General features: G+C 33.0%; 52 protein-coding genes, 2 tRNA genes and 1 pseudogene (2 of these 55 only partly in view). 27 read left to right on the forward strand and 28 right to left on the reverse strand.

Going from position 1 to position 57671, the window contains the following annotated elements:
• The 13 genes from Q4Q40_RS07595 to Q4Q40_RS07655 form a co-directional block, all read left to right on the forward strand.
• Window positions 1-1632: the 3' portion of a helix-turn-helix and ligand-binding sensor domain-containing protein gene (locus Q4Q40_RS07595; RefSeq protein WP_303301186.1), read on the forward strand. It extends 1158 nt beyond the left edge of the window; the window shows 1632 of its 2790 coding nt (coding positions 1159-2790); its start codon lies beyond the left edge, outside the window; the stop codon is at window positions 1630-1632.
• A gap of 225 nt (window positions 1633-1857) precedes the next feature.
• Window positions 1858-4863, forward strand: coding sequence for a SusC/RagA family TonB-linked outer membrane protein (locus Q4Q40_RS07600; RefSeq protein WP_303301187.1), 3006 nt, complete (start codon window positions 1858-1860; stop codon window positions 4861-4863).
• 12 nt (window positions 4864-4875) lie between these two features.
• On the forward strand, window positions 4876-6408 hold the full coding sequence (locus tag Q4Q40_RS07605) for a RagB/SusD family nutrient uptake outer membrane protein (RefSeq protein ID WP_303301188.1): 1533 nt from the start codon (window positions 4876-4878) through the stop codon (window positions 6406-6408).
• A gap of 33 nt (window positions 6409-6441) precedes the next feature.
• Entirely contained in the window at window positions 6442-8220 is a 1779-nt protein-coding gene (locus tag Q4Q40_RS07610) for a LamG domain-containing protein (protein ID WP_303301189.1), read from the forward strand.
• Window positions 8221-8325: 105 nt separating this feature from the next.
• Entirely contained in the window at window positions 8326-9684 is a 1359-nt protein-coding gene (locus tag Q4Q40_RS07615; protein ID WP_303301190.1) for a glucoamylase family protein, read from the forward strand.
• A gap of 3 nt (window positions 9685-9687) precedes the next feature.
• On the forward strand, window positions 9688-11058 hold the full coding sequence (locus tag Q4Q40_RS07620) for a glucoamylase family protein (RefSeq protein ID WP_303301191.1): 1371 nt from the start codon (window positions 9688-9690) through the stop codon (window positions 11056-11058).
• 17 nt (window positions 11059-11075) lie between these two features.
• Window positions 11076-11870, forward strand: coding sequence for a carboxylesterase family protein (locus tag Q4Q40_RS07625; RefSeq protein ID WP_303301192.1), 795 nt, complete (start codon window positions 11076-11078; stop codon window positions 11868-11870).
• Window positions 11871-11873: 3 nt separating this feature from the next.
• Window positions 11874-14129: a glycoside hydrolase family 3 N-terminal domain-containing protein gene (locus Q4Q40_RS07630; protein WP_303301193.1), complete on the forward strand. Its 2256-nt coding sequence runs from the start codon at window positions 11874-11876 to the stop codon at window positions 14127-14129.
• Window positions 14130-14245: 116 nt separating this feature from the next.
• The gene (locus tag Q4Q40_RS07635; RefSeq protein WP_303301194.1) at window positions 14246-15130 is read left to right on the forward strand and encodes an alpha/beta hydrolase; all 885 of its coding nucleotides are present in this window, start codon (window positions 14246-14248) and stop codon (window positions 15128-15130) included.
• Window positions 15130-16797: a sulfatase family protein gene (locus Q4Q40_RS07640; RefSeq protein WP_303301195.1), complete on the forward strand. Its 1668-nt coding sequence runs from the start codon at window positions 15130-15132 to the stop codon at window positions 16795-16797. The genes Q4Q40_RS07635 and Q4Q40_RS07640 overlap by 1 nt, the downstream gene beginning before the upstream one ends.
• A gap of 10 nt (window positions 16798-16807) precedes the next feature.
• Entirely contained in the window at window positions 16808-18892 is a 2085-nt protein-coding gene (locus Q4Q40_RS07645) for a glycoside hydrolase family 97 protein (RefSeq protein ID WP_303301196.1), read from the forward strand.
• Between the two features lie 5 nt (window positions 18893-18897).
• Window positions 18898-19743: an endonuclease/exonuclease/phosphatase family protein gene (locus Q4Q40_RS07650; protein ID WP_303301197.1), complete on the forward strand. Its 846-nt coding sequence runs from the start codon at window positions 18898-18900 to the stop codon at window positions 19741-19743.
• Between the two features lie 10 nt (window positions 19744-19753).
• Window positions 19754-21136, forward strand: a complete 1383-nt coding sequence (locus tag Q4Q40_RS07655; RefSeq protein WP_303301198.1) for a sugar porter family MFS transporter — start codon at window positions 19754-19756, stop codon at window positions 21134-21136.
• A 115-nt stretch (window positions 21137-21251) separates the two neighbouring features.
• On the opposite strand, the gene Q4Q40_RS07660 is transcribed toward Q4Q40_RS07655, so the two are convergent.
• The 11 genes from Q4Q40_RS07660 to Q4Q40_RS07710 form a co-directional block, all read right to left on the reverse strand.
• Window positions 21252-21689, reverse strand: coding sequence for a hypothetical protein (locus Q4Q40_RS07660; protein ID WP_303301199.1), 438 nt, complete (start codon window positions 21687-21689; stop codon window positions 21252-21254).
• Window positions 21679-22899, reverse strand: a complete 1221-nt coding sequence (locus tag Q4Q40_RS07665; protein WP_303301200.1) for an ABC transporter permease — start codon at window positions 22897-22899, stop codon at window positions 21679-21681. Before Q4Q40_RS07665 ends, Q4Q40_RS07660 begins: the two co-directional genes overlap by 11 nt.
• Window positions 22896-23525 (reverse strand): ABC transporter ATP-binding protein, encoded by a 630-nt coding sequence (locus Q4Q40_RS07670; protein ID WP_303301201.1) that lies wholly within the window; start codon window positions 23523-23525, stop codon window positions 22896-22898. Before Q4Q40_RS07670 ends, Q4Q40_RS07665 begins: the two co-directional genes overlap by 4 nt.
• 51 nt (window positions 23526-23576) lie before the next feature.
• On the reverse strand, window positions 23577-24479 hold the full coding sequence (locus tag Q4Q40_RS07675; protein WP_303301202.1) for a GTP-binding protein: 903 nt from the start codon (window positions 24477-24479) through the stop codon (window positions 23577-23579).
• A 58-nt stretch (window positions 24480-24537) separates the two neighbouring features.
• Complete coding sequence (gene folE, locus Q4Q40_RS07680) at window positions 24538-25203, reverse strand: GTP cyclohydrolase I FolE (protein WP_303301203.1); 666 nt, start codon at window positions 25201-25203, stop codon at window positions 24538-24540.
• Window positions 25193-25597 carry a MerC domain-containing protein gene (locus Q4Q40_RS07685; RefSeq protein ID WP_303301204.1) on the reverse strand — a complete coding sequence of 135 codons (405 nt, stop codon included), beginning with the start codon at window positions 25595-25597 and terminating at the stop codon, window positions 25193-25195. The genes folE and Q4Q40_RS07685 overlap by 11 nt, the downstream gene beginning before the upstream one ends.
• Window positions 25598-25928: 331 nt before the next feature.
• Window positions 25929-26408, reverse strand: a complete 480-nt coding sequence (locus tag Q4Q40_RS07690) for a DUF4625 domain-containing protein (RefSeq protein WP_303301205.1) — start codon at window positions 26406-26408, stop codon at window positions 25929-25931.
• Window positions 26409-26465: 57 nt separating this feature from the next.
• Complete coding sequence (locus tag Q4Q40_RS07695) at window positions 26466-27239, reverse strand: DUF4625 domain-containing protein (protein ID WP_303301206.1); 774 nt, start codon at window positions 27237-27239, stop codon at window positions 26466-26468.
• Window positions 27240-27265: 26 nt separating this feature from the next.
• Window positions 27266-28111 carry a hypothetical protein gene (locus Q4Q40_RS07700; RefSeq protein WP_303301207.1) on the reverse strand — a complete coding sequence of 282 codons (846 nt, stop codon included), beginning with the start codon at window positions 28109-28111 and terminating at the stop codon, window positions 27266-27268.
• Between the two features lie 29 nt (window positions 28112-28140).
• Window positions 28141-30510 (reverse strand): TonB-dependent receptor, encoded by a 2370-nt coding sequence (locus tag Q4Q40_RS07705; protein ID WP_303301208.1) that lies wholly within the window; start codon window positions 30508-30510, stop codon window positions 28141-28143.
• A gap of 871 nt (window positions 30511-31381) precedes the next feature.
• Complete coding sequence (locus Q4Q40_RS07710) at window positions 31382-31681, reverse strand: hypothetical protein (protein ID WP_303301209.1); 300 nt, start codon at window positions 31679-31681, stop codon at window positions 31382-31384.
• 350 nt (window positions 31682-32031) lie between these two features.
• Between Q4Q40_RS07710 and Q4Q40_RS24195 the strand changes: the two are divergent.
• A pseudogene (locus tag Q4Q40_RS24195) lies at window positions 32032-32330 on the forward strand (transposase); the annotation flags it as partial.
• Window positions 32331-32445: 115 nt separating this feature from the next.
• Here the strand turns inward: Q4Q40_RS24195 and Q4Q40_RS07720 are convergent.
• A complete protein-coding gene (locus tag Q4Q40_RS07720; RefSeq protein WP_303301210.1) occupies window positions 32446-33273 on the reverse strand; it encodes a hypothetical protein in 828 nt (275 codons plus the stop codon).
• 727 nt (window positions 33274-34000) lie between these two features.
• Window positions 34001-34074: transfer RNA gene (locus Q4Q40_RS07725), tRNA-Arg, on the reverse strand.
• Between the two features lie 82 nt (window positions 34075-34156).
• On the opposite strand from Q4Q40_RS07725, the gene Q4Q40_RS07730 reads away from it, so the two are divergent.
• From Q4Q40_RS07730 to Q4Q40_RS07760, 7 genes are all read left to right on the forward strand, one after another.
• On the forward strand, window positions 34157-34786 hold the full coding sequence (locus tag Q4Q40_RS07730; RefSeq protein ID WP_303301211.1) for a Crp/Fnr family transcriptional regulator: 630 nt from the start codon (window positions 34157-34159) through the stop codon (window positions 34784-34786).
• Between the two features lie 238 nt (window positions 34787-35024).
• Window positions 35025-35582 carry a YeeE/YedE family protein gene (locus tag Q4Q40_RS07735; protein WP_303301212.1) on the forward strand — a complete coding sequence of 186 codons (558 nt, stop codon included), beginning with the start codon at window positions 35025-35027 and terminating at the stop codon, window positions 35580-35582.
• Window positions 35583-35585: 3 nt separating this feature from the next.
• Window positions 35586-35999, forward strand: a complete 414-nt coding sequence (locus Q4Q40_RS07740) for a DUF6691 family protein (protein WP_303301213.1) — start codon at window positions 35586-35588, stop codon at window positions 35997-35999.
• A complete protein-coding gene (locus tag Q4Q40_RS07745) occupies window positions 35999-36790 on the forward strand; it encodes a sulfite exporter TauE/SafE family protein (protein ID WP_303301214.1) in 792 nt (263 codons plus the stop codon). Before Q4Q40_RS07740 ends, Q4Q40_RS07745 begins: the two co-directional genes overlap by 1 nt.
• A gap of 301 nt (window positions 36791-37091) precedes the next feature.
• Window positions 37092-38501, forward strand: a complete 1410-nt coding sequence (locus tag Q4Q40_RS07750; RefSeq protein ID WP_303301215.1) for an MBL fold metallo-hydrolase — start codon at window positions 37092-37094, stop codon at window positions 38499-38501.
• A 104-nt stretch (window positions 38502-38605) separates the two neighbouring features.
• Complete coding sequence (locus Q4Q40_RS07755; protein ID WP_425556022.1) at window positions 38606-38719, forward strand: hypothetical protein; 114 nt, start codon at window positions 38606-38608, stop codon at window positions 38717-38719.
• Window positions 38720-38723: 4 nt separating this feature from the next.
• A complete protein-coding gene (locus Q4Q40_RS07760) occupies window positions 38724-38993 on the forward strand; it encodes a heavy-metal-associated domain-containing protein (RefSeq protein WP_303301216.1) in 270 nt (89 codons plus the stop codon).
• Between the two features lies 1 nt (window position 38994).
• Here Q4Q40_RS07760 and Q4Q40_RS07765 read toward each other — a convergent pair whose 3' ends face one another.
• From Q4Q40_RS07765 to Q4Q40_RS07800, 8 genes are all read right to left on the reverse strand, one after another.
• A complete protein-coding gene (locus Q4Q40_RS07765) occupies window positions 38995-39270 on the reverse strand; it encodes an ATP-dependent Clp protease adaptor ClpS (RefSeq protein WP_303301217.1) in 276 nt (91 codons plus the stop codon).
• Between the two features lie 102 nt (window positions 39271-39372).
• Window positions 39373-40251 (reverse strand): M57 family metalloprotease, encoded by an 879-nt coding sequence (locus tag Q4Q40_RS07770; RefSeq protein WP_303301218.1) that lies wholly within the window; start codon window positions 40249-40251, stop codon window positions 39373-39375.
• 236 nt (window positions 40252-40487) lie between these two features.
• Window positions 40488-41324, reverse strand: a complete 837-nt coding sequence (gene prmA / locus Q4Q40_RS07775; RefSeq protein WP_303301219.1) for a 50S ribosomal protein L11 methyltransferase — start codon at window positions 41322-41324, stop codon at window positions 40488-40490.
• A gap of 504 nt (window positions 41325-41828) precedes the next feature.
• Window positions 41829-42578, reverse strand: a complete 750-nt coding sequence (tpiA, locus tag Q4Q40_RS07780; protein ID WP_303301220.1) for a triose-phosphate isomerase — start codon at window positions 42576-42578, stop codon at window positions 41829-41831.
• An 85-nt stretch (window positions 42579-42663) separates the two neighbouring features.
• Complete coding sequence (locus Q4Q40_RS07785; RefSeq protein ID WP_303301221.1) at window positions 42664-43155, reverse strand: TlpA family protein disulfide reductase; 492 nt, start codon at window positions 43153-43155, stop codon at window positions 42664-42666.
• A 7-nt stretch (window positions 43156-43162) separates the two neighbouring features.
• Entirely contained in the window at window positions 43163-44239 is a 1077-nt protein-coding gene (locus tag Q4Q40_RS07790) for an ABC transporter permease (protein WP_303301222.1), read from the reverse strand.
• Window positions 44240-44334: 95 nt separating this feature from the next.
• Window positions 44335-45645, reverse strand: a complete 1311-nt coding sequence (locus Q4Q40_RS07795; RefSeq protein WP_303301223.1) for a BT_3928 family protein — start codon at window positions 45643-45645, stop codon at window positions 44335-44337.
• Window positions 45646-45671: 26 nt separating this feature from the next.
• Window positions 45672-46211, reverse strand: coding sequence for a DUF1599 domain-containing protein (locus Q4Q40_RS07800; RefSeq protein ID WP_303301224.1), 540 nt, complete (start codon window positions 46209-46211; stop codon window positions 45672-45674).
• A gap of 106 nt (window positions 46212-46317) precedes the next feature.
• Between Q4Q40_RS07800 and folP the strand changes: the two genes are divergently transcribed.
• From folP to Q4Q40_RS07815, 3 genes are read left to right on the forward strand one after another with little or no spacing between them, the layout of a single operon-like run.
• Window positions 46318-47142, forward strand: a complete 825-nt coding sequence (gene folP / locus Q4Q40_RS07805) for a dihydropteroate synthase (protein WP_303301225.1) — start codon at window positions 46318-46320, stop codon at window positions 47140-47142.
• Window position 47143: 1 nt separating this feature from the next.
• Window positions 47144-47815, forward strand: coding sequence for a hypothetical protein (locus Q4Q40_RS07810; RefSeq protein ID WP_303301226.1), 672 nt, complete (start codon window positions 47144-47146; stop codon window positions 47813-47815).
• Between the two features lie 35 nt (window positions 47816-47850).
• Window positions 47851-48636, forward strand: a complete 786-nt coding sequence (locus Q4Q40_RS07815; protein WP_303301227.1) for a diadenylate cyclase — start codon at window positions 47851-47853, stop codon at window positions 48634-48636.
• Window positions 48637-48648: 12 nt separating this feature from the next.
• On the opposite strand, the gene Q4Q40_RS07820 is transcribed toward Q4Q40_RS07815, so the two are convergent.
• Both Q4Q40_RS07820 and truA read right to left on the reverse strand, forming a co-directional pair.
• Window positions 48649-50418 carry an ABC transporter ATP-binding protein gene (locus Q4Q40_RS07820; protein ID WP_303301228.1) on the reverse strand — a complete coding sequence of 590 codons (1770 nt, stop codon included), beginning with the start codon at window positions 50416-50418 and terminating at the stop codon, window positions 48649-48651.
• A complete protein-coding gene (truA, locus tag Q4Q40_RS07825; RefSeq protein ID WP_303301229.1) occupies window positions 50411-51160 on the reverse strand; it encodes a tRNA pseudouridine(38-40) synthase TruA in 750 nt (249 codons plus the stop codon). The genes Q4Q40_RS07820 and truA overlap by 8 nt, the downstream gene beginning before the upstream one ends.
• A gap of 377 nt (window positions 51161-51537) precedes the next feature.
• Here truA and Q4Q40_RS07830 point away from each other — a divergent pair, with 377 nt between their 5' ends.
• Window positions 51538-52032, forward strand: coding sequence for a metallophosphoesterase family protein (locus Q4Q40_RS07830; protein ID WP_303301230.1), 495 nt, complete (start codon window positions 51538-51540; stop codon window positions 52030-52032).
• Between the two features lie 181 nt (window positions 52033-52213).
• On the opposite strand, the gene Q4Q40_RS07835 is transcribed toward Q4Q40_RS07830, so the two are convergent.
• Window positions 52214-52624, reverse strand: a complete 411-nt coding sequence (locus tag Q4Q40_RS07835; RefSeq protein WP_303301231.1) for a DUF4293 domain-containing protein — start codon at window positions 52622-52624, stop codon at window positions 52214-52216.
• Window positions 52625-52818: 194 nt separating this feature from the next.
• Between Q4Q40_RS07835 and rho the strand changes: the two genes are divergently transcribed.
• Complete coding sequence (rho, locus tag Q4Q40_RS07840; protein ID WP_303301232.1) at window positions 52819-54516, forward strand: transcription termination factor Rho; 1698 nt, start codon at window positions 52819-52821, stop codon at window positions 54514-54516.
• A gap of 143 nt (window positions 54517-54659) precedes the next feature.
• On the opposite strand, the gene Q4Q40_RS07845 is transcribed toward rho, so the two are convergent.
• The 4 genes from Q4Q40_RS07845 to proS form a co-directional block, all read right to left on the reverse strand.
• Window positions 54660-55022: a hypothetical protein gene (locus Q4Q40_RS07845; protein WP_303301233.1), complete on the reverse strand. Its 363-nt coding sequence runs from the start codon at window positions 55020-55022 to the stop codon at window positions 54660-54662.
• Window positions 55023-55173: 151 nt separating this feature from the next.
• Window positions 55174-55425: a 30S ribosomal protein S20 gene (gene rpsT / locus Q4Q40_RS07850; RefSeq protein WP_303301234.1), complete on the reverse strand. Its 252-nt coding sequence runs from the start codon at window positions 55423-55425 to the stop codon at window positions 55174-55176.
• A gap of 26 nt (window positions 55426-55451) precedes the next feature.
• Window positions 55452-55523, reverse strand: a tRNA-Glu gene (locus Q4Q40_RS07855).
• A gap of 148 nt (window positions 55524-55671) precedes the next feature.
• Complete coding sequence (gene proS, locus Q4Q40_RS07860) at window positions 55672-57150, reverse strand: proline--tRNA ligase (protein WP_303301235.1); 1479 nt, start codon at window positions 57148-57150, stop codon at window positions 55672-55674.
• A 99-nt stretch (window positions 57151-57249) separates the two neighbouring features.
• Between proS and Q4Q40_RS07865 the strand changes: the two genes are divergently transcribed.
• On the forward strand, window positions 57250-57671 hold the 5' end (the start) of the coding sequence (locus Q4Q40_RS07865; protein ID WP_303301236.1) for a hypothetical protein. The gene runs 742 nt beyond the window's last position; the window shows 422 of its 1164 coding nt (coding positions 1-422); the start codon lies at window positions 57250-57252; its stop codon lies beyond the right edge, outside the window.

Raw genomic sequence — 57671 nt, forward strand, 5'->3', positions numbered from 1 at the left:
GATGGCACTTTTTTAGTAAAAGACAAAAAATTAAAAAAAATATCAAGCTCAACAGGAGGATGGGTTATTAAAAAAGTACCAAAACAAGATAATATATATATACAAGGTACCTATACGGGTTTAGTAAGATATAAATATGTAAACGGGAATTGGGATGTCAAAGCCCTGGAAGGCTCCACAATACCAATTAAGTTTTTAGAATTTGAAGACCAGTATACTGCATGGGTAGCTCATGCCTACAAAGGACTATTTCGAGTAAAGTTTGATAAAGATTATGAAAACATAAAAGTTGAGAATTATAAGAATAAAGGACTATGGTCCGATTTTAATGTAAGAGTTCATAACGTAAAAAATGATATTTGTTTTAAAACGAATGAAGGCTGGCAAAAATACGAAGCACTCATAGACAGTATTGTACCCAACACATTGTTAAACAAAACGTTTGGTAAAGACACAAATATAATTTCAAAACCCAATACAGATATCTTAGTTACAAAAAACATAAAAGATAAAATTAGTTTTATTTCATCATTAAGTTCAAATAATAACCTCGAACTACCAAATAAAATATTTCAAAAAAGACTTGTAGTTGACGCCGAAAATGTTTCCCAAATAAAAGATTCCATCTATACTTTAAATCTTTATGATGGTTTTGTACTAATTAATAAAAACAATTATTCGAAAAGAGATACTCTACAAAAACCAAATATAGAACGTATTGAAGTTGGCAAGAATTTAGTATCTATCAACCCAGAAGGTGTTTATGAGCTCCCTTATAACAAGAGTATTAGTATATCCATAGCATCACCAAATTCAAGTAATCATTATTTTGAATATGCATTAACCAACTCAGACACTTTAAACTGGTTAAAAATGGATAATGAAAAATTAGAATTATCTAGTTTAAGTAACGGTGATTATACACTACATTTTCGTACAGCAAACCTTTTAGGAGATATATCGTCTAAAAAAGATCTCAACTTAAGCGTGGCACCTCCCTGGTATAAACACCGTTTATTTTACTTTTTATTAGCATTGCTTATTAGCTCAATTACCTACACACTTCACAAACGGAAAATTAATAAAGAGCAAAAAGTGCTACATAACAAGCTTATCAGAGAGCAAGAAATATTGCTCAAAGAAAAAGCGATCGAAAATGATAAAAAAATAGTCCAACTTAAAAATGACTCACTCAAAAACGAAATAAAATTAAAAAGCAAACAACTTGCTAATACAGCCATAGCATTGGTAAAAAAGAACGAATCTATGCTTGAGATAAAAAGTGAGCTTGTAAAAAATAAAACTGGTTTTGACAATATATTAATGTACAAACGCTTATTAAGAAAGATTGATAATTCAATTGGTCATGAAGACGAATGGGAAATATTCGAATATAATTTCAATCAAGTACATGAGGAATTTTTTAATCAGTTAAAAACGAAACATCCCCAGTTAACACATAAAGATTTAAAAATATGTGCCTACATCAAGATGAATTTATTAACCAAAGAAATTGCACCATTAATGAATGTATCAATTAGGGGATTAGAAACACACAGATACCGACTAAAACGCAAGCTAAATTTAGAAAACGATAAATCTTTAGCCGATTATTTGAGAAATTTCAAATAAACACCCCCTATTTTTATCATTTTCCCTCTCTTCTAACTACGTCTTAACTACGTCATTTTTTAAATTAAATCAATATTTTAGGTTTATTGTCACCGTTAAAACATACGTCAATAAGCACTTTTTTAAGTTTTAATATCTCTGACGTAATTTATGTGTAAGCCTTTTTTCTATACCACCTTCTTTAGTTTATAATTTAGTACTAACTAACATTCTAAATAAAATTATATGAAAACAAAACTTACTTTGTTGTTAATTTTTCTATTTTCAATCCAAGCTTTTGCGCAGGATATATTGGTAAATGGTACTATTATAAGTGCTGAAGACAATATACCTGTCCCAGGTGTAAATGTAATAGTAAAAGGAACAAATAGAGGAACAAGCACCGATTTTGATGGCAGTTATTCTATTTCTGTTAACAAAGGAGAAACCTTGGAGTTCAGTGCTATTGGATTTAAAACTATTTTAGTTGAAATTCAAGATCAAAATTTAGTAAACGTATCTCTCGAATTAGATATTGCTTCTTTAGATGAGATCGTAGTAATTGGCTATGGTTCCCAAAAGAAAGCCGATTTAACAGGTTCCATAACGACTATTAAATCTAAAGAAATCACTAAAGCACCAGTTGCCCAGGCCATGCAAGCCTTGCAAGGTAAGGTTTCTGGTTTGCAAATAGTAAATTCAGGAAGCCCAGGACAAGGTCCTACAGTTCGGGTTCGTGGTATCGGTTCGTATGATACTGGTGCATCAGGACCACTTTACGTTGTAGATGGTATGTTTTTCGACGATATCGATTTTTTAAATACTGCAGATATTGCTTCAATTTCTGTATTAAAAGATGCTTCTGCAGCAGCCATTTATGGCGTTAGAGCTGCCAATGGTGTCGTATTAATCCAAACTAATTCTGGAAAGTTGAACCAGAAAGCACAAATTACATATAATGGTTACTCAGGAATTCAGGTAGCACAAAATGTATTGAAATTGGCAAATGCAGAACAGTTCACAACTATTGCATTAGAATCTGGTTCTGCTCCAGATGCGCAATTTATATTAAATGCTATGCAACGCTATGGTAGAAGTCGTGTTAACCCAAATGTTCCAGATGTAAACACAGATTGGTACGATGTAATTATGAGAAACGCATTAATTACAAGCCATAGTATTGGTATAACTGGAGGTGGCGAAAAAGCAACGTATGCAGTTGGAGCTAATTACTTTGGCCAAGAAGGAATTCTTAATATGAAAAATGAGTATGAGCGTTTTAACATCAGAACAAAATTAGACTTTCAGGTAAATGACAGGCTAAAAGTAGGATCAAATATTGTATTTAGCAATGCAACGCGATACGACCCAGAAGCTTCGGCTTGGCGTGTTGCTTATTTTGCAGTACCTATATTACCACCATTTGACTCAAATAACGCAGAATTTTCCCCTACAAATTATGCCAGTGCAACAGATTTAGGATACCGTGGCGATCAAAACCCTTTACACTTATTAAATTTTAGTGAGAATAGACTAAAAATCAGAAATGTCTTAGCTAATATCTATGCAGAAATAAGTGTAACTAAAAACTTGAAATTTAAAACAGCCTATAATCATAATTTAGAAACTATTGAAAATCGCGAAGTACGTTTACCTTACGACACCAGTAGTGAAAATGATTATGAACGCGCTATTTCTAGTATTACAAAAGAAAATATAACCATTTCTAATCAAATTTGGGATAATACATTAACATACAATAATACATTTGGAAAACACAACCTAACAGCTTTATTAGGAGCTTCATTTAGAGATGAATCTTATGAACAATTGGAAGCCAGTGGCTCTGGATTTCCTTCAAGAGAAGAAGCTTATTATTTAGATCAAGCCACAGCATTAGGAGATCCAACTGATGATGGTAGGCGAGAATATGGTTCATCTTACTTTACAAGAATAGCCTATAACTTTAACGATAAGTATTTATTGTACGGAACATTTCGTGCAGATGGCACCAACAAATACCAGGAAAAGTGGGGCTATTTCCCAACAGTTGGTGTAGGTTGGGTCGTATCGAGCGAACAATTTATGCAAAATAATGGCATTTTTGACTTTCTGAAATTACGTGCCAGCTGGGGTGAATTAGGAAATGACAAAGTACCATCTAGTGAAGGCTCTATAACATCAGAGGTTGTTGAAACAGCATTAGGAGATATCAGATTTAGTGGTTTAAATACATCTAGTGATTTTACAGCTTTAAAATGGGAGGTTACCGAAGAAATCAATGTAGGGCTTACAACAAGATTATTTGATAATAACTTATCCATTGAAGCAGATTATTACATTCGCGATACCAAAGATGCTGTTATACCCGTAGAACGCCCTCTTATTCCAGGATCAACACGTCAAAATGTTGGAGAAATAAGAAACACAGGTTTTGAAATAGCACTAGAATGGAATAAAAGAGTCTCTGATGATTTTAGCTATAGTGTTGGAGCAAACCTATCTACACTAAAAAATGAAGTATTAGATTTAAATAATGAAACAGGATTTCTAGACGCAGGCTCAGCAGAATTCAGGCAACGTTCCATTGTTGGAGAACCTTTATTTGCTTTTTACGGTAGAGAAGTTATTGGAGTTTATCAAAATGATGCAGAAATTCAAGCAGACCCAGTAGCAGTTGCCAACAACTTAGTTCCAGGTGATTTCAAATACAAAGAAAATGGCGGAGACCCTGATACTATTGACGACGACGACCGTGTGGTTTTAGGTTCATTTTTACCCACGTATCAATATGGTATTAATTTAGGATTTAACTACAAAGCTTTTGATTTTTCAATTAGCGCTTTAGGCCAGGGAGGAAACAAAATCTTAAATCGAAAACGTGGCGAAGTTATTTTTACTAACGACACAAATATAGATAGAGATTTTGCAATAAACAGATGGCACGGAGAAGGAACTTCTAATAGTTATCCTTCTGCCGCTGCAATTCGTAAAGGATGGAATCAAAGCCTAAATTCTTATTTTATAGAAGATGGTGGGTTTTTCAGAATTCAAAATATAAGCTTAGGCTATACAATAAATAAAAAATCATCATCTAGCAAACTACCAACAATAAGGTTATACGTTACTGCCGAAAAACCATTAACCGTATTTGATTATAATGGTTTCAATCCAGAGGTAGCAAATGGCGTAGATAACCAAACGTATCCAATTCCAGCAGTATATACTGCAGGTGTAAATGTGAAATTTTAAAAAAAAAGCGATATGAAATTATTTAAAAAAATGTTCTTGATAACTCTAGCATCATTATTTGTGTTTGCAGGGTGTTCAGATAATATAGATGAGCCAGAGCGAAATAATAATTTTGCTGCAGGTACAGACTTTTCAAAAACTGAAGATATGATTCTCTCTATAGTAGGGGTTTACGAAGCATATCAAAGTAGAGGTTGGGAACAACCATTATTAACATCAGTAAGAGGAGACGATGTGAACTCTGGAGGTCTGGGAGACCAACAAGACTTTACAGAAACCGACAAATTTAATTACAATAAAGATTATTGGATGTATAACTCTTTATGGGAAAACGTTTATGTAGACATTATTACAGCCCATACTGCTATGGAGCAAATAGGACGCTATCAGGAATTTGCAGACGATGCAGGTATTGCCTTAGGAGAGCAATATATCGCAGAAGCAAAAGTACTAAGAGCGATCATGCTTTTCGATATTTCTCGTGTTTGGGGTGATGTGTTTATTACAGAGTCTTCAGATACTGGTGCCCTATTGGATGTTACAGAATTACCGACACAAACCGAAGTCATGCAACACATTTCAGATCAAATGGATGAAGCCATGCCTTTTTTACCAGATATGAGACCCAATGAACGCGTAGATCTTCCAGGAGGCGTTACACTATATACAGCATTGGCTATAAAAGCATTGGCGAATCAAGAATTAAAAGATTATCAGGCAGTAGCTGCTGCTACCAGTCAAATAATTAATTCAGATAAATTTAGCTTGTATTCTGATTTTTATGAATTGTTTAAAACACCAGGGAAATTAAGTGACGAATCTATTTTAGATATGCAATACTCAGATTTCGGACTTGGTGCTGGCGAACCTAACGAAGCGCATTTATACGCTCCTTATGGTCCTCAGAATTGGACACCTGCAGTAGATGGATCTTCAAGTGGCTGGGGTTTTTACGAACCAAGTTTAAAATTTATCAAATTCATGCTTGATCGTGATGAAACAGTACGTTTAGAAACCAGTGTATTATTTACAGACAGAGGTATTGCAGAAATACAATCAGACCCAGCATATGCTACATTGCCTGCATGGATTTCAAATACAACCAGAGATGGCGACATCATAAATGATTATGCTCGGGCTTTCTTTGCCAGCGGCAAGCATTATTTACCATCAAATCAACTCATTACAGGAAGAACAGCCTATGGTAGTAACAAAAACTATATGGTTATTCGTTATGCAGAAATACTATTAATGCATGCAGAAGCATTAACGCAAGGTGGTACAGGAAGTGGATTGACTGCTACTCAAGCAGTAAACTTGGTTAGAGACAGAGCAGGCTTAGCCCCATTAGCAAGTGTGACTTTAGATGATATTATAGATGAGAAATTTGCAGAATTAGGTATGGAATGGGGAAAACGTTATTACGATATGCTAAGACTTGAACGTTATAGTGAATTAAGCTACGATGGCAGAACATTTTCCCCAGATAAAGCATTCTTGCCTTACCCTCAAAGTCAAGTAGACCAATTTCCTATTTTAGATTAGACAAGATATAATACTAATTATAAAAAACTATAAATGAAAAATATAAATAAAATCATTATTGGATTATTTTCATTCTTACTAATAGTATTCTCATGTAATGATGGCATAGACCCAATAACAGAAGTTGACCCAGGACAAGATGCTGGCGCTCCTCAAGTAACCCTTAAATACCCTGTTGAAGGCACTAAAATTAAAGTGAACGACCCCGTAGCTGCGATAACCATTGAGTTTGAAGTTACAGATGATATTGAAGTAGACAACATTGCTGTCTTGATTAATAACAGTGAAATTGCAACCATGGCTGATTTCAAAGATTACAGACGCGTTTTAGCTGAAGTGCCTTTTAACAATCTAACCACTGGGCAACACGAACTGAAAATAGTAGCTACCGATATTAATGGGCAAAGTACGACTGCAACTGCTAACTTTGAAAAAGAACCACCTTACCTACCCATTTTTGCCAACGAAACACTTTACATGGACTTTGAAAGTGATTATACAGAGTTTATTAGCGTTACCAGAGCTACAGAAGTAGGTACCCCAGGATTTGCAGGTGAAGGATTAGCTAGTAATAATGCATACGCAGGAGCAACAGATTCTTATCTTACATTACCAACAAGTACTTTGCAGTTAGGAAACGAGATCTCTGCTGTTTTATGGTATAAAGTAAATGCATCACCAGATCGTGCTGGTGTATTAGTCATCGGACCTCCAGACTTAGAAAATCCAGATAGTCAGAATAACAGAAATGGTGGTTTTAGATTCTTCAGAGAAAATGCAAGCGGTATGCAACGTTTTAAATTGAATGTTGGTACAGGAGCAGGAAACACTTGGGTTGATGGTGGTGCAGCTGCCGATGTAGATCCTAATAAAGACGAATGGGTGAGCTTAGCATTTACTATTTCTGCTACCGAGGCACGTGTTTATATCAATGGTCAATTAGCCAAAGAAAGTGCCTTATCCAGTCCAGTAGATTGGACAGATTGTGATATTCTATCCATCATGTCTGGAGCACCTCGTTTTGAAGGGTGGAATCATAAATCTGATCATAGTTTTATAGATGAACTTCGTTTCTTCAATACAGCCTTATCACAAAGTGAGATTCAAAATATTATCGGTGTTACCAATCCATACACACCAGCAGACGGTGAAACCATGTATATGCCTTTTGATGATGCTTATAAAAATTTAGTATCTGGAGCAGATGCTACTATAGTGGGAACACCCGATTTTGCTGGAGAAAGTAAGTTAGGTACCAATGCGTATGCAGGTGCTACAGATTCCTATTTAACCTTCCCTTCCACAGGATTATTAGCAAGTGAGTTTAGTGCCACCATGTGGCATAAAGTAAATGCCACTCCAGATCGTGCAGGTATCCTTGTTATGGGGCCACCAGATACAGAAAATGCTGGTTTCCCAGATGTTCAAAATAACAGAACCTCAGGATTTAGATTCTTTAGAGAAGATGCAGGTGGTATGCAACGTTTTAAATTGAATGTTGGTACGGGAGCAGGAGACACTTGGGTTGATGGTGGTACTGCAGCAGATGTTGATCCTACTGCTAACGAATGGGTGCATTTGGCTTTTACAATGTCCAGTTCTAAAGCAATCGTTTATATTAATGGTGAAGTAGCAGCAGAAAGCGATATAACAGGCGTAGACTGGACAGAATGTGATATATTATCTATTATGTCTGGAGTACCTCGTTTTACAGCTTGGGGTCATACATCTGATTTAAGCTATTTAGATGACTTACACTTATATAACAAAACACTTTCTCATTCTGAAATACAAACTATCATAGGGAATTAATTAATGTTAGCTTATAATACAGTTGTTTATGTTTAATTAGTTGAAGTTTTAGCTGCATTTTAAAGAATGCAGCTAAAACCAATCAACGCACTCGTGCCAATTTTTATGAAAAATAAATTACTTGTCTTATTTGTTTTATTTACAATCCTATTTAATTGTAAAAAAAACACAAATGAAAATAAAAAAACAAAACCTAATAACAGTTCTATAGTAATAAACGACGACGTACTATTGGACTCCATACAAAAACAAACATTCAATTATTTTTGGGAAGGCGCAGAACCTATTTCTGGTTTAGCCAGAGAGCGTTTGCACATGGATAATATCTATCCAACCTCACCAAAACACACAGTTACAACGGGGGGTAGTGGTTTTGGACTTATGACTATTTTAGTGGGTGTAAAACGTGGATTCATAACTAGAGAGCAAGCATTCCATCGTTTTGTTAGAATAGTTGATTTTCTTGAAAAATCAGATAGATACCATGGTGCATGGCCTCACTGGTTAAATGGTGAAACTGGTAAAATGTATCCATTCAGTAAAAAAGATAATGGCGGTGATTTAGTTGAGACAGCATTTTTAGTTCAAGGCCTATTAATAGTTGCCGAATATTTTAAAAATGGTAATAAGAAAGAACAACAGCTGGTTTCTAAAATTGATACCCTATGGCGCGGCGTAGAATGGGATTGGTATACCAAAGGTGAAGATGTATTGTATTGGCATTGGTCGCCAGAATATGGATGGGACATGAATTTTCCTGTTGGCGGGTACAACGAATGTTTAATCATGTATGTTTTGGCAGCTGCATCACCTACACATCCAATAAAAGCATCAGTTTACCATAAAGGATGGGCAAGAAATGGGGACATTATATCATCCGAAAAATTTTATGATGAAGATTTAGTCTTAGATTATTACGAGCATGACGAATCACCTGTCGGTCCTATGTTCTGGGCACATTATTCATACCTTGGATTAAACCCAAAAGGACTATCAGATAAATATGCAGATTATTGGAAACTGGTTCAAAATCAGGCTAAAATTCACTACAAACATGCCGTTGATAATCCTAGCAATTTTAAAGGTTATGGAGATAGCCTATGGGGATTAACATCAAGCTATTCTATAAATGGTTATAAAGGACACCGCCCAGATAAAGATTTAGGTGTTATAGCACCTACCGCAGCGCTATCATCATTTCCTTATACGCCAAAAGAAAGTATGCAAATGCTTAAAAAACTATATAAAGACCATGATTCTCTAATAGGAAAATATGGTCCTTATGATGCCTTTAGCCTGCATGACAATTGGTACACCCCAAGATATCTAGCAATAGATCAAGGCCCCATTCCTGTTATGATTGAAAATCACCGTTCGGGAATGATCTGGGATTTATTTATGACACATAAAGATGTACAATCTGGTCTTAATACTTTAGGATTCAATTATAAAGAAAGCGATTAAACGATGCCGAAATACGCACTTATTATAGTCTGCATTATATTTTTTTCATGTGAAAAAGATGATGGTCCTGGTTATGAAGAACCATATATACCTGGCTCTGATGATGACCCTGTTGTTATTGTCCCATTATCCGATGAAGAAATGATGGACTTAACCCAAAAAGAAACCTTTAAATATTTTTGGGATTTTGCCGAAACCAATTCTGGAGCAGCCAAAGAACGCTATCATCCTGAAAACCCAACACTAAATCAAAATGTGGTAACAACTGGTGGAACAGGGTTTGGTTTAATGAGTATTTTAGTAGGTATAGAGCGCGATTTTATTACTCGTGAACAAGGCATTTTAAGGTTAAATAAAATCCTCGCTTTTTTAGAAAATGCAGATCGTTTTCATGGCGCGTGGTCACATTGGGTTGATGGTAATTCGGGTAACGTCATTCCGTTTAGCACAAATGATGATGGTGGCGATTTGGTTGAAACAGCATTTTTAGTACAAGGTCTTATTTGTGTAAACGAATATTTTAAAAATGGCACCGATTCCGAAAAAACGCTTGCTCAAAAAGCAGATACATTATGGAAAGGCGTAGAATGGAATTGGTACACACAGGGTCAAGATGCATTATACTGGCATTGGAGTCCAAATGTTGGTTTTGATATAAACCTTAAGCTAACGGGTTATAATGAAGTCATGATTACTTATATTTTGGGGGCGGCATCTCCAGATTATAGTATTACAAAAGATGTTTACGAAAAAGGTTGGGCTAGCTCAGGAAATATAGTATCGTCTGCGACACAATATGGTTTTCCTTTAGTTTTAAAACACGCTGGGGGATCCAACTTGGGTGGTCCTTTATTTTTTAGTCACTATTCTTTTTTAGGGCTTAATCCAAAAAATCTAACAGATCAATATGGTAATTACTGGGATCTTGCCGTTAATCACACAAAAATTAACCGTCAATACTGCATTACCAATCCGAAAAACTATATAGATTATGGTGAAAATTGCTGGGGGTTAACAGCCAGTTATTCTAGAAATTCAGATGGCTCTATAGGCTATTCAGCTCATAGTCCATCAAACGATATAGGCGTGGTTTCTCCAACAGCGGCCATTAGTTCCATACCCTATACCCCTGTAGAATCTCTAAAATTTATGCACTATCTCTATCAGAATAAAGACAAACTACTCGGGCCTGCTGGCTTTTATGATGCCTTTAGTCCGCACCATAATTATTGGGTAGCAGATGCTTATTTAGCAATAGATCAAGGCCCTCAAATAGTTATGATAGAAAATTACAGAACCGAATTACTTTGGAATTTATTCATGCAAAATACCGACGTTAAAAAAGGATTAGATAAATTAGGTTTCAATTATTAAATCATCATATAATGATCATGAAAAGGAAACACATAACATACATTTTAGTCATATTTTTAATAGGCATATCCAATTTATTAATGGCGCAACACCAGAACCTATACTCAAAAGAGTCTTTTGTAAACCAATCAGATACGTTGTTTTACAGAATGCTTTTGCCTAAAAACTTTGATGAATCAAAACAATACCCATTAGTTTTGTTCCTTCATGGTGCTGGCGAAAGAGGTCATAACAACGAATCACAGTTAGTACACGGAAGTGCTTTATTTGCTTCAGAAGAAAACAGAGAAAAATTTCCTGCAATAATTATATTTCCTCAATGTCCTAAAAACGATTTTTGGGCCCATGCAAATTTCAACAGAAATAACACTCCAAAAAAAATAGAATTCCCTCTTAACGTAGCCCCAAACAAATCTATGGAATTAGTGATGCTACTAATAGATAACATGGTTTCAAAACCATATATACAAAAAAACCAAGTGTATGTTGGAGGCTTATCAATGGGTGGTATGGGTACTTTTGAAATTGTTTATAGAAAACCAAACCTGTTTGCTGCTGCTTTTTCTATTTGTGGCGCAGGAAATCCTGAAGGGACTAAAACTTATGCTAAAACCACACCATTTTGGGTATTTCATGGTTCAAACGATACTGTTGTAAACCCACAATACTCTGTAAATATGGTTGGCAGTATTTTAAAATACGGAGGCAAACCTAATTTCACATTATATGCCAAAGACAACCATAATAGTTGGGATTCCGCCTTTGCCGAACCCAAATTATTACCCTGGTTATTTTCAAATATTAAACACTAAACAATGAACAGACTAACCAAACCTAACATTATTACGGTACTATTACTTCTTGTTTTTAGCTGTAATACGACTGAAAATAAGAACAATAAAACTCAAAAAACAACGCCTTTTGATACCAAAATAGATTCATTAATGAGTTTAATGACTTTACAGGAAAAAATAGGTCAAACCGTCATGTACAGTGGTGGATGGACAGTTACAGGGCCTACGGTAAGTAAAAACAATAAAAAACACATCAAAGCAGGTGATGTCGGAGCCATGCTTAACGTATACTCGGTTAAAGGCACCAGAAATCTACAAAAACTAGCCGTGGAAGAAACACGTTTGGGCATCCCCCTACTCTTTGGATATGATGTTATTCACGGTTTCAAAACCATTTTCCCAATCAATTTAGGGCTAGCGGCAAGTTGGGATCTGGATGATATTGAAAAAGGATCTCGCATTGCTGCCGAAGAAGCTTCTGCCGAAGGAATCCATTGGACATTTGCTCCTATGGTTGATATTGCAAGAGACCCACGTTGGGGACGAATTTCTGAAGGTGCTGGAGAAGATGTTTACCTAGGAAGCCAAATAGCAAAAGCCTATGTTCAAGGTTTTCAAGGAGACGACTTATCTCAGCCTAATACCATTTTGGCCTGCGCGAAACATTTTGTGGGCTATGGCGCAGCACAAGCTGGTCGCGATTACCATACAGTAAATATGGGCAAAGGAGAATTACGTAATGTGTATTTACCGCCATTTAAAGCGACTATTGACGCAGGAGTAGAAACGTTCATGACTGCTTTTAATGAGGTTAATGGTGTTCCCGCTACTGCAAACAGCTTTATTTATAGAGATGTTTTAAGAGACGAATGGAATTTTAATGGCTTTGTAGTCACCGATTATACAGCCATCAACGAATTAGTGCCGCACGGATTTGCAAAAGATGAAAAGGAAGCTACCAAATTAGCCATTGATGCTGGTATCGATATGGATATGATGAGTAACGCAAACCGACTTTATTTAGAAGCACTGGTAAATGAAGGACAAGTAGATGTTGCTCTTATTGATGATGCCTGCCGAAGAATTCTTCTAACAAAATACAAATTAGGATTGTTTGATGATCCTTACAGATACTGTGACGAACAACGTGAAAAGGATGTAGTTTACAAACCAGAGTTTCTACAGGCAGCACGTCATTCAGCAGCCATTTCTTCTGTATTGCTAAAGAACGATGAAAAAGCCTTACCATTAAATACAGATCAAACCATAGCACTTATTGGGCCATTGGCAAAAGACAAAGAAAACATCATTGGTAATTGGGCCGCGGCAGGTGATAGAAAAGGAAAAGCAATTAGTGTACATCAAGGCATTCAAGAATATTTAAACGATTCCAAAATACTATTTTCAAGAGGTTGTGAGATTGAGGGCGATGATGTTACTGGATTTCAAAAAGCCATTAATATAGCCAGAAAAGCAGATGTTGTGGTGATGGTGATGGGAGAAGACTATGATATGAGTGGCGAGGCTGCAAGTAGAACCAATATAAAATTACCTGGAAGTCAAACCAAATTGATAAAAGCCATTAGAAAAGCAGTCCCAGACAAAAAAATCATTTTAGTTTTAATGAATGGACGCCCTTTAGATCTATCTGAAGAAGACACTCTAGCAGATGCCATTTTAGAAACCTGGTTTCCAGGAACTATGGGAGGTCATGGTGTTGCAGACCTGCTCTTTGGAACTTATAGTCCTTCAGGAAAATTACCCGTTACATTCCCTAGAACGCTGGGACAAATCCCTATCTATTACAACATGAAAAATACAGGACGTCCCATTCCGCCAAACAATCCAAAAGAGGATTATAAGTCCAATTATATAGATGTTCCCAATACCCCCTTATATCCATTCGGTCATGGGTTGAGCTATACGACATTCGAATATTCAGATATTAAATTATCTGCAAGTACCATTGGTTTTTCAGATACATTAACAGCTTCGACAACGATTACCAATACAGGAAATTATGATGGGCATGAGATTGCTCAATTATACGTACACGATAAAGTAGGCAGCGTAACAAGGCCCGTAAAAGAACTTAAAGGATTTCAAAAAATATTCCTTAAAAAAGGAGAAAGCAAGACCGTTTCGTTTACTATTTCTGTTGAAGATTTAAAATTCTACAACAGCGACATGATATTTACTGTGGAGCCTGGCGCATTTGAAATTGCTATAAAAGGCACCTCAGATTTTAATTTCGAACACCTATTTACATTAGAATAATTTAATAACCTATTATCTAAAAAAACTAAAACACCTTAGAACTATACGCCTCCATTTTAAAACAGATTGAAGGCAAACCTATAATTAGGTACTATTTTAATCGAAAAAACAAATTAATGAAGTATAGAATTTTAGCAACCATTTTTTGTTTGAGTGCATTTGTGTTTTCTCAAAATATAACAACACACACCTACGCCATCAAAGGTTTGGATACTTTAAAAATGGATGTTTACACACCAAAAAATATCAAAACCAATGCTAATTTACCTGTTATTTTATGGATGCATGGCGGTGGTTTCGCTGGTGGTAAACGAGACCATCCAGATGAGGTTAAAATGATGCAATACTTCTCTCAGAATGGATACATCGGCATATCAATTTCTTATAGATTATTGTTAAAAAATGCAGAAACAGGTTCTGGTTGTGATTGTCCAAAAGCATTCAAATTAGAAATATTTAAACAAGCTGCCATCGATTATTTAGATGCCGCCAAATTTATAGTAGACAATAGCGCTATGTTACAAATAAACCCCGATAAAATTATTGCAGGTGGTGGTAGTGCTGGTGCCGAGAGTATTTTAAATGCTGTTTATATGAAAACATACTTTGTGGATCATTTAGAAACATATAAAAATGTAAAATTTGCTGGCGTTATGTCTTTAGCAGGCGCATTGGTAAATGCCGCATACATTACTAAAAGCAATGCATTACCAACCGTTTTGTTTCATGGAACAGACGATCCCTTGGTGCCATTTGCAAGTGCAGCACATCATTATTGCATAGCTGAAAAACCAGGGTATTTACAATTGGATGGTTCCGAAACTATTTCTAAAAAATTAGATGCATTAGGAACCGCTTACTATTTTAACAAAGTTATTGGTGGAAAGCATGAATTATGTATGATTCCTTTTGACCAATTAGATACGATCATACAGTTTTTTGAAAAAACAGTAGATCATTCTGAAATCATTCAAACAAAAAAAATAATAACTAAGAATTGATGAAAAAGCAGCTATACTTCATTTTAATCGCAATTATTTTTCTGTCCTGTAAAAATGAAAAAAAAGCCCCTATTGTTGATGTTCCCAAAAGACCCAACATTATTTTTATAATGGCAGATGACCATGCTACACAAGCGATTAGTGCATATGGACATCCTATTAGCCAGTTAGCACCTACACCAAACATCGATAGAATTGCAAATGAAGGTGCTATTTTTAAAAACAATTTTTGTACAAATTCCATTTGCGGTCCCAGTCGGGCAGTCATTTTAACAGGAAAGCATAGCCACGTTAATGGTTTTAGAATGAATGGGAACCATTTTGATGGCAACCAACAAACCTACCCCAAACTATTACAAAAAGCAGGTTATAAAACCGCTATGTTTGGCAAATGGCACTTACATGGTATCCCTCAAGGTTTCGATTATTGGAATATTTTACAAGACCAAGGCAATTATTACAATCCAAATTTTATTTCTGTAAATGAGCAAACTAAAACGGTCGACACCACAATGGTTATAGGGTATGCTACCGATATCGTTACTGAAGATGCATTGAGTTATTTGGAAAAAATAAAGAATGACAATCAACCTTTTATGCTCATGGTACAACATAAAGCGCCTCACAGAAATTGGATGCCAGCATTGCGTCATTTAAACAAGTATGATAGCGTTCCGTTTCCCGTACCCGACACCTATTTTACGAACCACAATGGTTCTATAGCTTCTAAAGAACAATATCAAACGATTTATAGAGACATGTACGAGGGGCATGATTTAAAAATGACTAAGACAAAAGGAAATCCAGAATTGGCTCATAATCCGTGGAAAACAGATTTTGACCGTATGACACCAGAGCAACGTGCTATTTGGGATAAAGCCTACCAACCAAAAAATGATGCATTCCACGATGCTAAATTATCTGGAAAAGATCTGGATTTATGGAAATTTCAACGCTATTTACAAGATTATATGGCAACCATAGCTGCTGTAGATGAGGGGGTAGGGAAAATTTTAGATTATTTAAAAGCTAATCATTTAGAAGAAAACACCATAGTCGTTTACACCACAGATCAAGGGTTTTATTTAGGTGAAAAAGGCTGGTTTGACAAGCGCTTTATGTATGAAGAGTCTTTGGCTATGCCCATGCTAATGAAATATCCAGAGGTTATAAAACCTAAAACAGAAATTACTGCCTTAACCCAAAACCTTGATTTTGCCGAGACTTTTCTAGATTTTGCACAGGTTGCTATTCCAGAAGATATGCAAGGACAATCCTTAAAACCTTTGTTAGAAAACCAGATCAAAGAGGACCATTTTAGAGATGCTATTTACTACCATTACTATGATTTTCCTGCATTTCATATGGTAAAAAAAATGTATGGCGTACGTACCAATCGCTATAAATTAATTCATGTATATGATGATATTGATGCATGGGAATTGTATGATTTAGAAAAAGATCCCAGCGAAACTCACAATTTAATTGATGATACTAATTATAATGATGTTGAACAAGGTTTAAGAGAAACATTAAAAACGCTACAAGCACACTATAAAGTAACAGAAAAAGAGATGGAACAAACAGCAAATCCAGAAGCCATCAAAAAAGCCTACAAAGATTTTGAAAGATTGAGAGGGCAACCTATGGAAGCTTACGAACATTAAACATACAATTATGAAACTGTCCTCAACCATAAAAATTCTTATTTGTTTTATTGCTATGGTAGCATGTAAAACAGAAAAAAAAGATGCTTCAACACTTATAAATTCCCCTAATAACAAGATTAAAGTTCATTTTTATCTCACTAAAAATAATGAACCATCCTATATGGTGTATTTTAAAAATGAAAAAGTGATTGATTCTTCTACCATGGGGTTTGAATTAAAAGAAACATTACCTCTTAGCAAAAACTTCAAAATTCTAGACGTTCAGAGATCAACAGTCAACGAAACATGGGATATGGTTTGGGGTGAAGATGCAAACGTACAAAACCATTATAACGAACTTAAAATTGCCTTAGAAGAAACTTCAGAATTAAAAAGACAGCTCAATATCATATTTAAAGTTTATGATGATGGCATTGGATTTCGGTACGAATTCCCTAAACAGGAACATTTAAATGATGTGGTTATTACTGATGAAAACACCGAATTTAATCTTACTAAAGATCATAAAGTATGGTGGATTCCTGGAGATTGGGATATTTACGAATACTTATATAATACTACACGTTTTTCAGAAATTGACGCACTAAAACATTATAAACCAAACACGCATTTAGGACAAACCTATATTCCTGAGAATGCCGTAAATACCCCTGTAACCATGAAGACCGATTCGGGTGTTTATTTAAGTTTTCATGAAGCAGATTTAACCAATTATGCAGGTATGACTTTAGCAGTTGATACAGGCGATTTAAAAATGAAAAGTGAACTGGTTGGTAATAACGAAAACATAAAAGTAAAACGGCAAACCCCTTTTGAAACACCTTGGAGAACCATTCAAATTACAGAAAAAGCGGGCGATCTCATTGAATCTAAATTAATTTTAAACCTTAACGACCCTAGTTTAGTTGAAGACCTCCCCTATTTCAAACCTACAAAATATGTTGGTATTTGGTGGGATATGCATATTGGAACGGGACATTGGGATTATTCAGGAAACTATCACGCTGCCAATACCAAATATGCTAAAGACATGATAGATTTTGCATCAGAACACAACATTGCGGGGATGCTGGTTGAAGGCTGGAATACTGGTTGGGAAAAATGGTGGGATAAAAAGAATAAGAAAGTCCATTTTGATTTTGTGACCCCCTACCCCGATTATGATTTGGAAGAAGTTGTAAGCTATGGAAAATCCAAAGGTGTGGCGTTAGTAATGCACCATGAAACCTCAGCAGATATTATTCGATATGAAAAGCAAATCGATACCGCTTTTGCGCTCATGAAAAAATTAAATATCCATGCCGTTAAAACGGGATATGTAGGTAGCGTTATTCCAGAAGGAGAATATCATCATGGGCAATACATGGTTAATCACTATCAAAAAGTTTTAGAAAAAGGCATGGCATATCAGGTTGCTATAAATGCACATGAACCTATAAAAGCAACTGGAAAAAGACGGACGTATCCTGTAGCTATTTCTCGCGAAGGTGTCCGCGGACAAGAATATAACGCCTGGTCTAAAGATGGCGGTAATCCACCAGAACATTTAACAATTGTACCTTTTACAAGAATGCTGGGAGGTCCCATAGATTATACACCTGGAATCTTTAATACGTCCTTAAGTCCATACAAAACAGACAATCAAATTAATACCACATTAGCACATCAGTTGGCTTTGTATGTTGTTTTATATAGCCCTGTGCAAATGGTACCCGATTTAATAACGCATTATAAAAACCATCCCGCATTTGAATTTATCAAAGATGTTGGTGTAGATTGGAACACCTCTAAAGTCCTCGATGCAGAAATTGGTGAATTTATTACCCTCGCACGACAAGAAAAAAGGACAAAAAACTGGTTCGTTGGATGTATTACGGATGAAAATGCCAGAGCAATTAAAGTAGACTTAAATTTTTTAGAAGAAGATCAAATCTATATTGCAAAATTATACAAAGATGCTCAAGATTCACATTATATGAACAATCCAGAAATTTATGAAATATTAAAACAAGAAGTCGATAATAAAACGATCTTTGAACTTAACCTAGCTCCTGGAGGAGGATGCGCAATCTCATTAATACCTAAAAATTAAACGTTATGAAAAAAATAAGTTCTTTAATCATTTTATTTTGCTACTTCGGATCTTTGTTTGCTCAGGAAGACACCAAAATAATGACCTACAATATTAAGGTGGATCACTCAAAAGAAAGTGATAACAGTTGGGACCATCGTAAAGATTTTATGATGGGGCAAATTAATTTTTATCAACCAGATGTTTTTGGCGTACAAGAAGCACTGCCAAATCAAATCAAATATATAGACAGCACATTAGTAGATTATAACTATGTTGGTGTGGGTCGTGATGATGGTGACACAGCTGGAGAATATTCAGCTATTTTTTATAAAAAGGAAACATTTACAATAGTAAAAAGCGGGACGTTTTGGTTATCAAAAACACCCGAAAAGGTCTCTATGGGCTGGGATGCTGTTTGTAATCGTATTTGTACCTACTCGCTTTTAGAAAATAAAAAAACGACTAAACGTTTTTGGGTATTCAATACCCATTTTGATCATGTTGGAAAATTGGCGCGTGCCGAAAGTCCTAAATTAATACTTCAGAAAATAAACGCATTAAATACAGAAAGCGTACCTGTTATTCTTATGGGGGATTTTAATTTAGAACCAGAAACGCCGCAAATACAATTCATCAAGAAACATTTAAAGGATTCAAAAGAAATTTCAAAAGCAGTTCCTTTTGGACCATCTGGAACTTTTAATGGCTTTCATTTCAACCAACCCGTAACAAGACGTATTGATTATATTTTTGTAAGTCATAGCATCAAGGTAAATAAGTATGCCGTACTAAGCGACTCTAAAGATTGTAAATACCCTTCTGATCATTTACCTGTTTATATTGAAATACAACTAACTAAAACGAATTAAGATCAAAATTATGAATAAGCGGACTTTTTTATTGCTAATAACAGCAGTATCGGCATTAGGTGGATTACTATTTGGTTATGATACAGGTGTTATCAATGGGGCTCAATTTTATTTAAGTAAACATTTCGATTTAGATTCGGCAATGAAAGGTTGGGTTGTAGGAAGTGCACTTCTGGGGTGTTTAGTTGGTGCTATTGCTGCTGGTCCATTAAGCATAAAATTTGGTAGAAAATATTCTTTAATAATTTCGGCTGTATTATTTTCAATTTCAGCTTACGGTTCTGGTTTACCGTCCATTTTTCCAGAGTCGGTTTCTTTACTCGTCTTTTTTAGAATCATTGGAGGACTTGGTATTGGTATAGCATCTATGAATGCGCCTATGTACATTGCAGAAATTGCACCAAGCAATATAAGAGGCAGAATGGTTACTTATTACCAATTGGCGATCGTTATTGGCTTTTTTGTCGTGTTTTTGGCAACCTATTTTATTGGAAATAGTTTAACCGAAACACAAAACATAGCCTTTGGATGGAAACGTATGTTTTGGTCTGAGTTAATTCCCAGTTGTTTATTTTTAATTCTGTTATTCTTTGTCCCTAAAAGTCCGCGATGGTTAGCTCTTAAAGGAAAAGATGAAGATGCTTTAATCATTTTAACCAAAATACACGGTACCGAGCAAGCAAATAAAGAAATTATAGAGATAAAAGCGTCTCTTAAAGTAAATGACAAGCGTATTAAAGTGAATTATTTTTCAAAAATAATACTGGGGATCATTATTATAGGAACAACATTATCTGCATTGCAACAATTTACTGGGATAAATGCTGTATTATATTATGGTGCCGATATTTTTGAAAAGGCTCTTGGCTTTGGAAAAGAAGACATTTTAGCACAACAAATACTTCTGGCATTTGTTAATCTAGTATTTACTTTTGTTGCAATGTTTACTGTAGATAAATTTGGAAGAAAACCATTAATATACATCGGATCTGTAGGTATGATAATTGGGTTCCTATTATTAGGAATCACGTTACAGCAACAATCTGTAGGCATTCTGTCCTTACTAGGCGTACTCATTTTTATAGCAGCGTTCGCGCTTTCTATGGGTCCTGTTGTTTGGGTCTTACTTTCGGAAATGTTCCCTAATAAAATCCGTAGTGTGGCTATGTCTGTAGCTGTAGCCACACAATGGGCAGCAAATTATGTGGTGTCGCAATCTTTTCCAATAGTCATGGATAGTGAGGTTAATAATAATGCTCTATGGAATGGTTCTTTACCTTATTTTATATTTATCGTATTTATTATCATTATTGTGGTTGTAACCTACAAATTCATTCCAGAAACAAAAGGAAAATCTCTTGAAGAGATTGAAGGGTTTTGGAATGAAAGATAACGTGATTTATATCTAGGTTTTAAAACTTAAAATGCTTTGCACTTAGGATGACAAAATTCATCTCTTTTTAGACAGCCGCTTTGTGATCTCGATCAGGGAAAAAAATTACTTTGTTTTAATTAATCAATTCTGCTTTACATTCTGTTAAAATATAATTAAAATGTTCTACATCATCAGCATTAAGTTTTAATATTCCTGTAACGATTATTATGGTATCTGTTTTAAAGGTTTTCTTGGATATAAATTGTAATTCTATAGCGGTTTCTGGACCACCAATTCCACAGAAAAAACAAGATGACATGGGGCCTTTAGATAGAATGAGCAATTTTCCTTGAGGGTCAATATTTAAGAAATAGCCTCTAATAGTTATCTCTTTTCCTTCTAAAGATTTCACAGCATCTGAAAACTCTGGGTGCAAAAAATTTTCTCCATAAGAAGGAAAAAACTTTTCTGTAAATTCAACCTGTGCTAAATCTTCCCAAGTTATATTTTTCTGACTAAGACAGGTATAGGAAGATAGAAGAATTAGTATAATTATAATTTCATTTTTCATTGCTTAAAGTCGTTGATATATTCATTTTTATAATAGGATATATAGCAAATAGAATAGAAAGGATAATCATTGCCACGACTAACAATCCTATTTGTAAACATTCTTGCAATGGTAGTTTTTGGAGTATGCTATACTGATAATCTGTCTCTATTATATTAAACATAAAATATAATCCTATTTTCAATACTAAAAACCCTAAAAGGTAAGCAAGAACTCCTACTGCTAATCCTTCATAACCAATCATTCGTATTAATTGAAAATTACTAGCTCCATAGGTTCTTAAAAGTGCCAAATCAAAGGCGTATTCTTTTACCATTTTATAGAGGCTAACAAAAATTGTGATACAAGAAATAACAAGTATTATATAAGCTATCCAAGAAATTGTTTTAAGACCAACACTTGTATATTGGTATAATTTTTCTAATTCATATTTTGGTAATGCAGCTTGCATATTGCTGTTTTCATTAATCCTTTTTGGAAGTGTTAAAAAGGCAGACGGACTTCTAAAAGAAACCAATAAAGAGGTTATTTCTTTTCCTTTCTCGTGATTTTCATAAGGTTCCAAATGACTTTCGCTTTTTTCATCTTCCTCTTCGTGGTGATGAATATCCCATATACTCTCTAAACTGGTAACAATCAAACGGTCTATTGTTTTATTGGTAGGTTGGTATATGCCAACTATTGTTAAGTGTTCGGCATGTACATTTATATCATTTTCTACTAGCCCATGAGAACTTAGAAAAGTATCTCCAATTTTGAGTTGTAATTGCTCTGCTACAGTAGCACCTAGTATTACCTCCATCGGTTTCTTTATAATACGTCCTTTCTCTAATTTAGCATTGTAAAGCGTTGCAAAATTAGCTGTTGTGCCCACAATTTTATAGCCGCTATAATTATCGCCGTACGAAATAGGAACAGCTGTTTTTATAAAAGAGCTCTTCCCTATTTTTTTTGCATCTTCATATAAAATGTTTCCTGTTGGGTTGTCCATATGCAATACGGAAGCCAAAACTAACTGTAAGGGACTTCCTTTAGCTCCAATAACCAAATCAATTTCTCCCAGGTTATTTTGCATTTGATATTTAAAAGAAGTTTCTAATTGCCTAATTCCTAAAAGAAGAACTATACTTAAAGCTAATATCAATAAGCTTAAAAAAGTATATAAGGGTTTAGACCTCATATTTTTTAAACTAATTTTCCAAATATTCATAATGTAATTGAATTTGAAAATAATGATTTAATTCTATGGTCGTGGGTAATAACAATTAAATTGGCATTGGTAAGTTTAGCTTGCTTTATAAGTAGTTCAATAACAACGTTACAGTTTTCATCATCCAAACTAGAGGTAGGCTCATCAGCTAAAATAACTTGTGGATTATGTATAACTGCCATAGCAATACCCAAACGTTGTAATTGACCTTCACTAAGAGTGTTTATCTTACTATTTTTACAAGCACTTATATCTAATTGTTTCAATAAAAAATCTATTACAGTATTGTTTATAGATTTTCCGCTAAGAAAAAGACGCGCTTGTAAATTCTCTACAACGCTCAAAGATTGAATGGCATGTTTTTTTTGGAATACCAATCCAATATTTCTCCCTCTAAACTTATCTAGTTTCGAACGAGAAATTGAATGAATATCAATTTCTTCAATAACTATTTTTCCACTAGCAGGTTTTAACAAACCCGCCAAAAGATGTAAAAGTGTTGTTTTTCCAATACCCGATTTCCCTAGAATGAGTAAATTTTCTCTCTCTTTTAAAGCTATATTTGGAAAACTAAAAATGTGTTCACTTTTTTTATACTGAAATGTGAGATTATCTGTTTGTATCACCTTGAATTTTAATATTTTTTGTGCGTTATCTAAATTCTGATTATAATTAACCTAATCTATCAAAAGAATCGTTTTTAGTGTTTTTTGAAGTAAAGATGGCGTACTACCAGGTCCAATAGTTAACAGTTTAGAATCTGTTATAGGAACTCCATTAAATGGACGTATAAATACTTCGCCATCAGGCTTACGCTCAAAAAAAGTATAATCTTTTTCATTTCCTATTTTAGTACAACCTTTTACTCTAAGAATGCTTTTAGGAAGTGCTTGGCAAATATTATATATGCATTTTTGATTGGGTAAAACAGGTAAATCAATAGAACATGAAGACCAATGTGTTTTTTGATGGTCGAACTTTTTTACTGTGTTTTTAGATGATAACAGTTCTGGGAGCAATAAAACATCCAAACGATTCATCGTTACTATTTTAGCTATTGGATTCACACTTTTTAATTTATTAATAACTAGAGCTTTTCTATTTTCATTTACCTTTTCAAGATGTGTTAAAACCAATAGTGAAGACACCTGAATTTGGTTAGCCTCAAGTTCATTATGTTCCCTTCGATTTTGCCAATTTTTAACGTCTACTACAGAAATTTGAATTGGAGGTAAAAATCTATCATTTATTCCAACACCTAAAAATTCCATTAAAGAGCATGCATCCGATGTTCCGTTAGCTTCAATTAACGTAATTCCATTTTCTCTTTCTGGAATTCTGTTTACCGTATTTCTTAGTTCAACAATACCACTACAACAAATACAACTACCACTTAAAGGTTTAATATTATTTCGTTTAATATGTTTAGAAAATTGTTGGGCATCCATATTTGCATTTTCATAATCATTAAGAATAACAAAAGGCTTCCATCCATTATTAGAAAAATTTTCTATTAAATACTTTAATAATGTTGTTTTACCTGCCCCTAAAAACCCTACAACAGTTATAATAGCTTCCATATTTTTTTGATACTTTAAAGTCTTTAAATTTGTTTCTTTATATGGAGCAACATTATCTTTAAAGTGTTTGCTGACTTACAATATTCAAAAATTCCTTTCGGGTTGATTTATTTGAAAAACAACCTCCATATTCTAAAGTGGTAGTAAAGCTGTTTTTGTCTTTTATTCCTCTTGAAGAAACACAAAGATGCTTGGCATTAATTACTACAATCACATCCTTTGTTTCTAATACAGTTTGTAAATCATTTAAAATTTGAAGAGCTAACCTTTCTTGAACCTGTGGACGGTGTGAATAGTAATCTACTAAACGATTAATTTTAGACAGTCCAATTACTTTTTTTGTTGGAATATAACCTACATGTGCATGTCCAACAATAGGTAAAAAATGGTGCTCACAAGTTGAATCGATAGTTATATTCTGTTCTACAAGCATTTTATTGTAATCATACTTATTTTCAAATGTTGAAAGTTTTGGTTTATTGGCTAGATTTAGTCCGTAAAACAGTTCTTTTACATACATTTTAGCAAAACGATATGGAGTCCCAGATAAACTATCATCTGTTAAATCGAGACCCATTTCCTGCATTATCATTTTAAAATGATGCTGTATATTCTTGATTTTTTCATCATCTGATTTATCAAAGGCATCAGCTCGTAAAGGAGTTTCTATATTTGCAGAAAAATGGTTATCTCCCTCTATTTCAATCTTTTCTTTATCTTTCATTTGCACAGCATTTATTCAAATTACATTGGCAATATTTTTTATTGTATAGATGTAATATTATTAATGCTAATGCTGGAAAATATATAAAATATTCATGTAAAGGATACCATGCCGTTTTTTCGTTGATTATAATAAAAAACAATAAAGACCAACTTAACCATAAAGAAGGTTTTATCCATTTTTTTGAAGTTGTTTGTGTAGAACGATAAATGGCAAAAAAAGAAATTATTAAGAAAAAATAATCTATAAATTTCCACCAAGTAGGTGTCGCGCTACAACATGTTATAGAACAACTTTGTACTATAAAAATAAACGGAGTAACAATACAGTGTATAAGACAAAGAGTACTTGCTATGGCTCCTATATTATCTGGTTTTTGGTTTGTGAGTATCATTTAATTGTATTAATGCAACTGAGTTGCAAATATAAAAAATTACGATTGTTAATGCAACATTGTAGCATTAGTTAATTTTGTTTTTTAATCAAAAAAATCATTAACCCGGTGTAAATAAAAAAGAAAAAATAACACCTATAATCTTAACAAACAACATGTTAAATATTTTGCATTAATAATTAATTAGTGAATTTAGAGTAAACTATAAAAAACAGTGCCAGCTAATGATTTCTGGTACTGCCATCAAAAAAAACATCAAAAAACATCAAAAAATGAACCCAAATTCAAAAGAATGATGTAGACTAAGAGCATATACTTTTATAATTTTTATTTATTCAATAATTTTTATATCAATTGATGTTCTAGATTGCCAACCAGTCTGATCCGTTACGGAATAAGCGCAATGATAATCCCCAGCATCTATATCATCAGGTATTGTTATAGGAATATTAATTTCATAGCTCGTCAATTCATTTGCAATGGAATAATTTTCTATAAAAATTAATGGGTTTATAGCTTGTTTTATAGGAGCTAAATCACACTCGGTTACTTGGTCATCATGCGTATGATGGTCAAAATTATTGTGAATATCTATACTATAGGAAGCTAATGCCTTATTATCGGTGACCTTAGCTCTAAAATTATAAGTTTCTCCTTTTGCAAGTAGCACACAGCCTTGTGGAAATCCTTCGTTGTAATTAACAGTAATGCTGGGTTTTTCTTCATCCTTATCCATACTACCATCACTCGAACATGAAGTTATTAGCAGTATGGACAACATAAAGAAATAATATTTTGATGTAAGTTTCATTTTTTAACATTTAGAACCGCATAACATAATGACGCTATGCGGTATAATTATTTTTTATTATGCTGTAACATCTATATGCGTTTCATATTCTTTGGTATTTCCATCTTCATCTTCTACTGTAAAGATGATATGATATTCTCCAGCTGGTGCAGTAACAGGAACATCAATATGTTCATGGAATTCTACCTCGGTTTGTTCGTGGTAGCCATCTTCAAACTCTTCTTCATAATCCCACTCTACCTCTCCACTACCTGGAGTAACGCCATCTGCATGTACATCAACGGTTATATTATGGATACCATTCACTGCATTTATCATAAATTCTGTATGAAAATCATCTCCCCTAACAACAGCAGTATCTATAGAAATATCACTTAGAGTAATAAAGTCTAGAATCTGAATGTGTTCTTCTACTTCCGTGCTATTTCCGAGTTTATCAGTTACGGTTAACTCAATATGGTACTCACCTGCAGGTATATTGGCTGGAATATCTATATGTTCATGAAATGTTGGGTTAATGGCGAGATACTTGCTATCTGTAAATACCTGTTCAAAATCCCAATCAATCTCACCATCTCCTGGAGTTAAATCATGTGCACGAATGGAAAGCGTGATACTACTTACTGTTGCTTCAGAATTAATTTCTGCTTCTAAATGAATATCCGATCCCTTATAGGCAACCTGATCTGTGGAATGAGTACTTCCTTCTCCATATTCAAAATTAGAGATTACGGGTGCATTGACTAAAGGACTGTCATCATCACTACTACAAGAGTGCAAAAAGAGTCCTAGAAAAGTAATAATTGCTAAAAATTTAAAATTTGTTTTCATAATATTTGTTGAGTTAAATTCATTATTTAATTTACTATACTAAATGGGATAGATAGTTTTACTGCTTCATTTCCCCCTGATTCTTTTACATATATATTTAACCAATAATCTCCAAGAGGGGAATCGGGATTAATTTCTAAAGGAGAATTAATATTTGGAATACTTTGATTTTCGTAGAGATTTGTTGGCAATACTACTATTGTGTTATCCCATGCTCCAACTGCTACATTTTGTCCTTCTCGCCATTCTTCGAACCATAGTTCATATTTTACTTCGCTAACAGTATTGCTTCCAGCATCATATTTAAATTTAACATCTAGTGCATCACTTCCAGTTTTTACTTCATTGTTAGTACCAATTTCTACTTCTGAAAACTTTTTAACGATTTCAAATTGTTTTGTGATAATACTTTCAGAGTTATCTTCTTCGACTATTGTAACTTTTAAACTATACATGCCTTCCGCAGGTCTTACCTTTGGAAAAATTTCATTTTCGGGATCAAAAAGCACATGATAATGTATATGTGGATTTAACTGTCCCACATAATAATCTTCTGGAATCAAATGATTAGAAACTTGCCATTTTGCTTCTCCTGTATTTGGTTCTTCCACATTTATAGGATTAATATCATAATAAATTTTTGTTACCTTACTCCCTCCCGTATAATCAAATTGGGTATGTAAGTCTGGATTAAATTGTGGAACTTTAAAATCGGTATTTCCTATTTCAATATTTTCAAATCTTTCTGGATTCTTATCTGCGTTCAAGTCGGTAGCACTATCATCATCACTACTACAAGAGTGTAAAAAGAGCCCGAGAAAAGCGATAATCGTTAAAAATTTAAAATTTGTTTTCATTCTGGTTGTTTTCATTTGATTTAATTTTAATTGTTTTTTATTTATTAAAAAGGGATTGTTAATGATATTGATAAGTTTCTGCCAGCTTCAGGTACATCTATTAACCTGTAAAAACTGGTATGGTCGAAATATTTAGTGTTGAATACATTATTCAGCTTCACACGCATTTCAACGGGTAGATTATTTTTAAATAAATCCATTTCTGTTAAAAGAGATATATTTAATACTTGATAACCACCTGTTTTTTCTTCTGGAGGTACAATTTCATTTTGTGCTGCTGTAATTCTATAGTCAGCAATAAATTGTGGTTTATCAAAAAAGAACATTTTTTTAAACTGATAATTGGCAGAAAACAGCCCTGATAATGGCGGTGAAAAAGGGATTGTAAACCCCTCTTTAGCTCCGCTGGTTTGTTTAGAGTACACGTATTCAGCAGACGCATTTAGCTGTAAATTGTTGAAAAGAGTGGCACTTGCACTTATTTCTGCTCCAAACCTAAAAACCTTAGCTTGTGTATATTCATATATCTGTAAGGTTTCATAATAATTTGAAGTAGGGTTCAAATAAATATAATTGTCAAAAAGATTTACAAAAGGACTAATACCCATTGAGAACTGTTTTACTGTATGCTCTATATCAATATCCAATTGATACGATTCTTCAGGATCTAAATCAAGATTTCCTTTTTCATAGCGGTACATGTGGTAATTAACGCCATCTGAAGCCAATTCGTTGGCCAATGGCATTCTAAAACTTTTACCAAAATTTAGTTTATAAGTCGTGTTTTTTCTAATGTAACTAAGGCCTGCTGAAGCGTTGATATTTCCAAAACCCAAGGTTTTATTCTGAGCTCTTTGTAAATTAACATAAGACGTGGAGCCATCATTATTATTTATAGTGGATGGAAACCAATCGTAATACGATTTGGTATCCACTAATCCGTAGTCATAACGTATACCAGCTAAAAAATGGAAATCAGAGAAAATCTCAAATTGGTCATAAACAAACGCTCCTACACTAAATCGGTTATATTCTGGAATTAAAAACCCCCATCCGTCTATGTTATTATCTTGAAATTCTACATTTACCCCAGCAACAATGTTATGCTGATCATTCGGTTTAAAAGCATCTCTCATATTTAGAGCGTAGGTATTTTTATTAAATTCCCGCTCTTTGCTATCCAACGGTTTTGGCATATAGCCATGAGGAACAGGTTCTGAATGTTCTTCTCTGTGATTATTTTGAAAACCCAAATCAAAATGCAAAGTATGTTTACCCATGATTACCGAAGTATTATTGGTAATTTTAAAATGGTTCACTTTATGAAAAGGAAGGTCGATATCTCTATTAGAACTATCGTAATCAATACTAGAAGTTCTAACTTCCAAACCGTGGGCATTGGCAAAAAAACCGTTTTTGGCATTCACATTACTAAAAAAAGTTTCCGATGTTATATGATCTGAAACATAGCCAATACTAAAGTTAACATTGGCTTCTTTTCCTGCGGTATTCCTTAAATTATTATTATGTAATTCAAAAATGTAATTCTCGTAATTAATTTTTTCCGTAGGCACTTTATAATCTCCATACTCTCTATAAGTCAGACGCCCACGATAAAACCATTTCTCCTTTCTTGTTTCAATAGCCGCAGAAACACCTAATAGATTATTATTCGTTTCTCCCAGAACATTTACTTCTCCATTGAGAGCGTTTTGTAACGGTATTTTATTAGGTTGAATATCTACAACACCTGCAATGGCATCAGAACCATAAACCAAAGATGCTGGCCCTTTTATAATTTGTATATTTTCAATACCATACTGGTCTATTTCTAGACCATGGTCATTGCCCCATTGTTGTGCTTCGTGTTTTATACCATTTTGAACAACGACAACTCTATTAAATCCTAAACCTCTAATAACGGGCTTAGATTGCCCCGAACCAATATTGATTGTACTTACTCCAGGAATTTTACTCAGGGTCTGCATAAGACTGTTTTCTCTATTTTTATCAAGAAATTCTTTAGAAACTGTATGAGAAACTATAGGTGTTTCTTTAGCTATTCTTTGTTTTGATTTGCTATGTACTTCAATTTCCTCAAGAGCCGTGGAAGATTCATGTAACAAGACTTGTACTGTTTCCATTTTTGACCGCACAATGATGCTAACTTTTTGGGGTGCATAACCTATATGGGATATGGTAAAAGCATAAGTATTTTCTACTAAATTTTTTATGGTAAAAGCACCTGTTGCCGATGAAATTGAAAAGAGACCTTTGCCTATAATATTAGCTCCCTCTATAGGTTGTAAGGTCTGGGCATCTATCACAATCCCTTTTATTTGAAAAGAATCTTGCGAAAACACCATAGAGCCTAGGCTAAAACATAGCCATACACTCAGTATTTTTTGAAACATAATTGAAATACTATAAGATTTGAACAATTGTCCCAGAAAAAGGACTATGGTAAAACCTATACATAAATTTATATGAGACTAAACTCAAGAACTAGTTTGTCTTATTGCTTTAATGATTAACAACTAGCTGTGTTAAGTTTATTAATGAACAGAATATCAATTTATATTAATTCGTTTAGAACAACTTAATACTTAAACGTTAAAACTGGTCAAACTCTTAAATAAAATGTACAAGGAAAATTTATAGTAAAAAAGGAGGAGGTCGGGAAAAGAGCTGACTTCTAGCAATAGTACTTGTTATAACAAAATTGTAGTTTTTTATTATCTCTCTCAGAGCAATTGGTTCAGTGTTTTCAATTATGAAATCCTGTAAATTAGGTATAAGCGCAGGAGTTAAGTTATGCGTAATTGCATGGTCACAAATAGCACAATGAGTTTCGTGATCTTCATCATTTGTATGAGACAACACATGATGGAGACCTGCCATTTTCATACTAAAGAAAAGAGCAATGAAAAAAAAGATTATCCTATTTTTAATCTGACTTATTTTCATTATAACATATAAAACTTCTATAAAGAAGTACTTAATATTTTTCTAGCTTGTAATGATTTTATATCTAAAAGTAAGCTATAGGTAAAATCATAATGAAACACCTAGCAATATATTTTGATTTGTTAATTAGTAACTTAATTCTAATAAATTATTTTGCAAATATATTATTTTTTTGCATTAACGCAACTAAGTTGCATTAGTTTATTTATAAATATCCAATCAATACCTTTGATAGGGTTATCATTAGATAGGCTCATTAAGTCAACATATGCAATACCTGTATAACAGCTAAGGAAGTTAGCAAAATCATAAATGAGTTTAGTCCAGTACTTTTAAAGACATATCTGGAGTATTCAATTCATTATTTAGATACTTATTTAAGTAAGCTTGAGTTACTCCAAAATTCCTTAGAGTAGCGATAGCCGGTGTTTTTTTCTGATTACTAATACGGGATACACTAACGTATGTAATTTCGACAATTACAATCAAATTTCCGACAATTTGATAATGACCAGTATTAGATATATTTGAAAAAGAAAAACGGAGGCCAAAATGCTCTATTACTAAGCTATCTTTGCAAGAGGTGGTAGATAAGTTAAAGAAGCCTTTTTTATTCATAAATACTGACTCAGAAAACCCAATGAAGACTACCATCGTTCGTTTATTATCAATGTATTTTCAACAGGCACTGATAATAATTTGTACGCCATTATAATTCTTCAATCGAATCTATTACATTTACTTCGGGTCTTTCATCTTAAATTTTAATATCAGAAATTAAGGTACGCTTATCTGCATCTGAGGTTTGTCTTAATATGCTTTAGAATATTAAAAAAATCTCTTATTACTTCTCTGAGATTAAGAATTCATCCCCTGAACATAAATTAAGATTGGTACATGTTTACAAGTAAGATGAGAATAAAGTTATAGCAATTATTCCCAACCTATTAGGTTGGGAATACAAGACTATTGCTGAATTACGCAAGAAACGGTGGGGTATTGAATTGTTTTTCAAATACTTGAAACAAAATCTGCAAGCCAAAACATTCAAGGGGAACCAGAGAAAATGCTTTAAAATCGCAAATCTATGCAGCTCTAATAAATGACCTCCTTACTTATAAAGCGAACTATTTCTAAACACCAGTCGCTTTCTCTTAATTTATCAGAGAAAATAAAACTCTGCTTGTATCACTACCTAAAACTGGATTATGTTAGCCATCCAACACGGCAAAAAATACTATTTGAGAAAAACTTATTTTCTGGTTAATCATCGTTTTGTAATGAAAACACTGCGATGTAACTATGGTTTTGTTCGTTTACCTAAACTTTCGGATGCTAATGATGTTTAATAAAACAATCTAAACAGCATTTAGTTAATTAATTTAGGGCTTAACTGGTATATCAATAACTTCATTTGGTGCCCCAGTTTCAACAACCCATTCTCCTGTTTCGGTTAATGTTACCGTTACATCAAACCCTTGTCCAAAATCATTTTGAGTTATTTCAGCTGCACTACTAGAAATAGTTGTAAAATCGGCTAATTGATTTGATTGAAAATCACCTGTAGCAATATAAAACGTGAACTTTGGGACAATAATTGTTGTTTGGTTAGGGTCTGGACTCCAAGTCATTCCAATATAACCACTGGAACTTTGTATACCAAAACTCATGTTTGAATACCACCCTTGGTTCTCAAAACCAATCTTATCAAAAGGATTGGAAGTTAGCATTATTGCTGCTTCTGGGAGTTTATTAATATTAACTATATTAGGTCCTTGATGAAGAAGGTATTCAATACCCCAATGGTCTCCTATTTCGGTATCTCTACTATCAGAACTCACAATTCTTGTGTCTAAACCAACAGCTTGATTACCTGCTCCAGCCCCTATCACATATTGGAGAGGAATAGTAAAATAGTTAACACCAGGATAATTAGGTGCAATTATTAGGTGTGTACTTGAATTTGCATAAACCTCTCCTGAAGTATTAATTTCTGGATCCTGTAAAAAACACCAAAAATTTTGCTCAGAGGGGCTCCTATTTACAAGGTAAATATTATAAAAATCTGCTACTTCAGTTACTTTCTTTGAATTACTAATATTATCTGCTTCTTTCAATAGATTACTTTCTTCAACTACATCAGCTTCTTGAGAACAAGAAACAACCATAAGCATTATTCCTAATAAAATTGGTAAATTTGTTTTCTTCATAAATTCTAATTTTTAAATTAATTAAAGATTTTTAAATTGGTTAAAATCATTATCTCTATTATAAATAGTTTGGTAAAAAGTTTTATTTTTTTAAGCTGTTTACTTAAAATTGTAAGTTTTTTATCACTAACAATTAAAACAAATATAAATCATCTAATTTACCTCCTACGGATAAAAAATTACCTATAAAGGATTTAAAAAAATATAAATTTAAACATGTAAACATAAATACTTTCAATTCGGAAAGACCTAATTTTATTAGCCGTATTGGCTATTGCCACTATTTTTTTAATTGACATTCCTGCAAAAATATTCCTTTCAATACCCTTCAGGGAAAGTTTACAATATCAATAACGAAGTTAAAGGAGCTAAAGCTATAGATTATTGCCCCCATAAACAGAATCCGCTACAAAGAAGAAATTATGGTAAAAGAAGTTACTGTTGATATAGCGGAAAACATGAATCTAATTGCTAAAAAATATGATTTCCTAAAACAGGCATAAAATTGTTGAACAAACTAAAAACACAAGTAAAACCTATAATCCAGTTTAGGGGAGTCAGAGATATTTCTTTTGTCCTAAATAGGCTCACAAAAATTTATGCATAATTAGAACTTGTCCCTCTAAAATTATATTTGATCCCCGTTAATTCCATGATAAAGTGCAAATTGTGTGCAGATAAAAAATAAAAAAGGGCTTCAAACTAATGAAACCCTTATTATTACTAGTGACCTCGACAGGATTCAAACCTGTAACCTCTTGAGCCGTAATCAAGTGCGCTATTCAGTTGCGCCACGAGGCCTTTTTTGTGGGTGCAAATATAATATTTTTATTAAAACTTTACCTATTTTTTTTTCCAAATTTGGAATTCATTACTTTTGAATATGGCAACGGAACTATTACATCAAAAATTCAATCATATTTTAGATAACACTTTAATAGATGAAATCGAAAAAATCGGTACTATAAGTACATTTTCAAAAGACGATATCATTATAGATATTAATCAATCATTACAATATATTCCTCTTTTATTAAGTGGAAATATTAAAATACTTCGAGAAGATAGTGAAGGGAATGAGTTACTTATCTATTTTTTAGAAGCAGGAGAAACCTGTACGATGTCATTAACTTGTTGCATGGGTACTTCTAAAAGTAAAATTAGAGCCGTTGCAGAAAAAGATTCAAGTCTTATTATGATACCTGTTCAAAATATGCAAAAATGGTTTCATACTAACGAGAGCTGGCGGAATTTCATTTTAGAAAGTTACCAAACCCGTTTTGATGAAATGCTAGAAGCCATAGATAACCTTGCTTTTATGAAAATGGATGAACGCCTCTACAAGTACCTGAATAACAAAGTAAAACTTCACACGTCTAAAACTATTATTGCGAAACATCAAGATATCGCAGAAGACTTACATACCTCACGTGTTGTTATTTCCAGACTTTTAAAGCAATTTGAAAACGAAAAGAAAATAAAACTTAGTAGAAATAAAATTGAAGTTTTATAACTCAAAACAATTGCAATATTTTTTATTTGGTAAGTTAGTCCCATTGGCTTTATAATCTCAACTAATATTCGTTACCTATTTTTTACCTTTAAACTTATCCTGAATACAACTAGCACCTAACCCTATATTTAAAACATAATTTAACACACCTCTTAGAAGTAAGTAACATGTGTAAGTAACATTTATTACAAAGCCTCCATATGTTTAATTTTATATTTGTGATAAAATAAAAACAGGTATGGAATACATTTTAAACCCTTGGCCATGGTATATTTCGGGGCCACTAATTGCCTTAGTTATGGCTTTATTACTCTATTTTGGAAAAACATTTGGTATGTCTTCCAATCTTAGAACGATGTGTTCTATTATGGGAGCTGGAAAAACAGCAAACTTTTTTAAGTTTAATTGGAAAGAGCAAACATGGAACCTAATTGTTGTGCTTGGTGCTATTATTGGTGGTTTTATAGCTACACAATATTTATCAAACGATAGTATAACGAATTTAAATCCAGCTACTATTACAGAACTTCAAAGTATGGGGTTTGAAAATTCTGGAACCACTTTAGTTCCTAATGAAATGTATGGCATTGAAGCCTTAACGTCTCCAAAAGGATTACTTCTCTTAGTTTTAGGAGGCTTACTAGTTGGTTTTGGGACTCGTTACGCTGGTGGTTGCACATCTGGACATGCAATTACAGGACTTAGTAGTTTACAGAAACCATCACTAATTGCAGTTATAGGTTTTTTTATTGGCGGATTAATAATGACTAATTTTATTTTACCCTTAATCTTTTAAAAAATGAAATATTTTAAATTTTTATTAGTTGGCATCTTCTTCGGAATTGTTTTAGTAAAATCTGAAGCCGTTTCATGGTATAGAATTTATGAAATGTTTCGTTTTCAATCATTTCATATGTATGGTATTATAGGCACTGCTATTGCATCTGGAGTTTTATTTCTTCAAATTTCAAAAAAAGGGATTATAAAGAGTATTAAAGGCGCAGATATTTTTGTTCCTAAAAAAGAAAACGGCTTTTCGAGATACATTATTGGAGGTATTATTTTCGGATTTGGCTGGGCACTTATTGGAGCCTGCCCTGGACCGATGTACATTCTGTTAGGCACAGGTATATATAGTATGATTATTGTTATAGCTGCAGCCATTATAGGTACATACATTTATGGAGCTATAAAAGATAAACTTCCTCATTAATGGATGTCACTCAACTCTTAGGATATATTGGCGCCTTAATTGTAGGCTTAATTTTGGGTTTAATTGGTGGCGGTGGTTCCATACTCACTGTGCCTTTATTAGTGTATCTTCTAGCATATAACCCCGTTATTGCAACTGCATACTCTCTCTTTGTAGTAGGTATTTCCTCTATGGTAGGTACTTATCAAAAGCATAAAAAAGGATTCGTTGATTTTAAAATAGGTTTAACTTTTTCATTCCCATCATTTATTGCGGTTTATTTATCAAGACGTTATTTAGTACCTGGTATTCCTGATACCATTTTTAGTTTTGGTGATTATGCTCTTACTAAAGAAATGAGCATCATGATATTTTTTGCTTTTATCATGTTACTAGCTTCATTTTCTATGATAAAGAAGACAAAAAATAACGGTACAACTTTAAAACCCCAATCCTATTACATAACTTTTATTCAAGGTTTAATTATTGGGACTGTAACAGGACTTATTGGTGCTGGTGGTGGATTTTTATATGTACCTGCATTAGTAGTTTGGGCTAATCTCCCAATGAAAAAAGCAGTAGGAACTTCTTTAATTATTGTAACTATTAATTCCCTAATTGGCTTTATAGGGGATGTGCAAACAATAGACATTGAATGGGTATTTCTTCTTTCTTTTACTTTAATCTCTGTAATAGGAATTATTTTAGGAGTATATATCTCAAAATTTATAAGCGGAAAGAAACTTAAAAAAGGATTTGGCTTTTTTATTTTAATAATGGCTATTTATATTATTTATAAAGAGCTTAGTTAAGCAGTGCAGCAATGTGACATAAGTCACAAATCGAACCATTTTGGTTTCGTATTTTTGAAACGTTTTAAATAAAAAAAATCTCAAAACTGACTATTCCCGAGGCAAGCCATAGGGGTGTTTCACCAGTTTTATTTTGCCTTTAAAGGCAAATATCGAATTTTGTTATTTTGCCTTCACCCAGAACTGCAAAAAGGCAGTTCTGACCTCTCCTAAGGAGGTGAATTGGAAACCCCGACCCAAGAGTCGGAGAATTTTTAAATTAAAAAAGGATTTCTGTTTGTTCAGAAATTAAAAACAGATTATGAAAATAGAACAAATTTATACAGGATGTTTAGCTCAAGGAGCTTATTTTATAGAATCTAATGGAGAAGTAGCCATTATTGATCCATTGCGTGAAACACAACAATATGTTGATAAAGCTAATAAAGAAGGTGCTAAGATCAAATATATTTTTGAAACACATTTTCATGCCGATTTTGTTTCTGGACATGTCGATTTAGCAAAAAAGACAGGAGCTACTATTGTTTTTGGTCCTGGAGCAGAAACAAACTACGATGCCTATATAGCAACCGATAATGAATCATTTAAAATCGGAAATGTTACCATTAAAGTATTACACACACCAGGTCATACCTTAGAGTCATCAACATTTCTTTTAATTGATGAAAAAGGAAATAACTATGCTATTTTTAGTGGAGACACCTTATTTTTAGGTGATGTGGGGCGTCCAGACTTAGCAATAAAATCCGATTTAACAAAAGAGGATTTAGCTGGTATGTTATTTGAATCTTTACGAAATAAAATCATGCCATTGGCAGATAATGTTATTGTATATCCTGCTCATGGTGCTGGTTCTGCTTGCGGAAAAAATTTAAGTAAAGAAACTGTCGGGCTTTTGGGGGATCAGAAAAAAACGAATTATGCTTTAAGAGCAGATATGACCAAGGAAGAGTTTGTTGAAGAAGTTTTAGACGGCATTGCTCCTCCTCCTCAATATTTCGCTAAAAATGCTATGATGAATAAGTCTGGTTACGATAATTTTGAAACTGTGCTACAAAAAGGAGATACTGCATTAGCCCCAGAAACATTTGAAGCTATAGTTAACCAGGAAAGCGCCTTGGTACTCGATGTTAGAACTCAAAAAGAGTTTGTAACAGAGCATATCCCTAACTCCATTTTTATTGGAATTAATGGTGGATTTGCACCATGGGTTGGTGCTTTAATTACCGATTTACAACAACCTATTCTACTAATTGTACCAGAAGGAAAAGAAAAAGAAACTGTAACACGATTATCTCGTGTAGGCTATGATAATACGTTAGGCTATCTAAAAGGCGGTATCAATGCCTGGAAGAACTCTGGTAAAGATATTGAAACCATTGAGTCTATCTCGGCTGACGAATTTTCTAATCGCCTTAAAAATAGAGCAATCAATACGCTTGATGTTAGAAAAGATGGAGAATATAAATCGGAGCATCTAGATAGTGATTCTGTACAACATTTTGCTTTAGACTATATTAATGATAATATGAACGCTATTGATAAAACTAAAACCTATCATTTATACTGTGCAGGTGGGTATCGTTCTGTTATTGCTGCATCTATTTTGAAGGCCAGAGGATTTAATGTTATTGATATTGCTGGTGGCTTTGCAGCCATTAAAAATACAGATTTGCCAACAACCACTTTTGTTTGTCCGACAACACTTTAATAAAAACTAAAATTTTTAATATGAAAAAAATGTAGGAGCTATAGGATAAGAGCATTAGAATATTAGTTGCTATAACTATTGCATTACTATATTATTTTAATGTTATCGAAGGCACTTTAGCTTATGTATTAATCGGTCTAGCTATCGTTTTATTATTAATAGCTTTGTTAATTTTTTGTCCGTTATATAAAGCTTCTAGAATTAGTACTAAAAAATAGAAAAATGAAAATAACTTTAGAAATACAAAACCTTAAATGTGGTGGTTGTGCCAACACAATTACTAATAAGGTATCCGATTTAGAAAACATTAGTGATGTAATAATTAATAATGAAGACCATACGGTTTCGTTTTCTTATGAAAATGACATAGCACTTATAGAAGCTAAACAATTATTACATAAAATTGGTTACCCTATTGTTGGAGAAAAAAATGCATTAACCACTAAAGCAAAATCTTTTGTAAGCTGTGCTATAGGAAGATTAAGTGACTAAATTATACTATTTCTGCGCTTAAACCTGCATCTAACAACATAGAACAACGTGGTTTTAAATCGTCGTACAAGCCTGTTTTTACGGTACATTTTCCTTTATAATGAACAAGAAGTGCACATTGTTCTGCCTGTTCTGAAGTATGCTCGCAAGCATAGATAAGTGTTTCTATAACGTGGTCGAACGTATTAACGTCATCATTATAAACAACAATCTCGTTCTTCTTCTTTTCTTTTGTAGCTGTATCAAACTGCTCTAATACTTTCTCCTGACTGCTCATCATTAAAATTTTTAACTAAAATAATTTATTTTTTTTAAACGAAAAGAAAAGGACACCAAAAAGATGTCCCTTCTAAACATAAAATTGTTTTTATTAAGAATATTAGTACATATATTGTAATCCAACAATATCATCACTATCAAATTCTCCATCTACTGATGAATTAAAACATGCTAACATAATTGAATCTGGGTTATAACCAGCAGATGTTCCTGGGATTGCATTCGCTCCATACGGTGCAACTAATTCAGGATCATATGAACCACAACTCTGTCTTGTTGCCCAATCTGTATGTCTAAATCCAACTGAATGTCCTATTTCGTGGGTAATAACATGCTCAATAACATCTATACTAAAAGTGTCTAAACCAAATATCTGTACAAACTTATTTGGCAATCCGTTAGCTGGAAATCCTGCAGACCCTCCTGAGGCATTTATTGTTGGGTTAAAATAGACAACCATATCCTTATCTGAAAAGTTTGTACCAAAAGTTAACGTAAAAGAAATCGAAACACCACTTAATTGGTTAAAATTTTCTACTGCCAATATCAATGCATTTGCTTCTTTATTAGACAAGCTGTATGCACTTGCACCATAATAACCAAGAATAGATATATTTCTTCCTTGAGTCACCAAATTGTTGGTATGATAATTACGGTCTGTGAGACCATTACCCATATCCATATCCATGATCTGTTCTACAGTTAACATAATATCTTCCTCTACTTGAATCATAGGTTTAGTTGAACCATCTGGTAATAAAAAATCGACAACCTTTACATCATTTGTGTTCATGTAAAAATCGGATAATTTTTTTAACATCTCTTTTGTTACTTTAACTGCTGTATCTTCTTTATCGTCGACTACTGTTTCTGTTTCTATTTGGGAACTATCTTCGGGAATGACATCCTCTTTTTCACAAGATTGAAATAAAAATGGGGCTGATAGCATTACGACTAAAAATATTTTAAATTTTTTCATTTGATTTTAGGCTTTTTAAATTAATAGATTAATAAATTAATGTTTCCGAAAACTAATGACATAAGTTTTTCAGCCTCAGTCTTCCATGAGAATACTGAAAAATCATGCTTTAAAATAAATTTATTCCTATAGTAAATATAGTTCTTTAAAAAAGAATATTCTTGTGGTTTTCCCCTATAAATTGATTTTTTTCATAAGAAAATCATAATTTATTGAAAATAATTCAAAAAAATCATCTATTTATTAAACTCTAAAGCCACCCAGTTGTTTCTTTCTAATTGTGATTGAAGTTCGAGGTTGTTCGTTTTACATGCCGCTTTTATAACTGGAATATCGTCGTTGTAAAAACCACTTAAAAATAAAGTCCCTTTTTTGTTTAAGCAAGATGCGTAAGTCTCCATGTCTTGCAATAAAATGTTTCGGTTAATATTAGCGATAATAACATCATACTTTTTGTCTTTTAAAACCGATGCATCACCTTCTATAACAGTAATGTGATTACAATTATTACGGGCAACGTTCTCAATACTGTTTAAATAACACCAATTATCGTAATCTACAGCGTCAATGGGTTTAGCTCCTTTTATTTCTGCCAAAATAGCTAACACTCCTGTACCACATCCCATATCTAAAACGGATTTATTCGCTACATCATTTTTTAAAATATGTTGAATCATCATGTGTGTTGTTTCATGATGCCCCGTACCAAAACTCATTTTGGGCTCAATAACAATATCAAACGTAGTATCTGGTTTTTCGTGAAATGGCGCACGAACAGAACACATAGCATCAACAACTATGGGATTAAAATTATTTTCCCATTCTTTATTCCAATTGGTTTGTTCAATTTCGTTAAAAGTAAAACTGATCTCAAATTCTTCAGAATTTAAAATTTGAATATCTTCAAGTATGGATTCGTTCCATTCTTCTTTTTGAATATATGCTGTAACACCCGTTTCGGTTTCTACAAAGCTTTCAAAACCTGCGTAACCCAATTCTGCAATGAGTATTTCTACACCTGGTTGTAATGGTGTTACTTTAAACTCGTAACCTATATAAATGATATTTGACATAATCAATTTTTTCGATTGTAAAGATAGAAGTAAATACTATAACAACTGTTTTTCTATAGTTATTTTAATTATTTCAACACTGTTTTTAGCTCCAAATTTACTCATAATGTTCATTCGATGTGCTTCTTCCTTTTTTTAGACTAATAAATAACTTTTCTAAAATTGGCTATGTTGTTAATTCTTCTGAAATAGCGACCAACACATTATGTCCGCGACATGTTAAACTGGGTTGTAAACCATTAATATATCTTCAAAATTTGTAAATGCAGTTTCTTCTACCGTGATTTGAATGTTGTTATTTCGATTACTTTCACCTCATAATAAAAAGTTAAAGGTATATAACTGAAAAAGACCTGTTAGATTTAAAACTTAACAGGTCTTTTATACTTTATCTGTACTTTGCAAGTACGCCCCGCGTTAGGGATTGAGCGATTGTTGGAGCTCCTCGCAGAGAGCGACTCGTGAAAGCTCGACCCAAAGGGTAACGCCCAAAATATTGTTTAATTAAAACGCATTTACGATAGCGAAAAAGTCGTCTGCGTTAAGTGCAGCACCTCCAATTAAACCACCATCTACATCTGGTTTAGAGAAAATCTCTTGTGCATTTCCTGGTTTTACACTACCGCCGTAAAGAATTGAAATACCATTAGCAACATCGTTACCGTAAGTATCTGCTAATGTTTTTCTAATAAATGCATGCATATCTTGTGCTTGCTCTGGGCTAGCTGTTTCGCCAGTACCTATTGCCCAAACTGGTTCGTATGCCAATACTATATTTTTGAATGCAGAAACGCCTAAATGAAATAAGGCATTTTTTATTTGACTTTCTACAACAGCTTCATGATTTCCAGATTTTCTGTCTGCTAACTCTTCACCAAAACAAAAAATAACACGTAAACCGTTTGCTAAAGCTGCATCTACTTTTTTAGCAAGCATCTCGTCTGTTTCATTAAAATAGGCACGACGCTCACTATGTCCTAAAATGACTGTTTCGACACCAACACTTTTAAGCATGTTTGCATTTACTTCGCCTGTATATGCGCCATTTTCTGCAAAGTGCATGTTTTGGGCAACAACTTCTATACTTGTACTTTTTAACGCTTCGTAAGCATGGTATAAATTAGTAAATGTAGGTGCTACCATAACCTCTGCATTAGAAGTTTTTGTTTTATTTTTTAAATCATCAATTAACGATTCTGTCTGTGATAAATCGTTATTCATTTTCCAGTTTCCAGCAACAATGTTTTTTCTCATAAGATTGGTCTTAAGTTTCCTTAATTTAGGAAGCGATTTTTATATATTATAATTAATAATTCGTATAGCTAAAACGCAAAAATACTTATTTTTTTAATGCTTTTAGCAACTTATCATCATCAGCTTCAATAACATTAAATACAACGATTTCGTTAGCTTTATTTATTACCATATATCTGGGAATCCAATCAATTTTTACAAAATCTGCAAAAGGACATTTCTTACCAGATGGCATATAATAATGGTCTCCTTTTACTTGATATTTTTCTATGCCTCGTTTCCAGGCTGCTTCCCCTCTATCTAAAGATAAAAAGACATAAACCACGTCTTTATATTCTGATTGTAACGCCTTTACTTTTGGCATACCTTTAATGCAATCTCCACACCAAGATGCCCAAATATCAATAACAATGGTTTTCCCTTTATGTTTTTCTAAAATACTTTTAAATGTAATTTCATCACCTTCAAATGACATAAAAGTATCATTTAGTGCTGCTTCAGAAAATTGTATTGGTGATTCTGTATTACAACTTAAAAAGCTGATTAATACTATAAGTAGATAGTTTATTTTTTTCATATATCAATTATTGCAATGTCACTTTTGGATCTAACCATACATAGATTAAGTCTACAAAAATATTAATAATTACAAAGAGTAAAGCTATAATTAACACGGCTCCCATAATTACTGGTAAATCTAATGTATTTAAGGCATTTACAATCTCTTTTCCCAATCCATTCCAACCAAAAATATACTCTACAAAAACAGCGCCTGCCAACATAGATGCAAACCAACCAGATATTGCGGTAACAACAGGATTTAAAGCATTCTTAATAGCATGTCTTTTTATAATTTGAAATTCGCTTAACCCTTTTGCTCGTGCTGTACGAATATAATCTTGATTAAAGACTTCCAACAACGAGTTTCTCATGAGTTGAATAACCACTGCCAATGGGCGAATACCTAGTACAATAGCTGGGAGTATCAAGTTTTTCCATTTTATATGCATCGCTTCACCAAAATCGTCTAGCTCATAAAGACTTCCTGTCATCTCCAGATTTGTATACTCATGTAGTATATATCCAAAAAACCAAGCAAACAAAATAGCGCTAAAAAAAGAAGGAATACTCATCCCTAATGTGCTAAAAATTTGAATTGTTTTATCTAACCATCTATCTTTATAAAGCGCAGAAACGATTCCTAATAAAACACCTAATACCATAGCTATTATAATAGCACTTATAGCTAACACAAAGGTATTAGGTAATGTTTCTGATAACACGTCACTTACTTTTCTACCTTGTTTTGTAAAGGATTCTCGTAAATACGGCAATTTAAAAACAGTCGTTGTATTTCCTATTGAAAACAACTTGATTGCGCCATACTTACCTGCTCTTAAAAAGGTGTAGTCGTTTTGTTTTTTTGAATGAAATGAAATAGGCGAAAGATCATTTAAATAATAAAAGTACTGCGTGCTTATAGGTTTATCGAATCCGTATTTTTGTTTTACGAGGGCTAATTGCTCGCTATCCTCATTCTGCCCTAACATCATTTGTGCAGGATCTCCAGGAAGTACATTAAATAATAAGAAAATAACAGTAACTACCCCAAATAATGTGAGTAAAGCGTATGTGATTTTATTTAGTAGATAGCTTATCAAATAGGTTTATTCGTTGATCTGTTTTTCTTTTTTATTGATTTGTTGATCTATTTGTTTGTTTAAAGAAAGAAATAAGATGGTCACATCATACTCAATTATTCTTCTTTAAGTTTAATTTTTATAATTCCAGTATAAATGGTATCATTTTGAATGTTTAGTGCTTTTAATTGCAGAGAGTCCTTTACAACATTAATACTTTCAATAGTATCTTCATCTAAAGCTTCTACTGTTTCTTCTGTTGATAATTCTCCATTTATATAGTAAATAATAGCCTCCTCTACTACTTTTGGTTCTGGTTTCCTTTCTACTTTTGGCAACTCTAATTCATCAATATCATTCCAATGTACTTTTTGTTTAATGGTGCCTGCATCCAATTCTATTACCCCAGGGTTGGAACGCACTATCGTTTTAAGAGCCTTTTCATCACACAAATAAAATTCAAAATCAATATCATAGGCCTCTTTAATACGTTGCTTAACGTCCTCTCCTGATGCTGTTAAACCAATAACTTTGTAACCATTTTTAATGGCTTCTTCTGATAAAGCTTTCAATTTCATTGCCCCCGCCCTCTCAATTTTCTCTAGACTATAAGAAACTATAACGATAAGGTTTTCTTCTGCCAAAAACTGTTGTGTTAGATCTTCTTCTTCACTTTCTATTGAAAAATCATAGATAGGTGGTTGATACCCCTCTTGAAGCACTTTAGTATCTACACTCACAAAATCACCTTCAACAGATGGATAAGAACCATTGGTAACAATAACCTTCTCTTTCCCTGCAACTTTAAACTTCCAACTATATTCTACAATAGCTTTTGCGGCATCTTCTGGAGTACTCATACCTTCTTGAATATTGGCTCCTATTTTATATGCTCTAAAATCTTTGGCTGGTAAATGCTCTAATACATGATAACCAAACCAAAGGCTAAAAACAAAACCTAATAAAGCAATAACTGTTGTTATTAAACTATTAAATAATGGTTTTATATACTTGATTCCAAAAAATAAAATCAATATAAAAAACAATAAAATCAAGTCTTTTGTAAAGCTTTCCCATGGTGTTAATTTTAAAGCATCACCAAAACAACCACAGTCTTTTACTTTATCGAAATATGCCGAATAAAATGTTAAAAATGTAAAAAACACAATCATTCCCAGTAAACTCCAAATGGTAAATTTTGGCTTATAACCAATAAGTAAAAAAACACCTAAAACAACTTCAAAAACGACTACCAGAACGGAAATCATTAATGAATAAGGTTCTAAAAAGGGGATGTTTAAAACATCTACGCTAAAATATTCTTGTAATTTATAAGAAAAACCTAATGGATCGTTTAGTTTTATTAATCCAGAAATGATAAATAAAACACCAACAAATACTCTTGATATACTTACTAAAGCCTTCATTGCTTAATTTTTATATTTTAAATAAATTATTTTTCATTTAAATGTATCAATGCAAAAATCGCATAATTAATCATGTCTTGATAATTAGCATCAATACCTTCACTCACCAATGTTTTTCCTGCATTATCTTCAATCTGTTTAACCCGCAATAATTTTTGTAAAATTAAATCGGTTAAACTACTTACTCTCATATCACGCCAAGCTTCACCATAGTCATGGTTTTTATCTTGCATAAGTTGTTTGGTAATAGCAACTTGTTTTTTGTATAATTTGGTAGCTTCTTCTGTAGATAAATCTGGCTGTTCCACCACACCTTTTTCTAGCTGAATTAAAGCCATAATACAATAATTTATAATACCAATAAATTCACTTACTTCACCTTCATCAACCTTTCTAACATCGTTTTGTTGAAGCCCCCTAATACGTTGTGCTTTAATGAAAATTTGATCGGTAAGCGATGGCAATCGCAATATGCGCCAGGCACTACCATAATCCGACATTTTTTTTATGAATAAACTTTTACACGTATCAATTACGGCATCATATTCTTTTGAAGTATCTTGCATGAATTAAAAATGAATTTTGCGTAAATTTCGCATAAAAAAGTTTAACCATCAAAGTTTCAGTATTAAAGTTTTAAACTTAGTACGAACACCATACAAAACGGTATAAATGACACTAAACTGTAAAGGAAAACTCATCGATTTAACAGTGCCAAAGGTGATGGGAATCCTAAATATTACTCCTGATTCGTTTTACGATGGCGGACAACATAAAAATGAAAACGCTGTTTTAAAGCATGTTGAGTTAATGCTTCACCAAGGTGCAACTTTTATTGATGTTGGCGCATACAGCTCGCGCCCTAATGCAGATCATGTTAGTGAGGCTCATGAATTAAAAAGAATCTTACCTATTGTTAATTTGATTTTAAAAGAATTTCCTGAGGTTTTACTTTCTATTGACACGTTTAGAAGTCAGGTTGCAAAACAATGTATAGCCGCTGGTGCAGCTTTGGTTAATGATATTTCGGCAGGAAAATTAGACCATAATATGTTACAAACTATTGCCGATTTACACGTTCCATATATTATGATGCATATGAAAGGAACACCGCAAACCATGCAACAACAGACTAATTATGATGATATAATTAAAGACATGCTCTTTTATTTTTCCGAACGCATTGCTGCTGCAAGGCAATTAGGAATCGTCGATATTATTGTAGATCCTGGGTTTGGATTTGCCAAAACGTTAGAACAAAATTATGAATTACTAAATAAACTTGAACATTTTAAGATGATAGATAAACCAGTATTAGTGGGTGTTTCAAGAAAATCTATGATTTATAAAACTTTAGAAACTTCTGCAAAAGAATCTCTTAACGGCACAAGTGTTTTAAACACCATTGCTTTACAAAAAAATGCTTCTATTTTAAGAGTTCATGATGTAAAAGAAGCTATGGAATGTATTAAACTTGTTGAATCTTTAAATGCATAAAATGAAGCAACTATTAACATTGGGGCTATTATTAATAATGTTTTCCTGTGGAAAAGAAAAAGTACTCCAACTGCCTGAAATAAGTCATTCTGAGATAACTGAAATATACGATGTATCGCCAGCATATCTGTTTTATGATGAAACTCAAAAAGATAGTGTTGAATTAAATAGAAAAAACCTGATTAGCACAACCAATTGGTTAGTAAATGTTGATAAACGCTTAACTTTAAAACAAGCTATACCCCACATAAAATACCTTCAAAATAAAAAACAGAATTCAAGCCATAAAAAGAAATCAGCTAAAAACTACTTTACTTGTAACGATACCAGTAGAAAGAATTTAGGATTTATAGAGTTTACAGATGTGGTTTTTGAATCTGACTTTAAAAATGAAACATTACCCGATTTAAAGGCAGATTCATATTTTGGTCTAGTAGAATTTAATTCTTTTGAAAAAATTGAAATGACAGTTATTTATGGAGAGCATATGGAGACTTTAAATCTTAATTTTGACGATCTACTAAGCTATATCCGTGAATCAAAAGCCCTCACTCTTAAATTATCATTTAATTCAAATATATCGTTCCAAGATTATATTAGTGTGAAATCTAAAATACTGTCAATAGACTCTGTTAGCTTACAGCTTTTTAATCATGAACTAATTTTTAATTGATCATATTTTCTTAAATTTACCAAAACCCATATCGTTTGGATATTTTCAAAGACATTTTAAACTTACGCCCCATCGATTATATAGATGTCGTTCTTGTGGCTCTTTTACTTTATTATGTATATAAACTTGTAAAAGGTACTGTTGCCATTAATATTTTTATTGGGATCATTATTATTTACTTGGTTTGGAAGCTTACCGATTTCTTAGAAATGGAACTCCTCTCTGGTATTTTTGGTGGTTTTATGAAAGTAGGGATCATTGCTTTAATAGTTGTATTTCAGCCAGAGATCCGTAAATTTTTGTTAATGGTAGGCTCTACCAACTTTAATAGGAGGCGCAAGTTTTTACAACAATTTAATTTTTTAAAAACCGAGACTAGCGACGAAACTGATATCGATGCTATTATTTCGGCTTGCAATAAAATGTCCATGTCTAAAACGGGTGCTTTAATCGTTTTTGAAAGAAATAATAATCTAGATTTTTTATCATCCTCGGGAGATGAAATGAATATAAAGGTTACCCAACCTATTATTGAAAGTATTTTTTTTAAAAATAGTCCGCTACACGATGGTGCCATTGTAGTTAATAACAACATTGTAAAAGCAACACGAGTTATTCTTCCTTTAAATAATGAAAAAAATATTCCTCAACGTTTTGGTCTCCGCCATAGGGCTGCCATTGGGGTTACTGAAAAAACAGATGCTTTGGCGCTTGTTGTAAGTGAAGAAACTGGAAGTATTTCTTATTTTAAAGATGGCGAATTTGTAGTTTTTGAAAACACAAACCAACTTAACTTAATGATCAAGGAAGACTTATCTTAAACCTTGTAAAAACTAAATAATTTCTTCTTCTTGTAAAAACTGTACTTCGTATAAGTTCTTATAATACCCATGTTCTTTTTCAAGCAACTCTTTATGAGTCCCCTGCTCCACTATATTACCAGCATCCATCACTATAATTTTATCAGCTTTTTTAACTGTTGCTAATCGGTGAGCGATAACAATGGAGGTTCTACCTTTAGTAATTTTATCTGTGGCATTTTGAATGAGTTGTTCTGAATATGAATCGACTGAGGATGTTGCTTCATCTAACACTAAAATACTCGGATTTGTTACATATGCTCTTAAAAACGATATAAGTTGTCGTTGTCCTGAAGATAACATAACACCTCTTTCTTTTACGTTATAATGATACCCATTTGGCAAACTCATTATAAAATCATGAATGCCAATATCTTTTGCCGATTGTTGCACTTGAGCTTCGGTAACCTCTGGGTGATTTAATGTAATATTATTTAAAATAGTATCTGCAAATAAAAACACATCTTGTAATACCACAGCTATTTGAGTACGTAATGACGCTAAGGTTACCTGTTTAATATCAATACCATCAACATAAATAACGCCATCGTTAATTTCATAAAAACGATTTAATAAATTAATAATGGTCGATTTACCTGCTCCTGTTGCACCAACTATAGCAACCGTCTCACCTGCATTCACATCAAAAGAAATTCCTTTTAAAACTTCTTCGTCTTCTACATAACTAAAAAATACATTATCAAATTTTATATGACCTTTAAAATTCTCTGCAACATGAGAGCCTGTATCATCAATTTGAGAAGTTGTATCTATAACTTTAAACACTCTGGTAGCTGCTACCATACCCATTTGCAGTGTGTTAAATTTATCTGCTATTTGACGCAATGGCCTAAATAACATAGGGATATACATGATAAATGCTACTAAAACACCTTCTGTAACCTTGCCTTCTAACACGACATTTAAACCACCGTACCAAGCTATTAAACCAATGGTTATTGATGACGATAAATCTGCTAAGGGGAAAAAAATAGAGTTATACCAAACCGTTTTAAGCCAACCCTTTTTGTGTCTTTCGTTTATTTCTTTAAACTTTTTGTACTCAATAGCTTCACGAGTAAATAATTGTAAAATCTTCATCCCTGTTAATCGTTCTTGTACAAAAGAATTCAAATTAGAAACTTCTGTTCTAACTTCTTCAAAAGCCTTTTTCATATACTTTTGAAAAATACGTGTTGCATATAATAACAAAGGCAACATAATGAATACAATTAAACTTAATCGCCAATTCGTGTAAACCATAATCCCAAAAACCACTGCCATGGTGAGTAAATCTTTAAAAATCATGAATAAGCCTTGACCAAAAATATCGGCGATACGCTCCATATCGGTTACTGCTCTCGTAATAAGTAAGCCTACTGAAGAATTATCATAATACTTCATTTTAAAACGCAGCAAGTGATCGAATAATTTTATACGTACATCTACAACCAAAGTTTGTCCTAACCAAGCTGCATAATAAATAAAAAGTAGCTGAAACACTGTTTGTAAAATTAAAATAGCAAACATGATAATAATATAAAAGAGAAAGTCTTTAGAATTTGCTCCTGTTATACTATCATCTATAGCAAACTGAGTTACACGAGGCGTCGCTGCACTAAAAATGGCTGATAAAATCACCAAAATAATCAACCCAAAAAAAACAATTTTATAAGGTTTTATATATTGAAAAAGACGTTTAAATAAAGTAACGTCAAATATTTTTTCCTGTCTTTTACTCATCTATCTCTATATCGTTAGGATATTCTACTTCTGTTAAATATAATGCATGTGCAGGAACCGAAAACCCTGCTTCACTCCTATTTTTAGACTTTATAATAGTATGTAAATCTTCAACCTCTATTTTGCCTAAACCAATATTAATCATAGTACCTACAATAGCACGTACCATATTACGCAAAAACCTATCAGCTTTAATTACAAAATGAAGTTCATCATTTTCTAAAGTCCATTTTGCTTTCATTATATCACAATAATACGTTTTTACATCGGTATTACTTTTTGAAAAACATTGAAAATCTTTATACTTAAATAAGATTTCTGAAGCTTGATTCATTTTATCAACATTCAAATTCTGTTTCACAAAAAAACTATTATCAAATAAAAACACATCCTTCTTAAGTGCTATTCTATATAAATAAGTTCTACTTACTGCATCAAAACGGGCATGTGCATCGTCTTTTACTTTTAAAATATTACGAATGGCAATATCTTTTGGTAAATACGAATTTAATTTATACACCAAATTTAGGTCGTTAAAAACAACATGAGTATCGAAATGAGCAAACATTTGTGAAGCATGTACACCAGTATCTGTACGACCTGCCCCCATAATAGAAATGTCTTCTTTTAGAAGCATAGACAATGCTTTTTCTACAACTTCTTGTACCGATATATCTTTTGGTTGGTTTTGCCAACCATGGTATGCAGCTCCATTATAAGAAAGTTCTATAAAATACCTCAATCTGATTTAATACTTTTGTTAAATGAATATCATATGCCGTTTAAATCACCAATTATAAAACGCCCTTTGTTCCTTTCTATTACAATGTAAAAAGAAACCGTAACTAAGGCTATTATTTATTTTTCTTCTTTTTAATAAAGAAAAATCGTCGTTTTCTATACGGTAAATTTAAATGATATATCGTATGCAAAGATAGATAGTTTTGCTGTTCCTGCGAAGGCAAGAACCTTAATTATATATTAAAAATTAAAGAAGAAAAATACTGTGTTAAAAGACAAAAGAATATAGACTTGTATCTTTAAACGAATATGAATTGAAATAAAAATATTAAAACAAGTTTTACAATTGTAAAAACAAATTATTTTCTACAAAATATCATGATAAAAATATTATTAATTTCCGATACGCATAGTTATATTGATAATGATATATTAAAATATGTAAAACAAGTGGATGAAGTTTGGCATGCTGGCGACATTGGCGACTTAAAAGTAACTGATGCCATAAAAAAATTAAAACCTTTACGTGCCGTTTTTGGTAATATTGATGATAATAAAGCAAGAATAGAGTTTCCTGAAAACAACCGTTTTATGTGTGAGGATGTTGATGTTTGGATAACACATATTGGCGGCTATCCAAATGCTTATAATATGAGAGTTCGAGAGGAAATAAAACGAAACCCTCCTAAACTTTTTATTTGTGGGCATTCACATATATTAAAGGTCATGCCCGACAAAAAATTACGTTTACTCCATATGAATCCTGGAGCGGTTGGCAAACATGGTTTTCATAAAATACGTACTATGCTCCGTTTTACGATAGATGGTAGTAAGATTGACAATTTAGAAGTCATCGAATTTAATAAACGTTAAACCCTTTCATAAATCCCTCCAAAGAAAAGGGCTATCTCACTGTTTCGACATTTAATGCTTCACTTACATGTTTTAGTGAGTTGAATGTTTCCCTCCTTTAAAAAGATTTAGGTATGCTTATAAAAAAACCCAAAGCTTTCACTTTGGGTTTTAACGCACTAATACTACTAAGATGTTAGGTTTATCGTAATCTATCTACAGATTTTACGAGATCTTCATCCTTCTTGATGGCCTTATTGGCTAATGCCAAAAACACGATAGAAACAATAGGAAGAAGCATCCCAATACCTTTCTCAGAAACCGCCGTCTCTCCAGATATGTTTAGAGATTGATATACAAAAAATCCTAGTAAAATAAAGTTTAATATGATGTTAAGTCGTCCCAACATAAACTGAGACTTCCTATTTTTATATCTAAATATAGTTACTATTGAACAAAATGCCGATGTTAAAAAGGCTGCAAAAACGTAGTTATGATCGTCTGCAAAAACTTTTGTGCCATCAGACAACACCCATAATTCAACCACATAAATTAGTCCAGCGGAGACTCCTGCTGCCATTAAAAGATATATCGTTTGAATACGTTGTAACATAGAATTTTAAAAACTAGAAAGCAAAAATAATAGTTTCTTTTATAAAAATAGCCTTAAAACTTAAAATAAAGTTGTATAATTGCAGTAATAATTCTCAATAGCCGCTGTTACAAGTGGTTAATTCTTCAGAATAAGAAAACGTTTTTCAGAATTACCCAAAATTTATATTGATACAAATATCCAATTAAACATAAATGTTTGAAATTTCACAATTAAAAGAAAAGAAACTCTCTGATTTACAAGAGATAGCTAAAAAATTGAACGTTCCGAAATACCGTTCATTAAAAAAATTAGATCTAGTTTACCAAATACTGGATCAACAAGCTGCCGATCCAAGTGCAGTTAAAGCTGTTGTTTCTCCTACTGAATTAACAGAAAATAAAACAGAAAGTAAGCCAAAAGCAAGGAAGCCGAGACAACGTGTTCAAAAACCTGCCAAAAGCGTTCCTTCTAAAAGCACACCTGTTAAAAATGAAGAAAAACCTTCGGTAGATAAAAAAGTTGAAACTGCTAAAGTCGAAACTGCTAAAATTGTTGAAAAGGAAAAGGCTAATACCCCCATTGCCAAACAAAACAAAGAAGAGCAAAAACAAGATAACAATCCAAAAAAACAGGACAATAGTCCGAAACAAAAAAACCAAAACGATAATCAACAAAAACCGAATCCGAGAAGGGAACACGGTTCGCATAAAAATCAACATAAAAACCAAAAAAATGGTAATGTTGATACTGGTAACAAAGATGGTAGAAACCGTTATAGAGAACCAGATTTCGAATTTGATGCGATTATAGAAAGTGAAGGTGTTTTAGACATCATGCAGGATGGTTACGGTTTTTTACGTTCTTCAGATTATAACTACTTATCATCACCAGATGATATTTATGTATCACAATCACAAATTAGATTATTCGGTTTAAAAACAGGTGACACTGTTCTTGGCCATGTAAGACCTCCAAAAGAAGGTGAAAAATATTTCCCATTAATTAAAGTAAGTAAAATTAATGGACAAAACCCTAATGTAGTTAGAGACAGAGTTTCATTCGAACATCTAACTCCTTTATTCCCAGAAGAGAAATTCAATTTAGCTGAAAAGCAGAGTACGATCTCTACTAGAATAATGGATCTGTTCTCTCCAATAGGAAAAGGACAACGTGGTATGATCGTATCACAGCCAAAAACAGGAAAAACTATGTTATTAAAGGATGTTGCAAATGCTATAGCAGCAAATCATCCTGAAGTATACCAAATGATCTTATTAATTGATGAGCGTCCTGAAGAGGTAACAGATATGCAACGTAATGTACGTGGTGAGGTTATTGCCTCAACCTTCGATAAAGAAGCGCACGAACACGTAAAAATTGCTAATATCGTACTTGAAAAAGCAAAAAGATTAGTTGAATGTGGTCATGATGTTGTTATTCTTTTAGATTCTATTACACGTTTGGCAAGAGCCTATAACACGGTTCAACCAGCTTCTGGTAAAATATTAAGTGGTGGTGTAGATGCTAATGCGTTGCACAAGCCAAAACGTTTCTTTGGTGCTGCCAGAAATATTGAGAACGGTGGTTCTTTAACCATAATAGCTACTGCACTTACCGAAACAGGTTCTAAAATGGACGAAGTCATTTTCGAAGAATTTAAAGGAACTGGTAATATGGAATTACAGTTGGATAGAAAAATATCTAACCGTAGAATTTTCCCAGCTATCGATCTTACATCATCAAGTACGCGTCGCGACGATATATTACTAGACGCGAACACGATTCAACGTATGTGGGTCATGCGTAAATACCTTGCAGACATGAATCCTGTTGAAGCTATGGAATTTACTAACGAGCGTTTTAAACAAACACGAAACAACGAAGAGTTTTTAGTCTCAATGAATGGCTAAAATATTTAAACTAAACTAAATTTGAAAGCCTTAGCATATACTGTTAGGGCTTTTTCTTTATAACCTAAATAAACCTCAAAAGCCTTAGCATAACTGTTAAGGCTTTTCTTTATAACTTCAAAAAGGATTGATATATCTTATAATTAAGAAGACATTAAAAGGTCTCTATATTCTTTTAAGTCAGAAATATTAACTTTATTATTAAGGTTTTTAGTCAGCGCAATTAAATACTTTAGACTTTCTACTGGAGAAACATCCTCATTTTCTTCAATGGGATTATCACTATCTATAGGCTCATCACTAAGAATAGGTATATTAAACGAGTTATTTTCTTCTATATGCTCATAAGTATACCTAAGAACCTTAACTAATAATGGAACCTGTTCTTCTAAAGCATAAGTTCTTAGTTCTTTAATGTCATCGATTAGCACACCTGTATTGATACCTGTTTCATCAAGGTCTTTAAGAATTTTATCGATTAATTTAATTGCTTTTTTATTTTCCAAAGGTTTATAATTTATATGATTAATTGACTTATAATAAATGCAAATTTATATCTTTAAAACGCTATTCATACTATAACAGTGATTAAATTTAATCAAAAAAAAACTCCTCATTTCTGAGAAGTTTTTCAAATATTTTAAACTTAAAATCTACTTAAAGTGCAGCGACATGTTTAGCTAAACCAGATTTAAGGTTTGCAGCTTTATTAGCATGAATCACATTTTTCTTAGCTAATTTATCTAACATAGATACTACTGAAGGAAATAAAGCTTCAGCTTCTTTCTTATCAGTTAACTCACGTAAGTTCTTAATAGCATTACGAGTTGTCTTATGCTGATACTTATTTATTAACCGTTTAGATTCGTTACTTCTAATTCTTTTTAACGCTGACTTATGATTTGCCATTTGTTCTTTTTATTATTAAAATATTGTAGCCCGTAGGGGAATCGAACCCCTCTTACCAGGATGAAAACCTGGCGTCCTAGCCGATAGACGAACGGGCCATTTATTTTTTCAGTGTGCAAATATAAACATATTATTTAGACTTGCAATACTTTCAAATAACTAACAATGTCTCCATTGCGGATGCAAAAATACAACTATTTTTAAATGTCACAATAGCTAGCCGATTTTTTTTAAAAAAAATTTAAATTAATATGCTTTTGCAAACAATACTCTACCCTTTGAAGGCTTTCCTGAATACACACAAATCCCCTCTATTGGTTTCATATCTAAAGGAATACAACGAATAGTTGCTTTTGTTTGCTCTTTAATTTTTTCTTCAGTCTCATTTGTACCATCCCAATGTGCAGAAATAAATCCTGTTTTTGTTTCTAAAATATCTTTAAATTCACCAAAAGTATCTACTTCTGTAATATGATTATCTCTAAAATCTAAAGCTTTATTAAATAAAGCCTCTTGAATTTCTTTTAATAAACTCTCAATGGTTTCTGTTAAATCTTCCAAATTAACAATCTGCTTCGTTAAGGTATCTCTACGAGCTATTTCTACAGTACCATTTGCTAAATCTTTAGGACCAATAGCTACACGTAATGGCACCCCTTGTAATTCATGCTGTGCAAATTTGGCTCCTGGCCTGTGAGTTGTTCTATTATCAAACTTTACAGATATATTTTTGCCTCTTAAATTGCTTAAAATACCATTTGCAACTTCTGTAATAGCATTTAAATCTTCTTCACTCTTATAAATAGGCACGATAACAACTTGATTTGGCGCTAAACTTGGTGGTAAAACCAATCCGTTATCATCACTATGAGTCATGATTAAAGCCCCCATTAATCGCGTAGAAACACCCCAAGATGTTGCCCACACATAATCTTGCTTACCTTCTTTATTAGCATATTTAACATCGAAAGCCTTTGCGAAATTCTGACCAAGAAAATGAGAAGTTCCTGCCTGTAGCGCTTTTCCATCTTGCATTAAAGCTTCAATACAATAAGTGTCTTCTGCTCCAGCAAAACGTTCGCTCTCTGTTTTAACACCCTGTATTACAGGTATTGCCATAAAATTCTCAACAAACGTTGCGTATACATTATTCATTAACTTAGCTTCAGATACAGCTTCTGCTTTCGTTTCATGCGCAGTATGTCCTTCTTGCCATAAAAACTCTGCTGTACGTAAAAATAAACGTGTACGCATTTCCCAACGTACCACATTAGCCCATTGGTTTATTAAAAGTGGTAAATCTCTATAAGATTGAATCCATCCTCTATATGTATTCCATATAATGGCCTCACTTGTTGGTCGTACAATTAACTCTTCTTCTAACTTCGCTTCAGGATCAACTCGTAATTTTCCTTTGTTATCAGGATCGGTTTGCAACCTATAATGTGTTACAATAGCACACTCTTTAGCAAAGCCTTCTGCGTTTTTTTCCTCTGCTTCAAATAAACTTTTAGGCACAAATAATGGAAAATAGGCATTTTGATGACCTGTTTCTTTAAACATTTTATCTAATTCTGCTTGCATTTTTTCCCAAATAGCATAACCATAAGGTTTGATCACCATACACCCTCTAACGGCCGAATTCTCTGCCAGGTCTGCCTTTACAACCAACTCGTTATACCATTTTGAATAATCTTCCGCTCTACTAGTAAGTTTTTTGCTCATATCGATTTTTTGGCACAAATATTGTGACTATGTTAAATAAAAGAATAGTTCAGCAAAACTAACTATTTTTGTTATGTTCAACAATAAAATTCTAGAGATATGCAATTTATAAGCTACTTAAAAGAAAAAGTGTCATTTGCAGCCATTCTTGGCTTGTTATTTGGTTTAGCCTCATGTGGTTCTTATCAATATGTAGGTGCAAACGATGATGGCATTTATGGTAACACAGTAAGACAAGTAAGCGTTGAAACCCCTCCTCAAGGAAATCATACGGTTGTTGAAATTCCTAATACTTCTAATAGCGATTTCTATCAAAATCATTTTAAAAATAAATCTTTAGAAGCTGAAAATATATTTTCTGATGATGCTGTTTTTACTGATATAGATTCATACGAAGGAAATAACTATGTTGAAAATGATTCTTTAACCAATGACTATCAGGGTTATGCTGGTTGGGGACAAAATAGCAATAGTGTAACTATTAACTATGTTGACAACGGTTGGAATAACTGGGGTTGGAA

Origin of the sequence: Flavivirga jejuensis (genome assembly GCF_030540765.1) — a bacterium.
Lineage (GTDB): Bacteria > Bacteroidota > Bacteroidia > Flavobacteriales > Flavobacteriaceae > Flavivirga > Flavivirga jejuensis.

Excerpts from the sequence above, each read along its gene's own strand:
- Q4Q40_RS07655 (WP_303301198.1), top strand. The coding sequence starts at position 19,754 with ATGAATAAGCGGACTTTTTTATTGCTAATAACAGCAGTATCGGCATTA.
- Q4Q40_RS07710 (WP_303301209.1), bottom strand. The coding sequence starts at position 31,681 with ATGAATAAAAAAGGCTTCTTTAACTTATCTACCACCTCTTGCAAAGAT.
- Q4Q40_RS07750 (WP_303301215.1), top strand. The coding sequence starts at position 37,092 with ATGAAAATAGAACAAATTTATACAGGATGTTTAGCTCAAGGAGCTTAT.
- Q4Q40_RS07800 (WP_303301224.1), bottom strand. The coding sequence starts at position 46,211 with ATGCAAGATACTTCAAAAGAATATGATGCCGTAATTGATACGTGTAAA.
- Q4Q40_RS07720 (WP_303301210.1), bottom strand. The coding sequence starts at position 33,273 with ATGAAGAAAACAAATTTACCAATTTTATTAGGAATAATGCTTATGGTT.
- Q4Q40_RS07760 (WP_303301216.1), top strand. The coding sequence starts at position 38,724 with ATGAAAATAACTTTAGAAATACAAAACCTTAAATGTGGTGGTTGTGCC.
- Q4Q40_RS07705 (WP_303301208.1), bottom strand. The coding sequence starts at position 30,510 with ATGTTTCAAAAAATACTGAGTGTATGGCTATGTTTTAGCCTAGGCTCT.
- Q4Q40_RS07700 (WP_303301207.1), bottom strand. The coding sequence starts at position 28,111 with ATGAAAACAACCAGAATGAAAACAAATTTTAAATTTTTAACGATTATC.
- Q4Q40_RS07765 (WP_303301217.1), bottom strand. The coding sequence starts at position 39,270 with ATGAGCAGTCAGGAGAAAGTATTAGAGCAGTTTGATACAGCTACAAAA.
- Q4Q40_RS07660 (WP_303301199.1), bottom strand. The coding sequence starts at position 21,689 with ATGAAAAATGAAATTATAATTATACTAATTCTTCTATCTTCCTATACC.
- Q4Q40_RS07770 (WP_303301218.1), bottom strand. The coding sequence starts at position 40,251 with ATGAAAAAATTTAAAATATTTTTAGTCGTAATGCTATCAGCCCCATTT.
- prmA (WP_303301219.1), bottom strand. The coding sequence starts at position 41,324 with ATGTCAAATATCATTTATATAGGTTACGAGTTTAAAGTAACACCATTA.
- Q4Q40_RS07695 (WP_303301206.1), bottom strand. The coding sequence starts at position 27,239 with ATGAAAACAAATTTTAAATTTTTAGCAATTATTACTTTTCTAGGACTC.
- rpsT (WP_303301234.1), bottom strand. The coding sequence starts at position 55,425 with ATGGCAAATCATAAGTCAGCGTTAAAAAGAATTAGAAGTAACGAATCT.
- Q4Q40_RS07830 (WP_303301230.1), top strand. The coding sequence starts at position 51,538 with ATGATAAAAATATTATTAATTTCCGATACGCATAGTTATATTGATAAT.
- Q4Q40_RS07785 (WP_303301221.1), bottom strand. The coding sequence starts at position 43,155 with ATGAAAAAAATAAACTATCTACTTATAGTATTAATCAGCTTTTTAAGT.
- Q4Q40_RS07735 (WP_303301212.1), top strand. The coding sequence starts at position 35,025 with ATGGAATACATTTTAAACCCTTGGCCATGGTATATTTCGGGGCCACTA.
- Q4Q40_RS07810 (WP_303301226.1), top strand. The coding sequence starts at position 47,144 with ATGAAGCAACTATTAACATTGGGGCTATTATTAATAATGTTTTCCTGT.
- Q4Q40_RS07690 (WP_303301205.1), bottom strand. The coding sequence starts at position 26,408 with ATGAAACTTACATCAAAATATTATTTCTTTATGTTGTCCATACTGCTA.
- Q4Q40_RS07625 (WP_303301192.1), top strand. The coding sequence starts at position 11,076 with ATGAAAAGGAAACACATAACATACATTTTAGTCATATTTTTAATAGGC.
- Q4Q40_RS07835 (WP_303301231.1), bottom strand. The coding sequence starts at position 52,624 with ATGTTACAACGTATTCAAACGATATATCTTTTAATGGCAGCAGGAGTC.
- Q4Q40_RS07795 (WP_303301223.1), bottom strand. The coding sequence starts at position 45,645 with ATGAAGGCTTTAGTAAGTATATCAAGAGTATTTGTTGGTGTTTTATTT.
- tpiA (WP_303301220.1), bottom strand. The coding sequence starts at position 42,578 with ATGAGAAAAAACATTGTTGCTGGAAACTGGAAAATGAATAACGATTTA.
- Q4Q40_RS07630 (WP_303301193.1), top strand. The coding sequence starts at position 11,874 with ATGAACAGACTAACCAAACCTAACATTATTACGGTACTATTACTTCTT.
- Q4Q40_RS07730 (WP_303301211.1), top strand. The coding sequence starts at position 34,157 with ATGGCAACGGAACTATTACATCAAAAATTCAATCATATTTTAGATAAC.
- Q4Q40_RS07615 (WP_303301190.1), top strand. The coding sequence starts at position 8,326 with ATGAAAAATAAATTACTTGTCTTATTTGTTTTATTTACAATCCTATTT.
- rho (WP_303301232.1), top strand. The coding sequence starts at position 52,819 with ATGTTTGAAATTTCACAATTAAAAGAAAAGAAACTCTCTGATTTACAA.
- Q4Q40_RS07740 (WP_303301213.1), top strand. The coding sequence starts at position 35,586 with ATGAAATATTTTAAATTTTTATTAGTTGGCATCTTCTTCGGAATTGTT.
- Q4Q40_RS07645 (WP_303301196.1), top strand. The coding sequence starts at position 16,808 with ATGAAACTGTCCTCAACCATAAAAATTCTTATTTGTTTTATTGCTATG.
- folP (WP_303301225.1), top strand. The coding sequence starts at position 46,318 with ATGACACTAAACTGTAAAGGAAAACTCATCGATTTAACAGTGCCAAAG.
- Q4Q40_RS07610 (WP_303301189.1), top strand. The coding sequence starts at position 6,442 with ATGAAAAATATAAATAAAATCATTATTGGATTATTTTCATTCTTACTA.
- Q4Q40_RS07650 (WP_303301197.1), top strand. The coding sequence starts at position 18,898 with ATGAAAAAAATAAGTTCTTTAATCATTTTATTTTGCTACTTCGGATCT.
- Q4Q40_RS07665 (WP_303301200.1), bottom strand. The coding sequence starts at position 22,899 with ATGAATATTTGGAAAATTAGTTTAAAAAATATGAGGTCTAAACCCTTA.
- folE (WP_303301203.1), bottom strand. The coding sequence starts at position 25,203 with ATGAAAGATAAAGAAAAGATTGAAATAGAGGGAGATAACCATTTTTCT.
- Q4Q40_RS07820 (WP_303301228.1), bottom strand. The coding sequence starts at position 50,418 with ATGAGTAAAAGACAGGAAAAAATATTTGACGTTACTTTATTTAAACGT.
- Q4Q40_RS07605 (WP_303301188.1), top strand. The coding sequence starts at position 4,876 with ATGAAATTATTTAAAAAAATGTTCTTGATAACTCTAGCATCATTATTT.
- Q4Q40_RS07675 (WP_303301202.1), bottom strand. The coding sequence starts at position 24,479 with ATGGAAGCTATTATAACTGTTGTAGGGTTTTTAGGGGCAGGTAAAACA.
- Q4Q40_RS07640 (WP_303301195.1), top strand. The coding sequence starts at position 15,130 with ATGAAAAAGCAGCTATACTTCATTTTAATCGCAATTATTTTTCTGTCC.
- proS (WP_303301235.1), bottom strand. The coding sequence starts at position 57,150 with ATGAGCAAAAAACTTACTAGTAGAGCGGAAGATTATTCAAAATGGTAT.
- Q4Q40_RS07745 (WP_303301214.1), top strand. The coding sequence starts at position 35,999 with ATGGATGTCACTCAACTCTTAGGATATATTGGCGCCTTAATTGTAGGC.
- Q4Q40_RS07600 (WP_303301187.1), top strand. The coding sequence starts at position 1,858 with ATGAAAACAAAACTTACTTTGTTGTTAATTTTTCTATTTTCAATCCAA.
- Q4Q40_RS07635 (WP_303301194.1), top strand. The coding sequence starts at position 14,246 with ATGAAGTATAGAATTTTAGCAACCATTTTTTGTTTGAGTGCATTTGTG.
- Q4Q40_RS07620 (WP_303301191.1), top strand. The coding sequence starts at position 9,688 with ATGCCGAAATACGCACTTATTATAGTCTGCATTATATTTTTTTCATGT.
- Q4Q40_RS07685 (WP_303301204.1), bottom strand. The coding sequence starts at position 25,597 with ATGATACTCACAAACCAAAAACCAGATAATATAGGAGCCATAGCAAGT.